The organism is Flavobacterium sp. MR2016-29, from assembly GCF_015350695.1.
Classification (GTDB): domain Bacteria; phylum Bacteroidota; class Bacteroidia; order Flavobacteriales; family Flavobacteriaceae; genus Flavobacterium.
Genome location: NZ_JADKPU010000007.1, coordinates 173014 through 230684, shown reverse-complemented (window position 1 = coordinate 230684; position 57671 = coordinate 173014). Strand labels below are relative to the sequence as shown.

Genomic DNA, 57671 nt, shown 5'->3' with positions numbered 1-57671 from the left:
ACAGCCGCGACTTAATTCAAAATGTTATTTATATTCCGAGTGATTTTATAAACGTTTTTTTACTCTCAACTTTAGTTGGTATAATGGGAGTTTTTGGAAACATGACTGGATATTGGTTTGGAGCCAAAAGCGGTTATTATCTGTTTAAAAAAGAAGATACTTTTTGGTTTAAGAAAAAATATTTACTGCAATCGAAAGACTTTTTTGAAAAGTATGGAGGAAAAGCAATTATCTACGCTCGTTTTCTTCCAATATTTAGAACATTTGCACCAATTATAGCTGGAATTGTTTCAATGGATAAAAAGAAATTTATGTTTTATAATATTCTAAGTTCTTTTTTATGGTCATTTGTATTGATCTTTTCAGGACATTATTTATACGGCGTATTTTTAGAACAAGGTATAGATTTAAAAGAACACATTGAAGTTATAGTAATTGGAATTATCGTAATATCTACATTTCCAGTTTTCTTAAAGCTAATAAAAAAGAGAACAACAGGAGAAAAAATATAAGCATAAAAAAGTCCGAAGTTTGAGCTTCGGACTTTTTTATGCTTAATTATAAGTAAATTGTTAGTCTAACACTTAGTCACAAAAATAAATTAGTTCTGTGTAGTTTATTTTCTGCTGCAATTGAATTAAACTTTAATTCTTTTATTTAATACTACCATTCATTTACTTTATTGGCATCCATTTTTAAGAAGATAAACAGCAAAATAGTAAAGCCCCAAAGCCCTGAACCGCCATATGAAAAGAACGGCAACGGAACGCCAATAGTTGGAAAAATTCCGATAACCATTGCGATATTTACAAAAAAGTGAGTGAATAAAATTCCGGCGACGCAATAGCCATAAACCCTACTGAATTTTGTTTTCTGTCGTTCAGCTAAATAAATAACTCTTAAAAATAAGCCTACAAAAAGCGAAATAACAACTAGCGAACCTGCAAATCCCCATTCTTCACCAACTGTTGTAAAAATATAATCGGTATGTTGTTCTGGTACAAAACCTCCTTTTGTTTGAGTTCCTTCTAAGAAACCTTTTCCAAGCCAGCCTCCAGATCCAACTGCAATTTCAGATTGATTGGTATTGTATCCAATACCTTTCATATCCACACTTTTTCCAAGTAAAATATTAAAACGGTCTCTGTGATGCTGTTTAAATACGTTATCAAAAACATAATCAACAGAAAAAACAAATCCTGATATACCTGCTAATAATATAGCGCTTAATATAATATTTCGATCAACAACTCTGCCTTTAAAATGAATGACTGCCAGTACAATAAACGCAAGTATAATAACGACATATGGTTCTAAAATTAATGTTAGAACAAAGAGTAAAATAGTTATAAAACCAGTCCAAACATACCAAGAAGGCAATCCTTCTCTATAAAGTACAATTATGAAAATGCTGTAAATAAGTGCACTTCCAGGGTCTGGCTGTGGCAAAATCAATATTACAGGCAAAAAAACAATAGCCAGAGCCTGAAATTGCCTATTTATGTCTTTTAGATTAATTTGTGTATCACTTAAATACTTGGCTAAAGCCAATGATGTTGCTGCTTTTGCAAACTCAGAAGGCTGTAAAGTAAAACCTCCAATTGCATACCAGCATCTTTGTCCGGCAATTGTTTTTCCGAAAGCAAATAATCCGATCAGTGATAATAAAGAAACCCCAAAAATTATACTGGCATATTTTTCGTAAAATTTTCCGTCAACAAAAAGTACTATAAAAATTAATGGAATTGTACAGCCAATGAAAATAAGCTGTTTTTGATATGTTCCATCTGTAGATAGTAATGAAGAAGAATAAATGTTCAACCACCCTAATATTACTAACGTAGCATAGATAAAAACGCTTATCCAGTCAATATTATTTTTTACACTTTGATTTTTCATTTGAAATAATCTTTGTTAGTTCTCTTTAGTGGTATCTATTGTTGTTTTTTTAATGTCTGTTTTTAGAACTACTGCCTTTGGAACAATAATTTTAGCTTTCATGACAGAATCTTTAGGAGTTGATTCAATAGCGCTTGCTTCTGTCATTCCCCCTAATTTAGCATATTCGCTTGCTAAACTTTTATTTAAAACTCGAATCTCTAAATCAGTTCTTGAAATTTTCTTTCTAAGATATTTTTCTATCATTAAACTTGCAATTGGTCCTGCTACTGTAGCACCAAAACCTCCATTTTCAATCATAATTGCAATTGCAATTTTCGGATTATCTTTTGGAGCAAAAGCAACGAAGATAGAGTGGTCTTTGAGTTTTGTTCGAACACCGTCAATTTTTGCGTAGTTTTCCGCAGTACCCGTTTTTCCACAAATGTCAATGCCTTCAACTCTTAGAGCGTAAGCAGTTCCTTTGTTGTAAACATCAAATAAACCAGCTATAACAGGAGGAAAATACTTTTTGTCAATTGTAGTTTCATGTCTGGTGGTAAATTTAGCATCAATCTTTTTGCCTTCGATTTTTTTAATGATATGAGGCGTATAGTAATAACCTTGGTTCGCAACAGTTGCCATCATATTAGCTAACTGAATTGGAGTCATTAAAACTTCTCCTTGACCAATAGCGTTTGATACGATAGTAGTACTTCTCCAGCCTCCGTTAGGGTATATTTTTTTGTAAGTTTTAGAAGTCGGAATGTTTCCTTTTTTACCAGTTGGTAAATCATATCCCATAAATTGTCCTAAACCAAAACTTTTTACGTGACCGCTCCATACATCTACAGCTTGACCCGGATCTTTGTATTTGTTGATGGTCAACATATACGACTGTGCAAAATAGGTATTACAGGAGTTGTAAATTCCATTATTTAACTGGTGCGGACCAAATCCGTGGCATTTCATGAAACGACCTCTACCATAGCTAAAACCATGATGGCACATAAAAGTAGTCTGCTCATTAATAACACCTTCTTGAAGCGCAACTAAACCGGTTAAGATTTTAAATGGCGATCCTGGAGGATACTCTGCTAAAAGTCCCCTGTCGTATAATGGCTTTGCAATCGAGTCATGATACAAAAGCGTATAGTTTTTAGATCTTTGTCTTCCAACTAAAATTCCAGGGTCGTAAGATGGAGCCGTAACAAGTGCTAAAATTTCGCCAGATTTTGGCTCAATTGCAACAATTCCTCCTCTTTTGTTTATCATTAATTCTTCGCCATATTTTTGAAGTTCAGCATCAATTGTTAAGTTAATGTCTTCTCCGGCAACAGCGATAGTATCGTATTTTCCTTCTTTATAAGAACCTATTTCACGGTTGTATTTGTCTTTTTGAATGTATTTTACACCTTTGATACCGCGTAAAACTTCTTCGTAGCTTTCTTCAACACCTTGTCTTCCAATTAAATCTCCGCTATTGTAGTACGGGTTTTTTGCAATTAGTCGTTCGTTAACCTGCGTGATAAATCCGAAAATATTTGCGCCATAGTCTACCTCGTAATCACGAAGTGATCTTTTTTGGAAATAAAAGCCTTCAAATTTTCTGATTTTTTCTTGAAAGGCAGCGAATTCGCTTTTGTTCAATTGAGATAAAAACACAGAAGGTAAACGTGGGCTGTATACTCTCGCTTTTGCAACTCTTTTTTCGTAATCTTCTTTTGTGATGTTTAATAAAGCACAGAATTCATTAACGTTCAAATCTTCTTTGATATCTTTAGGAATAACCATGATATCATAAGAAGCTTGATTGGCAACTAATAATTTGCCATTTCTGTCATAAATATAACCTCTTTCTGGATAGTCATACTGTTTCTTTATTGCATTGTTCTCTGATTTTAACTTGAATGACTCGTCTACAATTTGCAAATAAAATACCCTCATCACAAGCAAAGATGCTGCGACGATAATTAAAGAGGGCAGCAGAACTTTTCTCATCGTTTATTTGGCTTAATAAGGTAAATTATTATAATTGAAGTGATTATCGTGAATATCGAGCTAAACAAGGTTCGAAGCAAAATATCCCAAATGAACTTAAATTGAAATGCTTCAAGTACAAATAATATGATATGATGCAATAAAACTGAAACTAAAATGAATGAAAATCGCTCAGGCGTTAACGATTCGTTTAGTTTAATAGTTTGATATTCGTAACTTAATCCAAATGAAAATTTAAAAATATACGGTCTGTAATAGGCGAGTATTACGCAAGATGTTGCATGAATTCCTCCCGAATTACAAAACATATCCATTGTAAGTCCAAGCAAGAAACTTGAAAAAATCAAACCTGATCTATTACTGTTTACTGGATAAAGAATTATATATAGAATATACGGAAAAGGGCTTATGTACCCTAAGAAATTCATATTATTGAAAATAACAATCTGAATTGCTAGTAACATAATAAATCGAAAAATATTGACTAACAATGCGCTATTCATCTTTTTCCTTTTTTTCTAAATTAATAAGTTCTTCTCTGTCTTTGCTTTTAATAATGTAAACATGTCCAAGGTTTGTCATATCGTTAAACAGCTTAACGTTTATAACATAAAAACTTGTTTTGTCTTTAATATAAATCTTGTCTACTGTACCAATATTAATTCCTTCAGGGAAGATTTCTGATTGTCCTCCGGTAATAATTGTATCGCCTTTTTTAATCGAAGCTAATCGTGGTACATCTTCTAGCTGAACGAATCCAGTGCTCTTGCCATCCCAGGTTAAAGTACCAAAATGATTCGATTTTTTAATTTTTGCATTAATGTGTGATTTCATATTTAAAATACTAATCACAGTTGAATATCGAGGAGAAGTATTGTCTATAATTCCAACAATTCCTAGACTGTTTATTACTCCCATATCTTGTTTAATTCCGCTAAGTGTACCAGAATTTAAAGTAATGTAATTTTCGTGTGTACTATAAGAGTTGTGAATTACTTTCGAAACAATAATATCAGCAGGTTTAACTCCTTTTATACTATCTGCTGAAGGGGTTTTTGTAGTATCTTTTTTGTTGAATAAAAGACTTTTTAATCTTGCGTTTTCAAGTACAAGTTCTTCGTTTTCGGTTCTTAAATTTAAATATTCATTTACGTGATTAATTTTTTCATAAACACCTCCGCTTAAAAAATTAGCAGAACTGATTACTTTGCTTCTATGAAATGAATGTGACTGAATTGTAAGAGCCAACGAGATACCTAAAAGCAGCAAAAACAGCAATCGATTGCTGTTTCTTATAATAAAATTAAAAATTTGCTGCATTTCTTGTTCGGTTATTTTGTTTCAGGATATGCTTATGTTTTCAAATTTTATTAGAGTTAAATGATTGTAATTTAACTCTAATAAAAAAATATTGATTTGTTATTTTTGATCTTATTTTATTAAGATGCTTTTAAATTTTGCAATGTTTTTAAGTGCCATTCCAGTTCCACGAACTACTGCTCTTAAAGGATCTTCAGCGATATAAACTGGTAGATCAGTTTTTTGAGAAATACGTTTGTCTAGGCCTCTCAACATAGATCCACCACCAGCTAAATAAATACCTGTGTTGTAAATATCAGCAGCTAATTCAGGAGGAGTCTGAGATAAAGTTTCCATTACTGCATCTTCAATACGTTGTATTGATTTGTCTAATGCTTTTGCAATTTCACGGTAAGAAACATCTACTTGTTTTGGTTTACCAGTAAGTAAATCTCTACCTTGAACTGACATGTCTTCTGGAGGACCGTCTAAATCTTCTATAGCGGCTCCAATTTGAATTTTTATTTTTTCAGCAGTACTTTCTCCAACAAAAAGGTTGTGTTGCGTACGCATGTAATAAACGATATCATTTGTAAAAACGTCACCTGCAATTTTTACAGATTTGTCACATACAATTCCGCCTAATGCGATAACAGCAATTTCAGTTGTACCACCTCCAATATCGACAATCATATTTCCTTTTGGCTGCATGATATCGATACCAATACCAATTGCAGCTGCCATGGGCTCATGAATCAAGTAAACTTCTTTTCCGTTTACTCTTTCACAAGATTCTTTTACAGCTCTCATCTCAACTTCAGTAATTCCAGACGGAATACATACTACCATTCTTAACGCTGGAGTAAACATTCTTTTTTTCAAAGCTGGAATGCTTTTAATGAACATATTGATCATTTTTTCTGAAGCATCAAAATCGGCAATTACACCATCCTTCAAAGGCCTTATGGTCTTGATGTTTTCATGCGTTTTACCTTGCATCATATTGGCTTCCTTACCAACAGCAATAATTTTGCCTGATACTCTATCACGTGCAACGATAGATGGACTATCAATAACAACTTTATCATTATGTATGATTAAAGTGTTTGCGGTACCAAGGTCTATCGCGATATCCTCGGTCATGAAATCAAAAAATCCCATAAGTTTTTTAGGGGTTTAAAATGTTATAAATAATTATCGAACAAAGTTAAACAAATTAATGTTTAAAATGACGTGTTCCTGTAAATACCATTGCAAGATTATTTTCGTTGCAATAATTTATACTTAATTCGTCTTTTATTGAACCTCCTGGCTGAATTACTGCTGTAATTCCTGCTTTTTTGGCTAATTCTACACAATCCGGAAAAGGGAAAAATGCATCACTTGCCATTGAAGCGCCGGTTAAATCAAATCCAAAAGCTTTTGCTTTATCTACAGCTTGTACTAAAGCATCAACTCTTGATGTTTGACCCGTTCCTGATGAAATTAATGTTCCGTTTTTAGCAAAAACAATCGTATTTGATTTTGTGTTTTTGCAAATTTTTGAAGCAAATATTAAATCTTCTATTTCCGAAGCAGTAGGTTCTGTAATAGTAACGGTTTTTAAATGCTCTTTAGTATCTGTAATATTATTTCTATCCTGAATTAACAAACCATTAAGACAAGTTCTTACTTGTCTTGAAGGTAATTCAACTTCATTTTGAACTAATATAATTCTATTTTTCTTTTCTTGCAAGACGGTAATCGCTTCATCATCGTAAGCTGGAGCAATTACAACTTCACAGAATAATTTGTTGATTTCCTGCGCTGTAGCCAAATCAATTTTAGTGTTTGCAATCAAAACTCCGCCAAATGCAGAAGTAGGATCGCAAGCCAATGCTGCTAAATAAGCTTCGCTGATTGTTTTTCTTGAAGCTAAACCGCAAGCATTGTTGTGTTTTAAAATTGCAAATGTTGGTCCGTCAGTTTTAAACTCATTTATTAAGTTTACAGCTGCATCAACATCCAACAAGTTGTTGTAAGATAACTCTTTTCCGTGAACTTTTTTAAACATTGCATCAAAATCTCCAAAAAAGAATCCTTTTTGGTGTGGATTTTCTCCATATCTTAAAACTTGACCATCTGCAATACTTTCTTTGTAGATAGTTTCGTCTGTATTGAAATAATTAAAAATTGCACCATCATAATGAGATGAAACATGAAATGCCTTTGTAGCAAGCAGTCTTCTGTTTTCAAGAGTTGTTGCTCCATTTTGTTCTGTAATCAAATCTAGAAGCAGGCTGTATTCGTTAACCGAAGCCACAATTACAGTGTCTTTGAAGTTTTTTGCACCAGCGCGAATTAATGAAATACCGCCAATATCAATCTTTTCAATTATATCTTGTTCGCTTGCACCTGAGGCAACAGTTTTTTCAAAAGGATATAAATCAACAATCACTAAATCAATCTGAGGAATATCAAATTCCTTCATTTGCTGTACATCACTTTCGTTATCTTGACGGTTTAAAATTCCGCCAAAAATTTTCGGGTGAAGCGTTTTTACTCTTCCTCCAAGAATTTCAGGAAAAGAAGTAATATCTTCAACAGGAACTACGGGAATTCCAAGGTTTTTTATGAAATCTTCAGTTCCTCCAGTCGAGTAAAGTGTTACATTTTGTTCGTGCAATTTTCTAACGATTGGCTCTAGTCCATCTTTCGAAAAAACAGATATTAATGCTGATTGTATTTTTTTTGTTGTGCTCATTGTGTAGTTATGATTTTCAGACTGCAAAAGTAGTTTTTTTAAATATTATTTTAAAGAAAATTAGTGTAACATTATGCTAAAAAAAACTACTGATGAGTAAGTTAACTTTTATTAGGTTTTTGATTTTAATTTATTGAATTTTACTTTACTGAAAAATACGAATATATGCTAGTTTATCTAAGATTATTAAAAGAAAGTCTGAGCTTTGCCATAAACGCTTTACGGAATAATAAATTGCGAACTTTATTGTCGTTATTAGGTGTTACAATTGGTATTTTTTCAATTATTGCCGTATTGGCAGCTGTTGATTCTTTAGATAGAAAAATTTCAAAAGATTTGAGCAGCCTAGATAAAAATACAATTTATTTAATGAAATATTGTTTTGGTCCTTCTGAAATTCCACAATGGAAGAGAGAGCAGTTTCCAAATGTAAAATATGACGAATACATAGGTTTAAAAAACTCATTGAATAATACGGAGCAAGTTGGTTATCAGCTTTTCGTAAGTCACGAGAGTTTAAAATACGATTCTAAAACAGTTGCAGATGTAAATATTATTCCATCTTCTTTTGAAATGGTAGATGTAGATGGACTAAGTTTTGATAAAGGAAGATTTTACAACGAATCTGAATCGAATTCAGGAACTGCTGTTATTGTTTTAGGATATGATATTGCAGAAGGTCTTTTTGGAACTTCTGATCCTATCGGAAAAAATATTCGTTTGTACGGTCAGCGTTTTACTGTAATTGGAGTAATTGAAAAACAAGGTGCAGGGTTTTTTGGAGACAGTAACGATACCTCTGTTTATTTGCCTGCTAATTTTTTACGTAGAATGTATGGAGACAGCGACGCTATGACACCTGTAATTGTTTTGAAACCGGTAAAAGGTGTTGATATGGATGCGTACAAAGCTGAAGTTGCTCAAAAATTAAGAGCAATTCGAGGTATGAAAGCAGGAGAAATGGATAACTTTTTTGTAAATGTACTTTCAGGTTTTACTGATTTTATTGATGGAATTTTAGGCCAGATGAATTTTGTTGGCTGGGTTATAAGCGGATTTTCTCTTTTAGTTGGAGGATTCGGTATTGCTAATATTATGTTTGTTTCTGTTAAAGAAAGAACCAACTTAATTGGAATTCAAAAATCACTGGGTGCTAAAAACAGATTTATTTTATTTCAGTTTTTATTTGAAGCCATTATTCTTTCTGTTATTGGAGGGATTATCGGTTTATTAATGGTTTGGGCTATTGCACTTATTTTGACAAAAGCATTAGATTTTGAATTTGTTTTAAGTATGGGAAATATACTTTTAGGAACTGGCTTAGCGGCCCTTATCGGATTAATTTCTGGAATTCTGCCTGCTATTTCAGCAGCAAATTTAGATCCTGTGGAGGCAATTCGAACCGGAATGTAATGTTCTTTTTGTGTTATAATTATAAATTTTAAAGCTAGAAATAATTGGATATTTTTGGTAAGCAGACAATTTAAATCAATCAATAAATGAGCTTTATTCTAAAACCTGTTGATGTCGTTGAATCTATTTCTAGAGAAGATTTTAAAAAGAATTATCTAGATAAAAGAAAGCCTCTTATAATAAAAGAATTAACCAAAGATTGGCCTGCCAGAGAAAAATGGTCTACAGATTATTTTAAAGAAATTGCAGGAGATATTGAAGTAAAGCTGGTTGACAATTCTAAAGCAGATCCTTCAAAAGTAATTAATGCCTCGATTGCCAGTATGAAATTTGGTGAATATCTTGATTTGATAAAAAGAGAACCAACTCAATTACGCATTTTTTTCTTTAATCTTTTTAAACACAGACCCGAATTAATTAATGATGTAAAAATCCCAAAAGAATTAATGGGCGGTTTTATAGAAAGTATGCCTGCCATGTTTTTTGGTGGTTCAAGAGCTATTACATTTTTACATTATGATATCGATTTGCCTCATCTTTTTCACACGCATTTTGGAGGCAGAAAACATATAATATTGTTTGATAATAAATGGAAAAAAAGGCTTTATTGCGTTCCAAATACTACATATGCTTTAGAAGATTATGATGTTGCCAACCCCGATTTTGAAAAATTTCCTGCTCTTAAAGGTGTTGAAGGCTACGAAGTTTTTCTGGAACACGGAGACACTTTATTCATGCCAACCGGAATGTGGCATTGGATGAAATATATAGACGGTTCTTTTTCACTGAGTCTTCGCGCATGGGATAGATCTATAACAAGAAAAATGGCCAGCGTGTGGAGCTTATTCATGCATGGTGCAGTCGATAGTGCCATAAAAATAGTTTTTAGAGAACGTTATGCAATTTGGCGTGAGAAGCTGGCTTTTAAAATAGCTGAAAGGGAATTGAAAAAGGATTTGAAAAAAGCGGGATGATTTAATTTTTTCTCTTTTCTAATTTTGGTTTTATAAAAGGAAATGTAATTCTATTTTTGTCCCATTTGATCTCTTCTGAATTATAATAGTCATTGTTTTTCTTATATTTTAAAACTGTGTCTTCTTCTTGAGTTGTTCTCCTAATAAAATATAGATCGCTTTCTTTTAATGATAATTTAAGTACATCAACTAAATCGAAATAAATTTTTGAATTTAATGTATCTAATTTTGAAGCTATAAAAGTTATATTTCGGAAATTGTCTTTGTAATTTGCTTTTATTAAATCGGATACATTATTAGCAGGTATTTCTATTAAATCTTTTGGTTGTAAATTAATGAAGTATGGAATAGTATCGCTTCTTTCCCAATTTCCGGAAATATGTCCTATTTCATTTCTTTGAAAATAATAGATCTTTGAATTTCTATCAATGATGAAAGTGTTAGTTCCATAATATAAGTAACCAGGAATAGGTGGAGGAGGAGGAATTGTATCTTTACCTCTAACTATTTCTTTGTTTTCCTGAGAAATTATATAAGGAATATCATGTTCTTTCTTGTCGCAATTTGACAAAAAAAACAAATCATAAAGCCAATAAAAATTCTCACCATAGAAAAAAATTAAAATAAAGATATAAAAAAATCCCAAGAAGCAATTTCTTGGGATTTTCTATTTTGAATAGTTTTAAAAAATTATCTAATTGTATTATTTTGAATCAAATCGATATACAAGTTAATCTTGTCTTTCAATTCTTTTCTTGGCGTGATAAAGTCTAAGAAACCGTGCTCTAACAAAAATTCGGCAGTTTGAAAACCTTCTGGTAAATCTTTTCCTGTAGTATCACGTACAACACGCGGACCAGCAAAGCCAATCAAAGCGCCTGGCTCAGAAATATTGATATCTCCTAACATAGCGTAAGATGCAGTTGTTCCTCCAGTAGTTGGATCAGTACAAAGAGAAATATAAGGTAATTTCGCTTCTGCTAATTGAGCTAGTTTTACAGATGTTTTTGCTAATTGCATTAAAGAATAAGCAGCTTCCATCATACGAGCTCCACCTGATTTAGAAATCATTACAAAAGGCAATTTGTTTTTGATCGCGTGATCAATACCTCTAGCAATTTTTTCTCCAACAACAGCTCCCATAGATCCTCCAATAAAGGCAAAATCCATACAGCAGATTACAAGTTCTTTTCCTTTAGATTTTCCCACTCCAGTACGCACAGCGTCTTTTAAGTGAGTTTTCTCCATTACATCTTTCAATCTTTCTGCATATTTTTTTGTATCCACAAAATGCAGAGGATCTTTAGAGGTCATGTTTTTATCTAACTCAACAAATTCGTTGTTGTCAAATAAAATTTCAAAATAGGTTGCGCTTCCAATTCGAACGTGAAAATCATCTTCTGGACTTACAAATAAGTTTCTAGCTAATTCGTCAGCATCAATAATTTTTCCAGTAGGAGATTTGTACCACAATCCTTTCGGAACGTCCATTTTATCTTCAGTCGCAGTCGTAATCCCTTTTTCGTGTCTTTTAAACCAAGCCATATTGAATGTTTTTTTTGTTTCAGGTTTAAAGTTAAAAGTTGCTAAACCTGAAACCTGAAACTTTAAACTTTTTTATTATAGTGTGTTCACATTATTTAAATCTGCGAAAGCTTGTTCAAGTCTTGTGTTGAATGTCACTTCGCTTTCACGTACCCATTTTCTTGGGTCATAATATTTTTTGTTAGGAACATCAGCACCTTCTGGGTTACCAATTTGTGTTTTTAAATAGTCAATGTTTTTAACCATATAATCACGAATTCCTTCAGTGTATGCAAATTGTAAATCTGTATCGATGTTCATTTTGATAACTCCGTATCCAATTGCTTCTCTGATTTCTTCAAGTGTAGAACCTGAACCTCCGTGGAAAACAAAATCTACAGGATTAGCACCAGTGTTGAATTTGTTTTGAACGAAATCTTGAGAATTTTTTAAGATTTTTGGAGTTAATTTTACGTTTCCTGGTTTGTAAACACCGTGAACGTTTCCAAAAGCAGCAGCGATAGTAAATTTAGGGCTTACTTTAGATAATTCTTCGTAAGCATAAGCTACTTCTTCTGGTTGCGTGTATAATTTTGAGCTGTCTACATCAGAGTTGTCAACACCATCTTCTTCACCACCTGTAATACCAAGCTCGATTTCTAATGTCATACCCATTTTGCTCATTCTAGCTAAATATTCTTTACAGATTTCGATATTTTCTTCGATTGGCTCCTCAGACAAATCGATCATATGCGAACTGAATAATGGTTTTCCTGTTTCTGCAAAATGTTTTTCAGAAGCATCTAATAAACCATCAATCCAAGGCAAAAGTTTTTTTGCACAGTGGTCAGTATGTAAAATTACAGTTGCACCATAAGCTTCTGCTAAAGTATGAATGTGTTTTGCTCCAGCGATTCCACCAGCGATTGCTGATTTTTCGTTAGCGTTAGACAAACCTTTTCCAGCGTTAAATTGTGCTCCTCCGTTTGAAAATTGAATGATAACTGGCGCATTTAGTTTTGCTGCAGTTTCAAGAACTCCATTGATTGTGCTAGAACCAGTAACATTTACTGCTGGTAATGCAAAACCTTTTTCTTTTGCATAATTAAAAATCTCTTGAACTTGATCTCCTGTAGCTACTCCCGGTTTAATATTGTGTGCCATTGTAATTTTTTTTATAGTTGTTTTTAGTTTTTAGGTTGCAAAAATAAGAATTAATTAGCATTAGAAAGGATAATTTATTCCAAAATTTAAAACCGAGTGCCCAAAATTGTATTCTTTAAACCAGCGATCTCCCTTCTCATGCGCCGGATTATAAGTCTTAAAGCCTAAATCTAAACGAATAACAAAAAAGCTTAAATCGTATCGTAATCCGAATCCTGAGCCTAAAGCAATTTCAGCTAAATCGTTTACGCTGTTAAATTTTGCCTTCTCATCTATCACATTATCGAGCACATTCCAGATATTTCCAGCATCTGCAAATACAGCTCCTTTGACATCGCCTAAAATTTTAAATCGAAATTCGGCACTAAGCGCGATTTTCATATTTGCCTCATTAAAATCATCCATTGCATCTGTGCTTCCTGGACCTAATGAGTAAGGCTGCCATGCACGGTTGTCATTAGAACCTCCCGAATAATAACTTCTTGAAAACGGAACATAATTTGAATTGCCAAACGGAATTGCGATTCCAAAAAAGCTTCTTACTGCTAATACTTTTTCTTTTCCAAAATCCCAGTGTTTGATGTAATCAAATTCTGTTTTTATATATTCTGAATATTCTAAATTAAAGATCTCGTAATTGCCGCTAGTATTTTTAGGCAGACTTGCCAAATTTGAAATAGCGGACAATAAAGTTCCTGCAGATTCTATTTTTGTTTTAAACTGATAAAAAGTATTGTCTGCTAAATCCTTTTTTGTGGTCGTGGTAAAAGTATAGCTTGTAGCTAAAATAAAATCGTTTTCTGTCAAACGAACTCTTCTTTCTTCAATGCTTTCTACATCTCTATATTCAGCTCTGTCTGGCGTAAGTGCTGTTTGATTAGTTAAAACGTCATTAGTAAAACCGGCTGTTCCTTTTGGTATTGTCAGGTTTTCTTTGGCTTGTTCTTCCACCGTTTCTCCCCAGTTTGCAGGCCTTGTGTTATAATCTTTACCAATATTATTTAATTCATCATATGATGAAGTATAAACATTGAAGTAGTTATCAGGATTTAAATTACGTACATACTGAGCGTTAAGCAAATCAAGTTTGACAGTATTACGACGTTTTGGAGACCAATTGTACGAGATTCCTCCCGTGAAATTTTCTTTATCTAAACCGATGTTTCGCTGTTTTGAAAATCCGGCCGCGATTGCAGTTGACGGAATCATCCTTTTCGGAATAATTTTCTCCGTTCCAAATGGCATCAAGATTCTCGGGAAATTCAATTTCATATCAAGGCCATATTCAGAGACATTGAAGAAATTATTATTTGGATTTGCCATGTCTTTTGACGAGCCGATATTTGCACGTGCAGAAATTTCTAATGTTTCAGCGCGGTTAAATACATTTCTAATAGTTTCTGAAACACTTCCTCCAAGACCAAAATCTTGAATATTAGAATGGGTTACATCGAAAGTTGCACCAAAACTATATTTTTTTCTTGGCGTAAGGTAAACATTAGCAATTAAAGACTGCGCTGTCGAATCGCGTTTATCAACTTCATATTGAATGGAAGGATAATTAAAAATCTTTAGATTGTTTAAATATCTTGAAGAAAGTGTTGTTCGTGTGTCTGAAAAATAACTTCCTTTATTAATAAAAACGGCATCAGTTATCGCGCGCGGTTTGTATTTTAATTTTTTGTAGCTGTACAGGTTAAAGTTATTATAGGTCACACTATCACTAACTTTGCCTTTGGCATTTGTTGGCGAATAATCTGTATAAATATTTACGTCACTAATTTTATATAATTTGAAAGGTTCTGTTCTGCTTGAATCTCTTTCCTGAATATTGTTATTGCTGATTTTTAAATTGATATCGGCTTTGTTTTTTTTACCAATAGTATCGATATCAAAAGTAACATATGTTGGCTGGAAAAAATACGCACCATTATTTCTAAAATAAGTGGTAATACGATTTTTTTCTTCTTCAAAATCGGCGGTTCTATATTGATTGCCAGATTTTAAGACTGATGGTTCTTTGTTGGTTTTATACAATGAATCTAAGGCCGGAGTCAAGATAGTAGTTTTAATAGAATCTAAAGTATAGGCTGGACCCGTAGTAATATTATAATTAATTTTAGCTTTTTTAAATCCCACACTATCAACGTTGAAATCGGTTTGAACATTAAAATATCCATTGTTGAAATAATAGAATTTTAAACGAAGCAATGTTTTTTTTGCTTTCGCAGTATCAATAATCACAGGAGCTTCACCGGTATTTTTTAAGAATTCGTGAATACCTTTGTATAAAAATGACTGTCCGAGGCGATCAACCTGTTTTGCAGATAATATTTTAGCCTGACGTTCATATAAACCTGGATGATTTTTAAATTTTGCCTGATAAGTTGAGTCGGGATTTAAATTGGCTAAATTGTATAAATTCAAGCGTAATTTAAAACCAAGCAAGGTACCGTTAGGTTTTTGGTACATTTGATTTGACGCAGTTTCGTCGTTTGTAGACTTTCCGTTTACAAGAATATTATTTTTTACGAGAAGATTTTTTCCATCCGGAACTCTTTTTACGGCATTACAAGCAGAAATAAATATTGCTATTAGAATAAATGCTGTTATTTTTGTGGAATTCTTTTTCAAGTGTTCTTAAATATTTAATTCAAAAGTACATTATTTTATGGTTAGTAAAAACCAAATAAAACTTATCTCAAGTTTACATCAAAAAAAGCAACGTTTTGCAAATCAATTATTTTTTGCTGAAGGAGTAAAAGTAATTCAAGAATTGTTGCAATCCAATTTTGAATTAGAGCATTTATACACAACACAAAATGATTTTGAAGCGGTTCAGTCTTCAAAACGAACTCTTATTAATGAACAGGAACTTAAAAAAATAAGTGCTTTGTCGACTCCAAATTCTTGTTTGGCCGTTTTTAAAATTCCGGCCGAAAACAAAATGATCGACTCAGGTTTGATTTTGGCATTAGACGATATTCGTGATCCTGGAAATTTAGGAACCATTTTACGCCTTTGCGATTGGTTTGGCATCAAACAAATTATTTGCTCTAAAGAAACTGTAGATATTTATAACCCGAAGGTTGTTCAGGCTACAATGGGATCTATCGCTAGAGTAAATGTGAATTATGTTGATTTAAAAACCGTTATTTCACAAACAAAAATAGCTGTTTTTGGAACTTTTATGGATGGAAACAACATTTATCAATCTAATTTGCCTCAAAACGGAATCATCATTATGGGTAATGAAGCGAATGGAATTTCAGCAGAGATTGAAGAAATGGTGACAAGCCGACTCACAATTCCTAGATTTGGAGAGCTGCAAAAAACTGAAAGTTTAAATGTAGCTACCGCAACAGCAATTATTCTTAGTGAATTTAAACGAAATAGTTAACTATTTGTTTTAATGAAAAGTGAAATTTATTAAAATAGCCCTTGATTTCATTGAGTCTATATTACCTGTCCATGGACTATTTGGGTCTTTATCACGAATTAATTCATCTGATATACCAAACATACCTCTTATTGAAGGAGAGAAAATAAAGTATTCTGAGAAAATATCTATTCCAAAACCAACTTCATAAGCAGCTGTCCAAGGCTTTACTCTAAATTTTTGTTCAGAATTGTCATCTTGAGATTTCGAGTTGCTTGATAAATTAAGCGTCGTCGACATCCCGCCAACTAAATACGGACGAATATTTCCAGTACGTAAGGATGAGAATTTTAAAAGTAAAGGAAAATGAATATAAGTACTGTTTACTTCTCTTAAATAATCGTTTTGAGAAGTGAAATTCGGGTAATATAAATCTCGTTTTGTATAGTATAAACCAGGTTCAAAACGCAGATTGATATATTCCTGCAATCTTAAATCAGCGACAACACCAACATTAAAACCAGTCGTTTTCTTTACCTGAATATCTTGATTCATGACATTTTTATAATCAAACTTAAAGTCAAAGCTGTTAAATCCTAAATAATATCCAAAGTAAAGGCGTTGCTTTTGCCAGTTTTCGAGATTAATAATAGGATCTTTGCTAAACATGCTTTTAGCAAATTGCGAATATCCGTTTGTCGATAAGACTAATAAAAGTAAGATTACTGTTTTTTTCATACTATTTTTTAGAAGCAGAATAAATGGTTGCAACTCCAAAAGTTTGAGGCATAGCCACAACATCTATAAACCCAATTTTTCTCAAAATATTGTTTAACGCTTCTCCATAAGGAAAAACAGCAGCAGATTCTGATAAATATCCATAAGCTGAATTGTCTTTAGAAAATAGTTTTCCGATAATAGGGAGTATATTTTTACTGTAAAATTTATATCCTTGTTTGTATGGCGTTTTATCAGGAACCGAAGTTTCTAAAATTACAAATACACCATTTGGTTTTAAAACTCTTAGAATTTCAGCAAAGCCTTTTTCTAAATTTTCAAAATTTCGAACACCAAAACTTACTGTTATAGCATCAAAATAATTATCCGCAAAAGGAATATTTTCAGAATCGCCTAAAACTAAATCAATAGTATTAGAAAGGTTTTTTTCTGCAACTTTCTTTTTTCCAACTTCAAGCATTCCAGCAGAGATATCTAAGCCAATAATTTTCTCTGCATTTGTTTGAGCCATTAATATAGCAAGATCGCCTGTTCCTGTTGCAATGTCAAGAATGATTTTTGGTTTGCTGTCAGAAACGATTTTTAATACCTTTTTACGCCATTTTACATCAATTCCAAATGAAATTACGCGATTCAAATTGTCGTAGTTCCCAGATATGTTATCAAACATTTGGGCAACCTGCTCTTTTTTACCTAAAGAAGAGTCTTTATATGGAGTTATTTTTTCAGACATTTTTTTTATTTACGCAAATATAATACAATCTGCCTTAACTGTAATTGCGTTTTTTAATTTGTGGATTAAATGTTTTAAAAGAAGGCATTTAGCTCTGTTTATAAGTATGATTTTACTGCAAAATGGCACTCACTAAAAGTGGGTATTTTAAAAAAATCACTAAAAGTGGGTATTGCGCAGTGCTTGATTTATACCCAATTTTGCTAAAGATAAAATGATGAAAAATTTTAATGATTGATAGAATACAATGACTTAAATCAAATGGTTACTTTTTGCATTGGTAATTTCATTTGTTCTTGTAAGTAGTTTTCAAAGTATTGTTCTTCAAATTACAATGCTTTTTTAAAAAGTGCAAAATACGTTCTTAGGATTAAATTTGTTTTTGGAAATTTTAATTTTCTTGCCTTTAATATCTTAGTGGTATTTGTTATTAAAGGCTCTTTTGAGATTCATTCTCAATTAACATTAAATGTTATTCAGTTATTTCAAATGTTTTAAACATTTGTGATTTTACGAAAACTATTTCCTGAAAGAGTCAGATCTAAAATCAATCGTTTTTTAAAAAACATCCTCCAAAAGAGGATGTTTTTTTATTTACGGATATAAGTTTCATAAGTGTAATCATAAAGATGTTTTTCATCTTTAAAGTTTTCTTCAGTTTCGACTAACTGCCACTCGTTTTCATTTATTTTAGGAAAAAAAGCATCAGCATCAAAAGTGTGATGAACTTTTGTAATTTCTAGAATGTCGGCATGTGGTAATCCAAGATTGTAAATTTCGCCTCCTCCAATAATATATGAATCTTCATTTTCCGGACATACAGCAATTGCTTTTTCAATACTGTCTACGACAATACAGCCTTCAGGTTTATAATCAGGCTGACGTGTGATCACAACATGAACTCTATTAGGAAGCGGTTTAGGAAAACTTTCAAAAGTTTTTCTTCCCATAATAATGTGATGATTTGTGGTAAGCGATTTGAATCTTTTGAAATCATTAGGCAAATGCCAAACTAGTTCGTTGTTTTTTCCAAGGGCATTATTTTCGGCAACAGCCGCTATCATTATAATCATGGTAATCTAAAGCTAAATTTTGTGTTCTGTATCCTCATTTATTCTGGATTCTAACTGACTGATCCTTTTTTGCTGTAAAGCAACAAGTCTGTCAATTTGTTCTCTTTCCCATTTTTTATTCATAAATCTATCTGTAATATATACTTTTATAAAGTGTAAAATAAACAGAAAAAACCATATTGTAATAGCCCAAATACACCAATTTTGATTGGTAGTTGTACTTGCGCCAAGGCCAAAAAATCTATTGCCAACAAATAAAAATAAACTTCCTAGCAGAAAAAGTACAAAATGAAAATATAGGATTTTCTTTTGTCTTATCCTTCTTCTTGCATATTCATATTGTTCGTGTACTTCTTTTTCCATAAGATAATAATGTATGAGGTCATAAAGTTAGAATTTATTTTTGAAATCAGGAGTACTTTAGGAACGGATTATTTAAGCTGAATCGTGTTTGAAATCTGAAATCCAGAATTTAAGGTGGTGAAAATTACGGATTTGCTCAAAATAATAATGCGTTTTTGATATTGTCGCAAATCGGATATTAAGATGTTGAAAATTCAGATGGATTTGCGTAATTTAGATGTATCAATCTAAAAACTAAATAGTTATGTCTTTAAAGAAGCAATTTATCAAAACAAAGCCAGTATGTAAAGTTACATTTTCTGTAGAAGCTAAAGATGCAAGTTCAGCTGCTGTAGTCGGAGATTTTAACAATTGGAATGCAGAAGAGGGAATGTTGAGCAAACTAAAAAACGGAACTTTTAAAGCGACTTATGACTTAGTGAAAGATGCAATTTACGAGTTTAAGTACGTAATTGATGGAATTTACATTAATGATCCTGAGGCAGATTCGTATAAATGGAATGATTTTGCCGGAAGCGAAAATAGTGTTTTAGTAGTATAAAAAATCCGCTTACTTAAGCGGATTTTTTTAAAATTTATACAGCAACACTTCCTTTTATGCCCGCGTGCGGTTCATAATCTAAAAGTGTGAAATCATTATAATCAAAATCGAAAATGTTTTTAATCTCTGGATTTAAAATCATTTTTGGCAACGGTTTAGGTTCGCGAGTTAATTGCAATTCTAACTGTTCAAAATGATTATTGTAAATGTGTGCGTCACCAAAAGTATGAATAAATTCCCCAGCATCTAAATCGCAAACTTGAGCAATCATCATGGTTAACAATGCATAAGAAGCAATATTAAAAGGAACACCCAAAAATATGTCAGCACTTCTTTGATACAATTGGCAAGATAATTTTCCTTTTGTTTCTCCTTTTTCAACATCTGGACTTGTAACATAAAATTGAAAGAAAGCATGACAAGGAGGCAAAGCTGCTTTATTGTTGGCTACATTTTCTTCAAATGATTTTGTTGTGTCCGGCAAAACAGATGGATTCCAAGCCGAAACCAGCATTCTACGGCTATTTGGGTTGGTTTTTAGTTCAGTAATCAATTCAGAAATCTGATCAATTTCTTCGCTGTTCCAATTGCGCCATTGGTGACCGTAAACAGGTCCTAAATTTCCATCAGAATCTGCCCAGGCATCCCATATTTTCACTCCATTTTCCTGAAGGTATTTAATATTGGTATCTCCTTTTAAAAACCAAAGCAATTCGTAAATAATAGATTTTAAATGTAGTTTTTTGGTTGTAACCATCGGAAAGCCTTCGCTTAAATCAAAACGCATTTGATAACCAAAAACACTTTTTGTTCCTGTTCCTGTTCGGTCTCCCTTTTGGTTGCCGTTTTCTAAAACATGTTTTACTAAATCTAAGTATTGCTTCATGATTGCTTTAAGCTTTATACTGTAGGCTTTAAGCTTTTGCCTAAATGCTTACCATTTGATCTTTAATTCTTTTTTGCTTCATGCTTTAAGCGTGTTGCCTAAAGCTTATAGCCTAACGTTTCGAGATTTCGTCTCTAATTTTGGCCGCTTTTTCGTAATCTTCCTGAGAAACTGCCTGATCTAAAAGTTCGTTCAGTTCTTGTAAACTGTGTTTAGAATATACATCACCAGATTGATTTGTTTCTTCTTCGTGTCCAAAAGTTTCTGGATTCGAAAGTACATCATCAATTTCTTGAGAGCCTTGATCTGTTTCTGCAGTGTTCGATTTTAAATAAATTCCGGCTTTATCTAAAATATTTTTATAAGTAAAAATCGGAGCATTAAAACGTAATGCCAATGCTATTGCATCAGAAGTTCTTGCGTCGATTATCTCTTCAATTTTATCTCTTTCGCAGATTAGGCTTGAATAGAAAACGCCATCTACAAGTTTATGAATGATAACTTGTTTTACTACAATGTCAAATCTTTCTGCAAAGTTTTTGAATAAATCGTGTGTTAATGGGCGCGGAGGTTTTATTTCTTTTTCTAAGGCAATAGCAATTGATTGAGCTTCGAAAGCACCGATGACAATAGGTAATTTTCTTTCACCATCAACTTCATTCAAAATTAAGGCATAAGCGCCATTTTGAGTTTGACTGTATGAAATTCCTTTTATAGACAATTTTACTAGACTCATATATATGGGTAAAAAGGGCATATTAAATGCCTCATTTTAATACTTTTTTTGATTGGAAAATAAAGGTGCAATTTTAATCAAAAAATATGGAACAAAAAAGCTACCTAAAACAAAGATACGATTATCTTGTTTTTAGGCAGCTATATTTTTATAGAGAATTTTAAATTAAGAATGTTGTGCTTTAAAAGCTTTTAATTTCTCTGTTAATTTGGGAACGATTTCAAACGCATCTCCAACAATTCCGTAATCAGCCACTTTAAAGAAAGGCGCTTCAGGATCGCTATTGATAACCACTTTTACTTTTGATGAGTTGATACCTGCAATGTGCTGAATAGCTCCAGAAATTCCTACTGCAATATATAAGTTAGTTGCAACTGGTTTTCCTGTTTGTCCAACGTGTTCACTGTGAGGTCTCCATCCTAAATCAGAAACCGGTTTAGAACATGCAGTTGCAGCGCCCAAAACAGCAGCAAGATCTTCAATTAATCCCCAGTTTTCTGGACCTTTTAGTCCGCGTCCGCCAGAAACTACAACATCAGCATCAGCGATAGATACTTTTCCTGATACTTTTTCTACAGATTCTACTTTTACTCCAAAGTCATTATCTCCAATTGATGGATTGAAATCTTCTTCAGTTGCAGATCCTGCACTTTCGAAAATTCCGTAAGAGTTTTTAGCCAAACCAAGAACTTTTACATCTGTATCAATTTCAGTAATGTTGAAAGCTTTATTTGAGAAAGCATTTCTTTTTACTTGAAAAGGAGAAGTGCTTAATGGCAATCCAACAACGTTAGAAGCAAAGCCAGCATTTAATGCTACCGCAACTAATGATGAAAGATAAATACTGTCTGTTGTAGAAGAAAGTAAAACTACTTTTGTTCCTTCTTTTTCAGCAGCTTGTTTGATTACATCGGCGTAAGCCTTAGCTGTAAATCCTGCTAATTTATCGTTGTTTACTTTTAGAACTTTATCAACTCCGTATTTTGATAATTCGCTTACGTCACTAGTATTTACTGTTAAAGCTGTAACAGTTGTTCCTAAAGATTCGGCTACTTTTTTTGCGTAAGAAGCTAATTCGAAAGCTACTTTTTTAAATTTTCCTTCTGCAGATTCTGCATATATTAATATTGACATGATTTTTTGTTTAGAGGTTATGAGTTTCAAGCTTCAGGTTTCAAGTTGATAAACTGAAAGCTGAAACCGAGACTGAAAACTGATTACTAGATTACCTTCGCTTCGTTGTGTAATAAATTAATTAACTCATCTAAGTTATCAGGAGAAATTAATTTTACAGCTGATTTTGGAGCTGGTTTTTCAAATTTTACCGCTTTTGTATTTATTGGAGCTTCAACAGGCTCAAGAATCGTAAGTGCTTTTGTTCTTGCTGTCATAATTCCTCTCATGTTCGGAATACGTAAATCTTTTTCTTCAACAAGACCTTTTTGACCACCAATAATTAAGGGTAAAGTTGTACTTACGGTTTCTTTTCCACCGTCAATTTCACGAACTGCTTTTACATTATTTCCGTCAACTGTTAAAGCGGTACACGAGTTTAAAAAGTTAGAGCCTAAAATTCCTGCAATCATTCCAGGAACCATTCCTCCATTATAATCTAGAGATTCTTTTCCGGCAATTACTAAATCGTATCCGCCAGTTTTAATTACTTCAGCAAGTTGTTTTGCAACAAAAAAACCATCAGTTGGATTCGCATTAACACGAATTGCTTCGTTTGCACCAATTGCCAATGCTTTACGCAAAGTTGGTTCAGTATCTGGTCCTCCAACATTTACTACAGTTACAGTAGCGCCTTGTTGTTCTTGGAACCAAATAGCACGAGTTAAGCCAAACTCGTCATTAGGATTAATTACATATTGTACACCATTGGTATCGAATTCTGAGTCACCATTGGAGAAGTTAATTTTTGAAGTAGTATCAGGCACATGGCTGATGCAAACTAATATTTTCATAAGTATATATTTTGATATTTATAATATGCTTTGACAAATTTAGAAATTAAAATCGGAATAATATACTATGCATGCATAATATTTTTTAAAAACTATTACGTTTTCGAAGATTGTTTGATTTAGATCCTCTTTTGTTGTCATTCAAAAATAAAAAATCAATCATTTGTGCTGATTCTTAATGATTTTGCAATTTGATTACGTTCAACAACTGTTAAATTTTCGACAGATTTATACTACTTTTCGAATTCTAACGTTTTTAGAAAACAATTTTGCTCAATTAGAATTAACAAATAGTGTTGCGTTTGTCTGAAAAATGCATTTAAGAACGAATTAGTTACAGTTATATCGATTTCGTAATAATCAGAATAAAAATTTAAAAAGTTAAAAGCGACATAGAGAGAGAACTTCATGTGATTTTAAATTCAATTTATGCTTTTAAGTTATTTAAAATAATTATTTTTGCTCTTCAGAAAATTCAACATACAATATAAATATGAGAACAATACAATTTAGAGAGGCCATTTGCGAAGCGATGAGCGAAGAAATGCGTCACGATGAATCCATATATTTAATGGGCGAAGAAGTTGCAGAATACAACGGAGCATACAAAGCTTCAAAAGGAATGCTTGCTGAGTTTGGAGAAAAAAGAGTAATCGATACTCCAATTGCTGAGCTTGGTTTTACAGGAATTGCAGTAGGTTCAGCAATGAACGGCTGTCGTCCTATTGTAGAGTACATGACTTTCAACTTCTGTTTAGTAGGTATTGATCAAATTATAAATAACGCTGCTAAAATGCGTCAAATGACAGGTGGGCAATTTAATGTGCCTATCGTTTTTCGCGGACCAACTGCATCTGCAGGTCAATTAGGAGCGACTCACTCTCAAGCTTTAGAAAACTGGTTTGCTAACACTCCAGGTCTTAAAGTTGTTGTGCCTTCAACTCCATATGATGCAAAAGGGCTTTTGAAATCAGCTATTCGTGACAACGATCCAGTGATTTTCATGGAATCTGAGCAAATGTATGGTGATAAAGGAGAAGTGCCAGACGGAGAATACACAATTCCTTTAGGAGTTGCTGATGTTAAGCGTGAAGGAAAAGATGTTACAATTGTTTCTTTCGGAAAAATCATCAAAGAAGCTTTTATTGCTGCTGACGAATTAGCTAAAGAAGGAATTTCTTGCGAAATTATCGACTTAAGAACAGTACGTCCGATGGATAAAGATGCTATTCTTAAATCTGTTAAAAAAACAAACCGTTTAGTAATTTTAGAAGAAGCTTGGCCATTTGCGAGTATTTCATCTGAAATCACATATATCGTTCAAGAACAAGCTTTCGATTTTCTTGATGCGCCAATTCAACGTATTACAACTGCAGACACACCTGCGCCTTACTCTCCTGTTTTATTAAAAGATTGGTTGCCAAACGCAGCTGATGTAGTAAAAGCAGTAAAGAAAGTAATGTACAAATAGTAAAATAAACATACTTATAAAACTTCATCAGTCATATTAATTGATGAAGTTTTTTTTTGCCAGATGATAAAGAAGATAATTGTACTTAGCCTATTTTTTATATTCACTTTCGTGGGTATTGGAACTGCACAAACTAAAGTGAGTGGAATTGTTTTGGATAAATCAAATCAGCCAATTCCTTTTGCGAATATTGTTTTTAAAGGTTCTAATACCGGAATAGTTTCTAACGAAGACGGACGTTTTTATCTGGAATCACCTAATACTTATACAGCATTATTAGTAACTTCAGCAGGATTTTCAGATAAAGAAGTTCCTTTGGATAAAGCAGTCAATTACAATTTTAAGATTGTTTTGGGCGAAGCGGAAGCTTTGAATGAAGTTGTGATTTTTACCGGAAAAACTTCTAAAAAGAATAATCCAGCATTGGATATCTTGAGGAAAATTTGGGAAAGAAAACGTAAAAATGGCTTGTATCAATTTAATCAATATCAGATGCAGAAGTACGAAAAAGTCGAGTTTGACATGAACACGATTGACAGTGCTCTTATGAAAAATAAGCTCTTTAAAGGAATGGAGTTTGTATTTGATCATGTGGATACTTCTGATGTTACTGGAAAAACTTATCTGCCAATTTTCATCAATGAATCAGTATATGATGTTTATGGAGATAATAAATTAAAGAAAGTAAAAGAAAATCTTAACGGAAGCAAGACATCTGGATTTAACGGAAATCAGCAAATTTTGTCATTCGTAAAAGATCTTTATTCGGATTATAATATTTACGATAATCATCTTAAGTTTTTTGATAAAAGTTTTACAAGTCCGCTTTCAACAACAGGAATTGATGTTTATAATTATGTCTTAAAAGACAGTGCTTACATTGACAAAAAATGGTGTTTCAACATTGTTTTTTATCCGAGACGTAAAAACGAATTGACTTTTAAAGGAGATTTTTGGGTTAACGATACTACTTTTGCCATTAAGAAAATTAATATGGGCGTTACTAAAAGTGCCAATATTAACTGGGTAAAAGACATTTACATCGAGCAGGAATTTGAGGTAGAAAACGATTCTGTTTTTCTCTTGACTCGTGATTACATGATGTCTGATTTTGCTTTAAACAAAAAAGAAAAATCAAAAGGGGTTTATGGAAAACGAACGACATTATATCGAAATCATAAATTCAACATTCAAAAGCCTGAGAAATTTTATAAGGAAGAGGTCAATTTTATAGACAATGCTGTCTATGAACGGCCGGATGACTTTTGGGAAGAAAACCGCTTCGAGAAATTAAATAAAGACGAGCAGGGCATTTATAAAATGCTAGATACATTGCAAACAGTTAAGCGATTTAAACAATTGTACAGTCTTGTTTCTATTTTAGGAAGTGGTTATGTCGAATTTAAAAACTTCGATTATGGACCTATATTCTCAACTTTTGGATATAATGAAGTTGAAGGCTTGAGATTAAGAGTAGGAGGAAGAACTTATTTTGGACCAAATGATCCATGGCGATTACAGGCATACACGGCATACGGTTTTGACGATAATAAATTCAAATACGGAGTATCAGGAAAGTGGATGGTGGACAAGAAAAACCGAGTTATTATTTCTGGAGGTAATAGGCGTGATATCGAACAAATTGGTGCCAGCTTAACTACAACAAATGATATTTTAGGAAGAAGTTTTGCTTCGTCGGCTTTATTTACAACAGGAAGCAACGGAAAATTAACTAACATAAATTTGAGTAATGTTTCTGTTGAAATGGAGGTTAAAAAGAATTTCGTAGTTCAGGCCGGAGTTTCTTATCGAACATTAGAATCGGCTTCGAGTACTTTTAGTCTTGATTATTATACAACTTTGCCATCAGCTGCAAATCCTACGGGAGTTATTGAAAGCAAGGTAACGCAGTCAGAAGCAAATATTCAGTTTGAATATATGCCAAATCGCAAAACTATTGGCTTTGGAGTAGAACGTGACCTTGTTGACAGTCCGTTTAGTCATTTCTTTGTTAACTTTAGTTATGGCTTAAAAGGTGTTTTAAACAGTGATTTTGCTTATGAAAAAATACAGGTTTTTTACAAACAGCCCATTATTATTGGTCCTTTAGGAAGATCAAATATTATTTTGGAAACTGGCAAAACATTTGGAACAATTCCGTTAGGGTTAATGAGTGTAATTCCGGGTAACCAGACTTATTTTACAATTGAAAATACATTCAGTAATTTGAATTTTTATGAATTCATTACAGATCAATATACCACTTTGCAATGGAATCATGATTTCGGAGGAAGGTTATTCGCCAGAGTACCATTTATGAGAAAGTTAAATTGGAGAGAGTTTGTTGGTATAAAAGCAGTTCATGGAACTATTTCACAGGCAAACAGAGCTATAAATGCTTCAGATCAACCGTATAATGCGCCTGAAAATGTATATTGGGAATACAATGCTGGAATTGGAAATATCTTCAAGGTTTTTAGAATAGATTTCTCTTGGAGAGGAAGTTACCTAAATACTCCAGATGCTAATAAATTTGCAGTAAAAGGTTCTTTCGGATTCTATTTTTAAGTTATATATAAGGTTCAGAGGTTCAAAGTTACAAAGTCGCAAAGGTTTAAAATCTTTGCGACTTTTTTATTTCACAAAGATTTAAGCAGATAAGAGCTGATTTTTAATTTCTGTTAAATTAAAAATCTATTTAAATCTGCAAATCTGCGTAAAAAACTTTATGCCTGCGAAATTCTTTTTTCTTTAATTTTGAATAGACTTAAATCAAAGCCATGCAGGAAGCCATCGATTTTCTAATCAATAAGAATCCAATATTTCGTGAAATAATCGAAAAATATGGATTGCCAACCATTCCAAAACGACCACAAGGTTTTGAAACTTTAGTATTGCTGATACTCGAACAGCAAGTTTCTATAGATTCGGCGAAAGCCACATTCTTAAAAATAAAATCCTATACAACTTGTCATCCTGAAACAATGTCGATTTTATCAGATGAAGAATTTCGTGCTTTAGGTGTTAGTCGGCAAAAAACAAAATACATCAAGATTCTTGCAGAAGCTATTTTGAATAAAGAAATTGATATTGAAAGTTTAGCAACAAAATCTGCAAAGCAAGTTCGCGAAGAATTAATTAAATTAAAGGGTATAGGAAACTGGACAATTGATATTTACTTAATGTTTTGTCTTCAAGAGCCAGATTTAATTCCGCTTGGTGATATTGCAGTCATAAATACAATCAAAGAATTACTTGATATTCATTACAAGCAGGAAATGGAGATTCATGCAGAACAGTGGAGTCCGTACCGATCTTATGCCACATATTTGCTCTGGCATTATTACCTAAACAAGCGAAATCGGAAGATTGCATATTAACTCACTGTTTATTAAAAGGAAAGTATAGAAATTAATGTAAAAAGTACATATATTTAATGTCGTTTTTTATTGTAAAAAAGGATTCTTTAGTTACTTTTGCAATCGAAATTATAGAAATAATAAAAAACGAAAATGACCGCAGACAAACTAACGACTTTCGATGTTTTAATCGAAATACCAAGAGGAAGCAGAAATAAATATGAGTACGATTTTGAAATCAAAAGAATGCGTTTCGACAGAATGTTATTCTCTTCAATGATGTACCCAGCTGATTACGGATTTATTCCAGAAACTTTAGCTCTTGACGGTGACCCTCTTGATGTATTGGTTTTAATTAATGAACCAACTTTTCCTGGATGTGTTATTGAGGTAAAGCCAATTGGGGTTTTCCATATGGCAGATGATAAAGGACCAGACGAAAAAATCATTTGTGTACCAGTTTCAGATCCAATTTGGAATTCATTAAATGACCTTTCAGATATCAATGCACACTTATTGAAAGAAATCGAGCATTTCTTCCAAGTTTACAAAGATCTTGAAAACAAAAAAGTAGATGTTGAGGGTTGGGGAGACGTAAAAGAAGCTTTCGCAATTATTGCAGAGTGCACTAAGCGTTTTAATGATATTGAAAACAAACCAGAAGGATTATTTAGTATTAAATAATTTTTCCATTCATATTTTATAAAAAAAGCAATATTCCGTTAGGAGTATTGCTTTTTTGTTTAAATTCGTTTAGTTAGTTTATTGACTATTAACCAAAACCATTAAAATATTATGAATGCATTTATGATTTACTTGCCAATTATTATGGCAATTATAGGATTACTTTTCATGGGAATAAAAAGGACTTGGGTTTTAAAACAAGATGCTGGCGATGGCAAAATGAAGGAAATCTCAGACCACATTTATGAAGGCGCACTAGCCTTTTTAAAAGCCGAATATAAATTATTGACAATCTTTGTTATTATCGCAAGTATTGCCTTAGCAGGAATTACATTTATTCCGGGTGTTAAAACGCATTTATTAATAGTTGTTGCATTCATTTTTGGAGCATTATTCTCGGCTTATGCTGGTAATATTGGGATGAAAATAGCAACCAAAACTAATGTGAGAACTACTCAGGCAGCACGAACAAGCTTGCCACAAGCACTAAAAGTTTCTTTTGGCGGCGGAACCGTAATGGGTTTAGGCGTAGCGGGTTTAGCTGTATTAGGTTTAACTGGTTTCTTTATAATCTTCTTTAATATTTTGTCTGGTGGTGTTTGGAAAGATACCGAAACCATGACAGTTGTTTTAGAAACATTAGCAGGTTTTTCGCTAGGAGCAGAATCTATTGCTTTGTTTGCTAGAGTTGGTGGTGGAATTTATACAAAAGCAGCCGATGTTGGTGCCGATTTAGTAGGTAAAGTTGAAGCGGGAATTCCAGAAGATGATCCGCGCAATCCTGCAACAATTGCAGATAATGTGGGAGATAATGTGGGAGACGTTGCAGGAATGGGAGCCGATTTATTTGGTTCGTATGTAGCAACCGTTTTGGCTGCAATGGTTTTAGGAAATTACGTTATTAAAGATATGGGCGGTAATATTCAGGATGCTTTTGGAGGTATTGGTCCAATTTTGCTTCCTATGGCAATTGCCGGTTTCGGAATTATATTCTCTATTATCGGAACATTATTAGTAAAAATTTCTGATGATAATGCTAAAGAGGCACAAGTACAGAAAGCATTGAATATAGGAAACTGGGTTTCGATTGCTTTAACTGCAATTGCTTGTTTCTTTTTAGTGCAGCATATGTTGCCGGAAACGATGCAGATGAGCTTTTTTGGTGAAGGTTCTAAGGATATTTCATCAATGCGAGTTTTCTATGCTACTTTAGTCGGACTAGTAGTTGGTGGCGCTATTTCATCGGTTACGGAATATTATACAGGATTGGGAACAAAACCAGTTATGGCAATTGTTCAAAAATCATCAACTGGAGCAGGAACTAACGTTATTGCAGGTTTGGCGACTGGAATGATTTCTACTTTTCCAACTGTCTTATTGTTCGCAGGCGCAATCTGGATTTCGTATGCTTTAGCTGGTTTTTATGGAGTTGCACTAGCAGCTTCTGCAATGATGGCCACTACCGCAATGCAGTTAGCTATTGATGCTTTCGGACCAATTTCAGATAATGCCGGAGGAATTGCAGAAATGAGCGAATTGCCAAAAGAGGTTCGTACAAGAACGGATATTTTAGATTCAGTAGGGAATACAACTGCAGCTACAGGAAAAGGTTTTGCAATTGCATCTGCAGCCTTAACTTCATTAGCACTATTTGCAGCTTACGTAACTTTTACAGGAATTGACGGAATTAATATTTTTAAAGCTCCAGTTTTAGCCATGCTATTTGTAGGCGGAATGATTCCGGTAGTTTTCTCAGCTTTAGCGATGAATTCTGTTGGAAAAGCGGCTATGGATATGGTTTATGAAGTGCGCCGTCAGTTTAAGGAAATTCCGGGTATTATGGAAGGAACCGGAAAACCGGAGTATGGAAAATGTGTTGAAATTTCAACTAAAGCTGCTTTACGCGAAATGATGCTTCCAGGAATTTTAACTATTGGTTTTCCAATTGCAATTGTATTATTAGGAAAATTGGTTTATTCAGACAACAATCAGTTAATTGCTGAAATGTTGGGAGGATATATGGCTGGCGTTACTGTTTCCGGGGTGCTTTGGGCAGTTTTTCAAAACAATGCCGGAGGAGCTTGGGATAATGCTAAAAAGTCATTTGAAGCTGGAGTTCTTATTAACGGTGAAATGACGTATAAAGGCTCTGATGCTCATAAAGCAGCCGTAACTGGAGATACAGTTGGAGATCCGTTTAAAGATACGTCTGGACCATCTATGAACATTTTAATTAAATTAACTTGTTTGATTGGTTTAGTCATTGCGCCTATTTTAGGCGAAGGGCATTCTGCTTCAACGATGGCAGAAAAAGGTTCATGTTGTACTAAAACAGAAATGCATGCAGGTGTTATGTCTAAATGCGGTGATTTATCAACAATGACTAAAGAAGAATGCATTGCAAAATGCAAGGAAAAAGGCTGTACTGCCGAAGAAACTGCAAAATGTTTAGCACATTATGATGCAAACGGCAAATATATTTACCAAAAAACAGATTGTTTTGATACAACTAAATACGACAAAAAGCGTGTTGAGGTTAATTTGACTACCACAAATGGAGTTACGGTTGGAACTGTAACAAAAACGGAAAATGGAAAAACAACAACAGAAGTTTTTGAAGGAACTGAAGAAGAAGTGAAAGCAAAAATTGAAGCTGCGAAATAAAATGATTATATAAAAATAAAAAATGCCTCTAAAATTTTAGAGGCATTTTTTTTATGGGTGTAAGACATATTCTTTTATCAAAGTTGAAGCTGGGATATGTAGCGCTTCTGTTAAAATTCTTATTTGTTTTATTGTTAAGGCTCTTTTACGTTTAAAAATTTCTGAAACCCTTGAACGGCTATTTAATAGAACTCCCAAATCTGCATCTGTAAGACCATTTTGTTCCATCATAAATTTTATGGCTTCTATTGGATCAGGTTCTGGAATAGAATAATGTATTTGTTCATATTTTTCTATAAGTGTAACAAGAATATCTAATTCATCTCCTTCATCAGTATCTGGTCTAGCATTAAAAAGATTATTTACTCTTTCTAGCGCTAAATCATAATCTCTTTCAGTTTTTATTGGCCTTATATTCATCTTATAAGTTTTTAATGTCTTTTAAATTATCGTATTCGCCATGAGTTCCAATAAATAAAATATAGATAATTTGTGTGTCATAATTAATTTTGACAATCAAACGATAATGATTTCCACAAATATTAAAGATCACTTTGTTATTTCCTATAAAATCTGCTGAGCCAAAAATGGATTTCACAGCATTTGAATTTTCGAAATCATTTTTATCAAAAATTTGATACCAAGATAACAATTGTTGTTTAGCATTTGGAAAACGTTCCCAGAAATTTTGCAAAGTCCTTTTAGCTATTATTCTCATTTTGATTGGGCAAATGTAATTATTTTTTCCCAAAACGGGAAATTTATTTAAACATTGCAAAAGTAAGAAAATATTTAGATAAAAAAATACCTCTAAATTTTAGAGGCATTTTTTTATGGGTGTAAATCTGTGAAATTAGTGTTCTAAAACAATCCGTTCAATTCAGCATCAATTCTATTAATGATGTTTCCTAAATCTTCAGGATTATCAACAAAATTAATATTGTCAACATCAATAATTAATAATTTTCCTTTAGTATAAGTCTGAACCCATGCTTCGTATCTTTCGTTCAAACGGCTTAAATAATCGATAGAAATGGAGTTTTCATATTCGCGTCCGCGTTTGTGAATCTGCCCGACTAAATTTGGAATAGAACTTCTTAAATAAATCAATAAATCAGGTGCTTTTACCAAAGATTCCATCAATTCAAAAAGAGAAGTGTAATTTTCGAAATCACGGCTCGTCATCAATCCCATCGAATATAAATTGGGAGCAAAAATATACGCATCTTCATAAATCGTTCTGTCCTGAATGATTTTTTTGCCACTTTCGCGAATTTGCAATACTTGACGGAAACGGCTGTTCAAGAAATAAATCTGTAAGTTAAATGACCAGCGTTCCATTTGATGGTAAAAGTCATCTAAGTACGGATTGTCAACAACATCTTCATAATGGGGTTCCCATTTAAAGTGTTTGGCCAATAATTTAGTTAAAGTTGTTTTCCCTGCGCCTATATTTCCTGCTATTGCTATGTGCATTACGGTGTTACGATTTTATAATTGGTGATTTCTTTAGCTGTAAAAATAGATAAAATTTGGTCTTTGTAGCAGAAATTATCAAACGATTTTTCTAAAATTTCAATTTCAGAAATTGTGTTTGAATTTGTGTCAGTAATGTCTTTAAAATATAATAAATTACCTTTTCTAAAAATGTATTGATGCGGATTAATAATTTCGATTTTGTCAAAATCAGCTGCTTTTCCCAAAGCTGTGATCTTTCCGAAAATATCACACGAAAACCAGTTGTTTTTTTTATCTATCCAATAAAAGGTATTAAAGTCGGTCTGATAATATTTTATAGCTTCTGTCAACGGATTAGAAATTGTTTTGTATTCGTTTTTTAAATAATCAAAAAGCCCTATTTGCTGGTTCAAAGTATTATAAATCCATAATTGATTTTGAGTCGACATTCCGATCGCGCTAACAACAATTGGAGTTGTATTTTGAGAGAAATTAATCTCTGTAATTTTATTTAACTGATTATCGAGTAACAAAACGGTATTAAAGGCGTCATAGTATAATACGATTTTAAGCGGATTTTGAAGATCAACTTTTGTAATATTTCCTAAAGAGACATTTTTGTATTCAAAAACTTCTTTTTCCTTAATTTTACTAAAGACATTGTTTTTTATCTGATAAGAATAACCAAATGAATCATAGCCTAAAAATGTATCGGCATTGATCTCAAAATGAGAAATTGGCTTTGGATTTATTTTTAAATTCTGAGCAAAAGCTCCAGAGAAAGCTCCGGCAATGAAAAAGAAAAGTAAAAGTTTAAGTGCCGTTTTGGTCATGAGATCTTGGTTTCAAGAGAGCCAAATTACAAAAAACAACAGTACAAATTGTGTAAAAAAGAGAGATTTAACCGGCACAGCGATTTAAACCTTTCGAAAACGTAATAGTCTAAATAATATCCAGTTTTGTCTATATGTTGACGAGACTCATATATTTAATTTTTAGTATTTTAAAATTAATAATACATTTGAGTGTAAATTTTATTGGATTTACTCAATTCTAAAGAAAACAAAATGAAAAAAGTAATTTTTTACATGTCTTTAATGCTCGTATTTACTCAAGTGCAGGCACAGAAAGATTTTCAGGGAATGGCTGTTTATGAGTCAAAAACACAAGCGCCTAAATTTGAGGGAATGCGTGCCAATAGAGATATTACGCCTGAAATGCAGAAAAGCATGGAAGAGCGTATGAAAAAAATGCTGGAGAAAACGTTTGTTTTAAATTTTGACAAATCAGCATCTATTTATAAAGAAGAAGAAAAGTTAGATGCTCCAGGACAGCAAGGCGGAGGAATGCGAATTATGATGAACTCTTTTATGGGAGGTGGAGGCACTTTTTATAAAGATGTAAAGAGCAAATCGTATACTGTTGACAAAGAATTTATGGGCAAAGAGTTTTTAGTTATAGATTCTCTTCCAAAACTAAATTGGAAATTAGAATCTGAAACCAAACAAATTGGCGGTTATACTTGCTACAAAGCAACGGCAGTAAAAGAAGCCAGCAAAACCGACTTTAGAAATCTCAGACCTAAAAATGATGACAATAAAAAGTCTGAAGATAAAAAAGACGATGCCAAAAAAACTTCAGGAGATACTAAAACAAACTTTCAGGATAATTTTGAAATGCCTAAAGAAATCGTCATAACGGCTTGGTATTCGCCAGAAATTCCAGTGAATCAAGGTCCAGAAAATTATTGGGGTTTGCCAGGTTTAATTTTAGAAGTTAACGATGGAAGAACCACTATCTTATGTTCGAAAATTGTTTTGAATGCTAAAGATAAAGTTGAAATAAAAGCACCAACAAAAGGAAAAGTAATTTCTCAGAAAGACTATGACGAAACGGTAATTAAAAAAATGGAAGAGTTTAGAGAGATGAACCGCGGTCGTGAAGGCGCTCCTGGCGGTGGTCCGGTAATGATCAGACGCTAATTTAATTCACCATCTTTAGATTTCTCCAATGAAAAATATACTTCTTTTTGTCATTTTATTAATGACCTCGATTTCCTTTGCCCAAAGTGTCCGTTTTGATGGTTTTATTCAGGACGAACAAAAAAATCCGTTAGAGATGGCCAATATTATGGCAGTCAACAACGGCACAAAAGCAATGGATTCATATGGGATTACCAATGATAAAGGAAAATTTCAGCTTACTTTAAAACCCAATACTTCTTATACTGTTAAGGTGAGTTATCTCGGAATGAAATCGAAAGAAATTGCGATTTCTACAAAGACTGAAAACATGGTTCAAAACATTGTCATGGATGGTTCTGGAATCGAGCTTGAAGGGGTTGAAATTGTTCGCGAAATGCCAGTTTCTATAAAAGGCGATACCATTGTTTATAATGCGGATTCATTTAAATCTGGTACAGAAAAAAAACTGGAAGATGTACTGAAAAAATTGCCAGGAGTTGAAGTAAATGCTGATGGAGAAATAGAAGTTGAAGGTAAAAAAGTCAGTAAATTAATGGTCGAAGGAAAAGATTTTTTTGACGGAGACACTAAATTAGGCGTAAAAAATATTCCCGCAGATGCTATTGATAAAATTCAGGTTTTAAGAAACTACAACGAAGTTGGCGCACTAAAAGGTTTAGAAAACGATCAAGATAATGTTGCCATGAACATCAAGCTGAAAGAGGGTAAAAAAAACTTTTGGTTTGGAGATATGACAGCCGGAATTGGAGTTGCAGAGCTGGACAGCCGTTATATAATCAATCCAAAATTATTTTATTACAGTCCAAAATACAGTATTAATTTAATTACGAATTTTAATAATATTGGAGAATTGCCTCTAACCGCGCAAGATTATTTTAAGTTTACAGGCGGTTTTAAAAATATGATGAAAAAAGGCGGAAGCAATTTTAATGTTTCATCTAATGATTTGGGAATTTCAATTTTAAGAAACAATCGCGCTAAAGAAATCGAAACGAAATTTGGCGCAACTAATTTTGCTTATTCGGTTAACAAAGCTTGGAATATTAGTGGTTTCGGAATTCTTTCAACTTCAAAAACAGATCTGGAAACTAAGTCTCAAACCACGATTTTAGATTCTGGAGATCAGCAAAAACGAGATGAATTAACACATCAGAAAAACAATTTAGGTCTTTTTAAATTGAGTTCGACGTATAAGCCAAATGATAAATTTCAGTTTGATTATGATATCTTAACCAAATTATCCAAACAAAATGAAGATACTGATTTACTTCGCGAATCTGTTGTAAATACTATTTCTGCTGTCGAAACCATTTTGACAAACAAAAAACAAGATCCAACTTCTGTTAATCAAAACCTTAGTCTGTATTATACACAAAGCGATAAAAATATTTTTGCTTTTGAAATGCAGCATTTATATCAAGATGAAAATCCGTTTTATAATGCCAATTTGAGATCACAGCCTTTTGATTTGTCGGGTTATATTTCAGGCCAAAACCGAAATGATTTAAATCAGGATCGATTCGTAAAAACCAATAAACTAGATGCAAAACTGGATTATTATTATATGGTAACACCAAAAAGCAATTTCAATATTACTTTAGGAAATACCTATTCGTATCAGGATTTTAATTCTCATATTTTCCAGATGTTGGATAACGGAGATAAAAATGATCTAAATTCAGCTGAAAATAATAATCGCGTAAATTATAATTTTAATGATGTTTTCTTAGGTTTTCATTATAAAATCTTGACGGGTAAATTTACCTTGACGCCGGGTGTAAGCCTGCATTCGTATGCCATGACAAATACCCAATTAGGAACAGATTATTCGCAGAATTTTACAAAAGTGCTTCCTGATTTTTTTGCCTTGTATCAAATTAAAAAATCAGAAACCTTAACCTATAATTTTTCTTTGTCTAACGATTTTACAGATGTTAATCAATTAGCGGCAGGTTACGTTTTGTCTGATTACAGCAGTTTGTTTAGAGGAAACCGCTTTCTAGAAAATGCGACTTCGCAGGTGCATTCGCTGCGTTACTTTAAGTACAATATGTTCAATTTTGAAAACATTTTTGCCAACGCAACATATACTAAAAAAGTAGATGCCATTAAAACAAAAGCTGATTTTACAGGAATTAATCAATCATCAACTCCTTATAATTCAAATCTTGCAGATGAGACTTTTACCGGGATGGGAAGTTACGGACGTTCTTTTTTAAAGAATTATAAAGCTTCTGCAGTTGCAAGTTTCAATTGGTCGAAATTCAATAACATCCAGAACAATGTTTTGGCAACTACAGAAAGTTTTGTTCAGAGTTATACTGTGAGAGCCTCTACAAATTATAAAAACTTTCCAAATCTAGAAGTTGGTTACAATGCGTTAATCAATAAATACAGCGGTTCGACTTATTATACAGACAAACCTTTTGCGCGATTAGATTATTACTTCTGGAACAGCTTTTCGTTTGTTTCAGAATATGAATTTTACCATTATTATAATAGTAATAAAAAGGTGGACAATGAATATGATTTTTTAAGTGCTAGTTTAATTTATCAAAAAAAGGACAGCAAATGGGAGTATAAAGTCTCGGCTACTAATCTTTTAAATACCACTTATTTAAACGATGACAGTTTCTCGCAGTTTTCTACACGAGTTTCACAATATACTGTACAGCCGCGTTACATTATCTTTTCGATGAAATATAATTTATAGCATATATTAAGTATCTATTTTGGATTTTAAGTCACTTGATTTCGGTAATAATCGAATATCTTTGCGTTTAATATTAACAAGCCAAAATTTACATTATGCGCAATTATATATGGAATTCCTTATTGCTTTTTTGTATAACATTTATGTCATTTTCTCAAACAAAAGGCATTCAAAAAGGAACTTATCTATCGTCAAATAAAGGTCAGAAAATCAAATTAAATTTATTAGACAATAATAAATATGAACTCGTTTTTTATTCTGGCGATTATGAAATTAAAGGAGATTCGCTTTCATTTAGCCAAAAAGTAAAACCGGCAACTGCTTTTGATCTTGCTTTTAAAAAAGATAAAAAAGCACAAAAAATCAAAGTAAACTTTTTAGACCCTTCTTATTACTCGTTTTATATCGGAACTCAAAACGGTTCTGAGTCTGTTGAATATCAAAGAATTTCAGATATTAAAACGAAAGTAGATCCGGATTGGCTAAAAGCAGATCTAGAATTCGAAATTAATAAAGCAGACTTTTTATACTTGGTTTATGAAGATTATAACGGACAAAGCAAACTATCTAAATTTGCATTGCCAAAAGATGTATCAGAAATAACTATTAAATATGAACTTGATGCTTTAAGCGATTTAAATCTTTCAGGTTATTATGACAGGAAAACAAATGAGTTGAAAATTTCTGAGCAATCAGGAAAAAATCCGATTACTTTCTTAAATGAAAAAGATTCAAAACCTGATGAAAATCCAACGGTAACAGCACTTGAAAGTCAAACCATTTCAAACTGGACTTATCCAGGAAAAGAACCTTTAGTTACCGAAAATTTTGGAGCAGATGTTATTGTTGACACTACTGATACTTATGCAGTCGCTAAATTTGATTTTAAATTTAAAATCGAAAATAATTTAAAAAGTGCGTTAGCCGCAACTAAGAATGCTAAAACTAAGTTTTTGGTAATCTATACGGATAGTAAAAATCCTGCTGCAAAAACTGATTTTGATACCGTAGTAAAAGATCTTGAAACACAGGTTGGATATTATATGTATGATGCTTATAATCCTCAATATGATATTTTTAATTATTATTTGGCGACAGCCGATGATAAAAAATGGCTTAAAGCCAATAAAATATCAGATAATCCAAGTTTGATCATTCTGAACGCAAACGGAGATATTTTAGCGACTGCAAAATCGAATTTATTAGATAAAAAATCAGATTTTACTTATTATGATGAATTTTCAAAAAAGCTGCAAAGAGCAAATGCTTTTTCTGGTGTTGATAAAGTATTAAAAAACAAAAAAGCAACAGATAAAGATCTTATTTCAGCTTTTTACCAAGCTTCTATACTCGACATACCATATGATTATGAAACAACAGATGCCGTTGCAGAAGAAGTAAATCCTGCAGATTTTAAGGTTGCAAAAGTTACCTTAGATAAAAAAGAAGTGGCTCAAATCTGGAAAAAATTAATTGAAACGCATCAGAAAGATACACAGCCTAATAGAGAATTAGTAGAAACAATTTTAAGAGAAATAAAAAACGCAGGTTTTTCTAAACAGTTTTTTAATGAAGAGCGTATTTTTAATGATACTGATTTCTTGGCGATTGACTATCTTTTAAAGCATTACGATGCTATCGAAAAAATGAACATAGAAGATGAAAACGGAAATGCATTAGTTTTATTAAAAGGAAGTTTGAGCAGCGAAATTGCAGCTGCTTTACAGCAAAATGGTTATTTGTCAAAAGATGGCGTAACAGGAAAAGCAAATCAGAATAAAATAATTTCGATTTACAAAAAATTAATTGCGACAGGAAAGGGAAGTTTTGATTGCTATAAAAATTATTTTGAATACCTGAGTGCAGAAAGCGAAAACTCTATCGACGATATAGCTTATTTAAAAGAGTTTAAATCGTATTTTGATACCTATTTATCAACTGAAAAAGGAAATGCAATTGAAAGACTAGATGAGATGTTTGCGACTTTAGATACGGATTCTGATTATTCTTATAACGGATGGAATTCATTTAAAGACTACCACTCAAATTTAGCAAACTCAACAGCGTGGTTGACAGTTTTGAAACCTGCCAATTCAAGTTTTATAAAAGATGCTATTACTTGGTCTGAATACAGTTTGGTTGTAACTAAAAATAATCCTTATTATTTAGACACTTTAGGTCAGTTATATTATAAAGACGGGCAAAAAGAAAAAGCAATTCAAGCACAAACATTAGCTGTTAAATATTTAAGTGCTGATGTTGAAGAAGAAACTGCAAATGAAATAAGAGAAACGTTAAGCAAAATGCAAAACGGAACTTATTAAAAGATTTTTAAAATTATAGAAAATGACTGTCGGTTCCGGCAGTCATTTTTGTTTTTAGTTAAGTAGGTTTATAGATTTTATCAATTTAAAGGGAAATGAAGACTAGATTTTCTTGATAAATTAGTAAGTTTGAAAGACTAAATTAAAACGTATGAAAAATAAATTAATCCTCATTTTGATTGCTTACAGCGGAGTAGTTTTTTCGCAGGCAATTAAGAAACCATTAGTTTCAGCTATTACTGATAAAGATCTTAGAACAGATATGTACCAAATGGCGGGTGACCATTTTAACGGTCGTGAGGCAGGAACTTTAGATGAATTAAAAGTATCGATGTGGCTGGCAAATAAAGCAAAAGAAGCCGGAATGACTCCAGCAGGTGATGACGGAACATATTTTCAATTTTTTGATATGTACAGGCATCAAGTTACAGCCAATACAACTTTTAAAATCGGACAAAAAGAATATAAGCTATGGAAGGAAGTTTTGGTTGCAGAAACTACTAATATAAAAGTTGAAGGTTCTCTAGTATATTTAGGTGCAGCTACAAAAGAGCAGATTGAAAAATCAGATGTTAAAGGAAAAGTAGTTGTCTTGCTGGCTTCTAAAGAAGGAATAGCTGATGATATTTCGCTTTTTGATAGAAGATATCCAGGTTTGGTTCGAAATAAATACTACGACCTTGTAGTAAAAAAAGGAGCTGTAGCACTTATTATGGTTGCTGATGAATTGGCAGAACAAAGCTGGTCTCAAGTCGAACCGCAAATGACTAGAGGTATTTACGGAATCGAAGGTTTCCGCGATAAAATTGGGTCAACGATGCCTGTTTTTTGGGTTCACGGAGATCAACTAGAGTATTTAAAAAACACTAAAGATGTTTTGTCTGCAGAAGTAGTTTCAGAATCGTATAAATATCCATCAGTAAATATAGTAGGGACAATAGCAGGAACTGATCCGAAATTGAAAAACGAATACGTACTTTTCAGCGGTCACCAAGATCATGATGGCGTAAGACAAAAATATGGCAAAGATTCTATTTATAATGGAGCAGATGACAACGCAAGTACTTGTGTGGCGATGTTAGCAATTGCAAGAGCATATAAAAAACAACCTGGAAAAAGAACAGCTTTGTTTGTATTTCATGGTTCTGAAGAAAGAGGATTGTTAGGTTCAAGATGGTATGCAGCGCATTCTACTGTTCCAGAAAAGGATATTGTTGCTGTTTTAAACGGAGATATGATTGGAAGAAACAATGTAAATCAGGCGGCTTTATTGGGTTCTAGTTCGCCTCATGAAAATTCTTCAGACCTAGTTGCTATTGCCAAAAAAGCAAATGACGAAGGTCCTAAATTTGATTTAGATAAGCTTTGGGACAGACCAGAACATCCGGAGTATTTTTACTTCCGTTCAGATCACCTGCCATATGCGCGAAGAGGAATTCCTTCTGTGTTTTTTACTAGTGTTTTGCACAGTCAATATCATACTCCAATGGATGAAGCAGAAAATATCGATTACGTAAAACTGCACAAAATGACAGAATGGATGTATCGCACAGGATGGATTTTATCAAATGATGCAAGTCGTCCTAAAACATTGCCAAATGTACAATTGGAAAGATAAAAAGTTGTCTTTATTAAATAAAAAAACCGATTTCTGAAATTAGAAATCGGTTTTTTTTATGTTAATTGTATTGTAAATAATTGTCAAAAAATCTAACAATCGAAGTTAGTCTAAAAGCCTAACAATCTAAATTTACAATCCAAATTCAGCTTTTACTTTGTCAACAAAATCAAGTTTTTCCCAAGTAAACAATTCAACAGTTACTGTTTTTTCATGTCCGCCTGGAGCGAAGAAAGTTTTAGTAACAACTTCTGGTGTACGTCCCATGTGTCCGTAAGCAGCAGTTTCGCTGTAAATTGGGTTTCTTAATTTTAATCTTTGCTCAATAAAGTAAGGACGCATATCAAAAAGAGCTTCTACTTTTTTAGCGATTTCACCGTTTGTTAAGTTAACTTTAGAAGTTCCGTAAGTTTCAATGAAGATTCCCATTGGCTGAGCAACTCCAATTGCATAAGAAACTTGTACTAAGATTTCATCAGCAACACCTGCAGCAACTAAGTTTTTAGCGATATGACGTGTAGCATACGCAGCACTTCTATCTACTTTACTTGGATCTTTTCCTGAGAATGCACCACCACCGTGAGCACCTTTTCCACCGTAAGTATCAACAATAATTTTTCTTCCTGTTAAACCTGTATCTCCGTGAGGTCCTCCAATAACGAATTTTCCTGTTGGGTTAATGTGATAATTGATTTTATCATTGAATAAATGAGCGTGAGCTGGATTTTTAGCAATGATTCTTGGAATCAAGATTTCAACAATATCTTTTTTAATTTTAGCCAACATTGTAGCTTCTTCATCAAAATCATCATGTTGAGTAGAGATAACAATCGCATCGATACGAGTTGGCTTGTTATCGTCGCTGTATTCTAAAGTTACCTGAGACTTAGCATCTGGACGTAAATAAGTAATTTCCTTATTTTCGCGTCTTAAAATTGCTAATTCTTGTAATAATTTATGAGATAAATCAAGTGCTAGAGGCATGTAGTTTTCAGTTTCGTTAGTTGCGTAACCAAACATCATTCCTTGATCTCCTGCACCTTGCTCTTCTGGCTTAGCTCTGTCAACACCTTGGTTAATATCAGCTGATTGTTCGTGAATTGCTGATAAAATTCCACAAGAATTTGCCTCAAACATATACTCGCTTTTTGTATATCCGATTTTACGGATTACTTCGCGCGCAATTTGCTGCACATCTAGATAAGTATTCGATTTTACTTCACCTGCTAAAATTACCTGACCAGTTGTAACTAGAGTTTCACAAGCTACTTTTGAATCAGCGTCAAATGCCAAAAAGTTATCAATTAATGCATCCGAAATTTGATCTGCAACTTTGTCTGGATGCCCTTCACTAACAGATTCTGACGTAAATAAATAAGCCATAATAATTTATTAAATTAAAATTAAGCGAGGAGAAATAATTGCTAAAAAGGGCTAAAGGAGAGTTTCTGCTTTAGCATTTTTTACTGCTGAAAGTAATTCTTCAGCATTCATAACGAACCGTTTCATTATGAAGAGGTTGCAATCAGTTCAAATTTTTCCTCTGTATTCGCGTGCAAAGGTATAAAACCATTTTGATTTCCAAATTAAAGTTCTGCTTTTTTTAATTTTATAAGCATAAATTTAACAAAACATACTAAATTGATAGGGTAATAGAAATTATTTTCGATTTTCTTTGGTCAATTAAAAAATAGTTTGCAAATTTGCCTCATCTAATAAAAAGAAACAATGAAATTAACAATTTGCAATATGTCTTGTATGATGCCGGAATCTTCCGCAGAGACACTATTGTAGTTTGTTTTCAAAACATATTTATATAGAACCTCTGCATTTTGCAGAGGTTTTTTTTTATTCAAAAATGAAATAAAACTGAATTATTAAGCCTGCTATTTTTTTTGAATGAATAAAAAGCCTTTAAATGTTAAATTATAATTTTTGATTTGGTAGTTCAATAAATATTATTAAATTTATCCTATCAAATTAGTCGAGTTTAAAAAAGAATTAAAATAATAAAATGAAAACAATAGCTAAAAAAAGAATGATGTGTTGTGAGATGATGCAAATGTGCATCCCAATTAGCTGTTGCCAAAAGTGAAAGATAGAATCTTTGTTATAGTTAGAACTATAAGCCCTTTTGGTAGCCATCCGAAAGGGCTTTTTTTATTTCAACATTTTAAATTTTAAAACATGAATACATTAGATATAAATACAATCGCATTTCAGTACTTATTGAGAACAGATTCTCAAAAAAACCAAGATAAATTGGAAGAACCAACAAGTGAAGTTGGAAATTATGATCCTGAGAAAAATATAAAAGGTCAAAAATCTTTATTGTTTCATATGTATAATCTCGAAGAAGAAGATCTATATGTTAGATAATCTCAAATTTCAATTCAAAAATCATTTCAATAACAATATATAATAGTATTAACAGTATCTAAAACTAAGAAATCATGAGCACACAAAAATTCGCAACAAATGCACTACACGCAGGACACGACGTTACTAAAAATTCAGGAACTAGAGCAGTGCCAATTTACCAGACATCATCATACGTTTTTAATAATTCAGATCATGCCGCCAATTTATTTGGTCTTGCAGAAGCTGGATTTATTTATACGAGATTAAATAATCCAACAAACGATGTTTTAGAACAACGGCTTGCAGCGCTTGAAGGCGGTATTGGTGCGGTAGTTACGGCTTCTGGAGCTTCAGCAATTTCGACTACTTTTTTGACTTTGCTAAAAGCGGGTGATCATATTGTGGCTTCAAATAGTTTATATGGAGGAACTTATAATCTTTTAAAAGTAACTTTGCCTCGTTTAGGAATTACAACCACTTTTGTAGATCCTTCAAAACCCGAAAATTTTACAAAAGCAGCTAAAGAAAATACAAGAGCTTTCTTTGTTGAATCTTTAGGAAATCCGAAATTAGATGTTTTAGACTTGAAAGGAATTTCGGCGGAAGCCAAAAACTTTAAAGTACCGTTTATTGTAGACAATACGGTTGCTACTCCTTATTTATTGAATCCGATTGAGCACGGAGCCAATATTGTAATTCATTCCTTAACTAAATATATTTCCGGAAACGGAACTTCATTAGGTGGTGTTATTATTGATGCCGGAACTTTTGACTGGTCGAACGGAAAATTTCCTGAATTTACAGAACCTTCAGCAGGTTATCACGGATTAGTTTATCACGAAGCCTTAGGAAATGCTGCTTTTATTGCGAAAGCAAGAATCGAAGGTTTGCGTGATTTTGGTGCGGCTTTGAGTCCGTTTAATGCTTTTCAAATCATTCAGGGATTAGAAACTTTGCCAATCAGAATTAAGAAACACAGCGAAAATGCTTTGGCTTTAGCCGAATGGTTAGAGAAACAAGAAGAAGTAGTCTGGGTAAATTATCCGGGTTTAAAATCAAGTAAATATTACGATTTAGCACAGCAATATCTGCCAGAAGGTAAAAGCGGTATTATCACTTTTGGATTAAAAGGCGGTTTTGAAGCGGCTAAAAAAGTAGTAGATGAAACGAAATTATTTTCACTGTTGGCCAATATTGGCGATACAAAATCGCTAATTATTCATCCCGCAAGCACAACACACCAGCAATTGTCTGATGATGAACAATTAGAAACTGGAGTTTCAAAAGATTTGGTCCGACTTTCTGTAGGTATCGAAGATATTGAAGATTTAATTGCTGACCTGCAAACTGTTTTTGCAAGCGTTACACAATCGCAATACAGTATAAAAAATTAGGTTTTTTTGTTTTTTGTTTGAAAATTGCCTTTAGCAATGTGGTGTTGCTAGGGGTGATTTTTTATGAAAAAACGTTTAGCATAAATATTTCACCATAAGTACTATAAGTTCATTTTTAGTAAAGCGCATTGTATTACCGACACATTGAAATCCGCCTAAGTGTCAAATATTATAGATGAGATTATTAAATGAACTTATAGTATTTATATATGGAAAAAATTAAAAATTAAAATTATGTCAAAGCTTAAAATAAATATCATCCTTTTCGGAATTGGAAATATCGGAAGCACTTTAATCAATCAGATTATCGAAAGTCAGGAATTTTTTCTTCAAAGTAAAAATATCGATTTTCATTTTCCGATAATTACTAATTCTACGGTCGCTTTTTTCGAGAAAGAAGGCGTTGGATATGCTTGGGAAACCAATTTTAGAGAATTAGCTGTTCCTTTTAAAATAGAAGATATTGTTGAATTTGCAAAGGAAAACGAATTCGAAAATTTAATTGCAGTCGACGCTACCGCCAGCGACGAACTGATTGGGCATTACAACACATTGATTCAAAACGGCTTTAATATTGTAGCGGTAAACAAAAAAGCGAATACATTGCCACTTAGTCTTTATAAAGAAATAAGAGAGAATCTGAAAAAATACGACAAAGAGTTTTTGTATGAAACCTCGGTAGATACAGGTTTTCCCGTCTTGCAAACGATAAGAGATTTGTATTATTCGGGCGAAAAGATTACAAAAATCAGAGGTGTTTTTTCAGACAATCTGAGTTATGTTTTTAACCGATTTTCTTCTGAAGAAACTTCTTTTTCTTCTGTTTTAAAAGATGCTAGTCTGCTTGGTTTAATGCGTGCTACTTTCAAAGAAGATTTATCCGGAAACGATACGGCGAAAAAACTGCTTATTTTAACGAGGGAAATTGGGAAGGATTTTGAACTTTCAGATATAAAAATCAATTCTCTTATAAATCAAGAACATTTAGAGAAAAACGGAATACTTAATAAAGAAGCAATAGACCGATATTTTAAAATCGCAAAAATCACTCAAGCCGACAATCATGTTTTGAGATATGTAGGAGAATTTGATATTGAGCGAAATTTATTAGAAGTCAAATTAGTTTCAGAACCTATTACATCTGCAATCGGACAATTGAAAGGTTCAGATTCTATTTTTGAAATTTATACACAATCGTATTCGGCGGTTCCAATTGTAATTCAGAGCGCATCACCATGTAAGCAGGCTATTTCGAGAGGAATTATAACAGACATTTTAAAAGTAGCTGAAAAAATAAAAAATAAAGAAACGATTTGGCTGTAGTGGATTTATATTAGTTAGTTCTTTGATATTTTGAAACAGAAAAATTATGATTTTATTTGTAGGTTTAAGCTTATAAATAATAAAAATGACTTTTTGTAAGATGTTTTTTAACGTTTAAATCATGTTTTTTAACGTTTTTTGTAATTAATTGCTTGATAGTCACTTGGATTATTGAAAAAATATTCGCACATTTGTAATACCTAAAAACTACCAAAAACAAATTTAGTTATCTAATAATAGTTATGCAGATCGAATAAACAGTTGACTATAATATTATTTCTTAGATTTTTTGAAAAGAATAAAAAGTAAGAATGTGTCAAGAGTTTCGAGAAGCTTATTAAAAATATAAAAATGCAAAATTTTTTAAAAATAGCAAGTAAATCACAGATGAATAAATCCCTACAGATGAACATGAACAAGATGTTTAATGTCGCACTTATTTGTGTACGCGTCTGTTGATACTAAAAGTATATGTAAGTTTTAAAAACTTAAACCCTTTTGGTATTAAAACCCAAAAGGGTTTTTTTATTTCATCAGGTTACCATAACAAAAAAACAAAGAAAAAATAAAGATTATAAAACGCTAACAAACTTAAACTTAAATATTATGAGCACATTAAACTACATAACCAAAACGTTTTCTACATTGAAAAACTTAAGAACGAAAAGAAACAATCCGCCACCGCCAACAAATGAATTGATACATCCAAGATTTGGAATAACGGAAACGGATAAAAAAGAAATTAAAAAAGAACCAAATTCTTTATTGTTTTTGATGTATTCAAAAGAAAATGAAACACTTTTTATCTAACTCAAAAAGTATTATAAAATAAGGGTAAACCTGCTTAATTTTACTGAGCAAATTGTTCGGTAATTTTTTGCGTACATTAGTTTTGGTTTGAATTATGTTCAGCAAATTCCGGAATCAGTTTCGATAAAATTTGTTTGTTTAAGAAATTAGTAGTTAATTTGCACCTTTAAGTTCAAAAACGTATTGAAATGTTATAAAGAAAGGACGAGGGATTAGACCCGATGAATCCTTAGCAACCCTTCGCTAAAGCGAAGAAGGTGCTGCATTCTACCACGCCCAAACGTGGAAAGATAACAACAAGAATTTTTCTAGTTTCACTCTAGACTTTTCTTTCTAATATTTCCACATACAAATCAATTAATAAAAGATTTGAAATTGGAAAATATACCAAGTCCCATTATAATTCAAGATTTCATCACAGAAAGTGGTGCACTATATCCGTTAGTACCCTTAAGTTTTACACTTTCTGGTTTGCCGTTGCACAGTGCTCCAATCGTTTTGGTCAACCATGCCTTAACAGGAAACGCTCAGGTTACAGGCGAAAATGGGTGGTGGAACGACTTAATTGGCGACGGAAAAACAATTGATACAAGCAAGTACACCATTCTGGCATTTAATATTCCAGGAAACGGGAATGATTCGTTTATAGTTGAAAATTACCAAGATTTTACGGCTAGAGATGTTGCGCGCATTTTCATAAAAGGAGTTAAAGCTTTAAATATTGAGCAGTTGTTTGCTATAATCGGCGGTTCTGTGGGTGGCGGTATCGCTTGGGAAATCTTGGCTTTGGAACCCAACATTGCCGAAAATTTAATTCCGATTGCAACCGACTGGAAATCGACCGACTGGATGATTGCAAATTGCTTTTTACAGGAACAAATCCTGAACAATTCCTCTAAACCAATAGAAGATGCAAGAATTCATGCAATGTTGTGTTACCGTTCTCCTGAATCATTCAAAGAAAAATTTAAACGAACCATTAACCAAGATCTTTTGATTTTTAATATCGAAAGCTGGCTGGCGCATCATGGTAAAAAATTACAAAAAAGATATCAATTGTCATCTTATAAATTGATGAATCAATTGCTAAAAACCATAGACATAACTCGAAATAGTGATGATTTCGAAACCTTATTGTCGAAAACAACTGCATCGATTCATATTATCGGAATCAATTCGGATTTGTTTTTTACACCAAAAGAAAACCTGGAAACTTTTCAGGAATTAAAGAAATTTAAAGAAAATGTTTTTTACAGCGAAATAGATTCGGTTCACGGACATGACGCTTTTTTAATCGAGTACAAACAATTAGATCATTTACTTGCCGATATTTTTAAGGCAGAAACAATAGCAAAATAAAATGAAAATATTAAAATTTGGAGGTAAATCGTTATCAAACGGAGAAGGACTAAACAAAGTCGTTTCAATCATTTCAGATAAAGTAAATCAAGGCGAGCAAATTGCCGTTGTCGTTTCGGCACGCGGTAATGCGACAGACGAATTAGAAGACATTTTAAGAATTGCAGCTAAAAATGGAAATTACAAACCTTTGTTGGAAAGCTTTAAAGCCTATCAAATTTCAGATTTCCCGCAAGTCGATTTATCAGAAGAGTTTACTATTTTAGACAAACTTTTTGAAGGTGTAAGCTTAATTGGAGATTACAGCAATAAAATTAAAGATCAGATTTTATCAAAAGGAGAATTGCTTTCGGCTAAATTACTGACTTCAATTTTAGTTGAAAAAGGAATTCCTGCGAATTTTGTTGATACAAGAGAATTGCTCAAAACCGATTCGAAATTTGGCGACGCACAGCCTTTAGAACAGCTTTCTAAGAAAAATGTTATCAATTATTTCAAATTGCATAATGGTTCAACAGTAAACATCGTAACAGGTTTTATTGGTTCAAACAACAACAATGACACAACGACTTTAGGAAGAAACGGAAGTAATTATACGGCATCTTTAATTGCTAATTATTTAGATGCCGAAGAACTTCAAAATTTTACTCACGTTGACGGAATCTACACAGCAAATCCTGATTTAGTTGCCGATGCTAAAAAAATCGAATATTTGTCGTTTAACGAAGCGAACGAATTAGCGAATTTTGGAGCAACAATTTTGCATGCTAAAACGATAATTCCTTTGTTGGAAAAAAATATTCCGCTTCGTATTTTAAATACATTCAATCACGAAAACCGCGGTACTTTAATCACTTCAGATTCTGCTAAAGAAGGAATTAAAACGCTTTCTGTTTTAGAAAACGTTTCGTTAGTAAATCTTGAAGGCCGAGGATTACTTGGAAAAGCTGGAGTAGATGCCCGAATTTTTAAAGTAATGGGCGATCATAATATCAGCGTAAGTATTATTTCGCAAGGTTCTTCAGAAAGAGGAATCGGACTTGTTGTTGCTACTGATAAGGCTACAACTGCAATGGTTGAATTAGAGAAAGAATTCGAAAACGACTTTTATTCTAAAGACGTAAATCAGATTACAGTAACCGATAATGTTTCGGTAATTTCGATTATTGGCCAGGATTTAAGTACTTTTCATAAACCATACACTGCTTTAATCAAAAATAAAATTGTTCCGATATTATTCAACAACACTGTAACGGGTAAAAACGTGAGTTTGGTTGTTAAAAAAGAAGAATTAAACAAAGCCTTAAATGTTATTCACGGTGAAATCTTTGGTGTTTCTAAGAAAATAAACATCGCGATTTTTGGTCACGGATTAGTAGGCGGAACGTTAATCAATCAAATTTTAGAATCGGCTTCAGCTATCGAAAAACGTAAAGATGTTAAATTGAATGTTTTTGCAATTGCAAATTCTAAAAAACTGCTTTTAAACAAAAACGGTGTAACTTCAAGCTGGAAAAATGATATTGCAAGCAAAGGAGATGGTTATACTATTCAAGATATTATCGCTTATGCAAATGAATACCATTTAGAAAATTTAATTGCAATTGATAATACAGCAAGTGCAACTTTCGTTGAAAATTATATTCCGCTTATAGAAAGCAGTTTCGATTTGATTTCATCTAATAAAGTAGCGAATACTTTGAGTTATGGTTTTTATAAGGAAATAAGAAAATCTTTAGCAGAAAATCAAAAGAATTATTTGTACGAAACCAATGTTGGTGCAGGTTTGCCTTTAATTGATACTATTAAATTATTGCATCTTTCTGGTGAAAACATCACAAAAATTAAAGGCGTTTTCTCCGGAACATTGAGCTATTTATTCAATAATTTCTCTGCAAAAGATGTTCCGTTCAGCCAGATTTTGCAAGAAGCAATTGACAACGGATACACAGAACCAGACCCGCGTGAGGATTTATGCGGCAACGATGTGGGAAGAAAATTATTAATTCTGGCAAGAGAATTAGATTTGCAAAACGAGTTTGAAGAAATCTCAATTCAGAATCTTATTCCAGAACATTTACGTGATGGAAACGTTAGCGATTTCTTAACCAAATTAAAAGAATTTGACCCAATTTACGATAAAATAAAAGCCGATCAAAAACCAAATCACGTATTAAGATACATTGGCGAATTGTCTGGAGATTTACAAAATGATAAAGGAAATCTGGAAGTAAAATTAGTTTCTGTTCCTTCAGATACTGCTCTTGGCGGCTTAAAAGGTTCAGATTCTTTCTTCGAAATTTATACAGAATCGTATGGAGATCGCCCGATTGTTATTCAGGGAGCTGGTGCAGGTTCTGCTGTAACAGCAAGAGGCGTTTTTGGAGATATTTTAAGATTGTCGGATAAAGGATAATACGATTTTAGAGTGCAAATTTTAGACTTGAGATTTTAGATTTACAAGACTATAACAAAACAAAAAAATAACAACACAATGAAAGTAACTTTAAACAGAGTAAATGACGCATTTCATTTTAAAGTAAAAAATGAACGCGGACACGTAGTTGACGTTGACAGCAGAGCCGAATTCGGTGGAAGCGATTTAGGCGCCAGTCCGATGGAGCTTGTATTAATGGGCGTTGCAGGATGCAGTGCAATTGATATGATTTCGATTTTAAAAAAACAGCGTCAGGAAATTACTTCTTTTAATGCTGAGGTCGAAGGAACTCGCGTACAGGTTGACGAAGCAAAACCTTTTAAGGAAATCGATGTGATTTTCTATTTAGAAGGCGATATCATTCCTGAGAAAGCGCAGCGCGCCGCACAGCTTTCTTTCGAGAAATACTGCTCAGTTGCGAAAACTGTTGAACCAACAGCAACCATTAGCTACAAAGTTGTTTTAAACAACGAAATATTATAAGAATTAGTCAATTAGATAATGCTATAATTGAATAAGTGATTAGACTCGTTTTGGTTTAGATTTTAAGTTTGGTTTGAAATTGAAACTTGAAACCTCAAACCTGAAACAAAAAAAAATAACAACACAATGAATAAAGAAGAATTTGGTTTTGAAACTCAAGCCATAAGAACACAATTAGAAAGAACTCAGTATTTAGAGCATTCGGTGCCATTATACTTATCGTCAAGCTTTGTATTTGAAGATGCCGAAGATATGAGAGCTTCTTTTACAGAAGAAAAAGAAAGAAACATTTACAGCCGTTTCAGCAATCCTAATACAACAGAGTTTGTTGACAAAATTTGTAAAATGGAAGGTGCAGAAGCTGGTTATGCTTTCGCAACGGGAATGGCAGCAGTATATTCAACATTTGCGGCTTTGTTAAATGCTGGAGATCACATTGTTTCTGCAAGCAGCGTTTTTGGTTCTACGCATGCATTATTCGTTACTTATTTTCCAAAATGGAATATCGAAACTTCTTATTTTGAGATTAATAAGCCTGAAACGATCGAAGCTTTAATCAAACCAAACACGAAAATATTATACGCAGAATCGCCTACAAATCCTAGTGTCGATGTAATTGATTTGCAATTGTTAGGAGATATAGCGAAAAAACACAATTTGATTTTAATTATCGACAACTGTTTTGCAACGCCTTATATTCAACAGCCAATTAAATTTGGAGCGCATTTAGTCGTACATTCTGCAACTAAATTGATTGACGGTCAAGGCCGAGTTTTAGGTGGTGTTACAGTAGGAAGTGAAGATTTAATCAGACAGATTTATTTATTCTCAAGAAATACAGGTCCGGCTTTATCTCCGTTTAATGCCTGGGTTTTATCAAAAAGTTTAGAGACTTTGGTCATTCGTGTAGAAAGACACTGCGAAAATGCATTGAAAGTGGCTGAATTTTTAGAATCGCATCCAAATGTAAACAGTGTAAAATATCCGTTTTTGAAATCGCACCCACAATATGAAGTTGCGAAAAAACAAATGAAATTGGGCGGCAATATTATTGCTTTTGAAATTAAAGGAGGGATTGAAGCAGGAAGGAAATTTTTAAATAAAATAGAGCTTTGTTCATTATCAGCAAATATTGGCGATACAAGATCAATTGTAACGCATCCGGCATCGACAACACACAGTAAATTATCTGAAGAAGATCAATTGGCTGTTGGGATCACGCAAGGTTTAGTTCGTGTTTCTGTTGGTTTAGAAACTGTAGAAGATGTTATTGCTGACTTAAGACAAGCGCTGTCTTAAAATATTTAAGACTTTAGTTTTCAGGGCTTCGGTATCAGATTTTAAAACCTGAGATTTATCAAATAACGATTTTTGACTGTAAATTTAGTACTGTTAAAAATCGTTATTTTATTTTAGGTTATTTCAGTAAAAAGTATATTTTTGTTAATAGCGAAATCAAAAAGTATTCATAACCAAAAACTTAAACCCAACCACACATGAGTAATTCTACTTACATTTTAGATGAACATTTATTAGTATCAGGCGGAGCACGCTTTTTAAATTACATTATAGATCTTGTTTTTTTTCTATTTCTTTTCTTTGCAATCTTAGTTCTAATTGGCCTTATTAACGGATTATTTGGTTTAAACTCAGTTAGTCTTTGGCTTGACGGATTGGGCGATTTTGGATGGAATTTTCTTTTTATTTCAGGATCACTTATTTATTACAGTGTAATGGAAGGATTGTTTGGAAGATCTATAGGTAAATTTATTACAGGAACTATTGTAGTAGATGAAAATGGAGAAAAACCAAGTTTCGGAACTATTTTTAAAAGAAACTTATGCCGTTTTATTCCTTTTGATGCTCTTACTTTTTTAGGCGGTTCAAGAGGCTGGCATGATTCGATTTCTGATACGTATGTAGTAAGCAAAAAAGGTTTAGACGAAAGTGTGAAGTCATTTCATGAATTCAATTTAATTGGTGTTCAGGAAGTAAATTAGTTAAACTATACTAATTTAGTAGAATATACTTATCTAATCTGTTATTATTCTCGCTCAAAAATCATATTTTTGTTGCATAAAATATAAAGCATGTATGTTTTGTCTAAAATCTAACATACATGCTTCAATCTAAAATTTATATAAGTGCTTTCAAAGAAAACAAAATACGGAATTAAAGCTTTAACTTACTTAGCCAGACGCGAAAACAATGAACCAGTACAAATTGCTGAAATTGCCAGAAGCGAACATATTTCAATTAAGTTTTTAGAAAGTATCTTATTATTGCTTAGAAACTCTGGTTTTCTAGGCGCTAAAAAAGGAAAAGGCGGTGGTTATTACTTGATAAAAGATCCAAAAGATATCAGTATGGCCAAAGTTTATCGTATTCTCGAAGGTCCAATTGCGTTGCTTCCGTGTGCAAGTCACAATTTTTATGAAAAATGTGATGATTGTGATGACGAATCAACTTGCGCAGCAAGACGCTTAATGACTGAGGTTAGGGATAATACGCTTAAAATTCTCGAAAGTAATTCTCTCGCAGACATTGCTTTTTAATCGATAAAAATTATCAAAAAAAATTTTGAATTTAAAAAAAAGTGTTACTTTTGCAAAGTAATCTACTAAGCCGATAGGATAATGGATTTTAAAAATGAAAAAAAACATAGCAATATGGAGAAGGAACTGAAACTAAATAATGTTGGTATTAAGTCTGATACGTCAATAAAAGAAAAATTATGGGTTGCTATACCTATTATTTTATTGGTAGGCTTGTTATCTACGCTGATATACAATCATTATGCTGAATTTTCCTGGAACGGATTTGTAAGCGGTTTTAATCAAGAACTTCTTGTCTTTTTCTTAATTGGTGTTTTTGCACAATTAGTAGATGGTACATTAGGAATGGGGTATGGAGCAACTTCTACTTCATTTTTATTAGCATACGGAGTGCCGCCGGTAGTGAGCAGTACAGCAGTTCACGTTTCGGAAATGTTTACAACGGGTGCATCGGCGCTTTCACATCACCGTTTTGGAAATATTAATAAAAAACTGGTAAAGCATTTATTAATTCCAGGTGTGTTAGGTTCGATAACAGGAGCTTATTTATTATCTGATGTAATTAATGGAGAAATTATTAAACCATTTATTGCAGTTTACATGATTGTTTTGGCCATTATTATTATCAAAAAGGCACTCAAAAAGACAATTGTAAAGAAGAAAACTAAAAAATTAAGCATTTTAGCCCTTTTTGGAGGTTTTATGGATTCTGTTGGCGGTGGCGGCTGGGGACCAATCGTGACTTCAACATTATTAGGAAGAGGAAGAAATCCACGATATACAATTGGTTCAGTAAATGCGGCTGAGTTTGCAATTTCATTTGCAAGTGGTATAACATTTATGCTTTTTGGTGGTATTCATGGCTGGCAAGTAATCATTGGTTTGATTTTAGGAGGCGTAATAGCTGCTCCGTTAGCTGCTTTTTTGGTAAACAAGATTAAGAGAAAGCCAATGATGGTGGCGGTGGGGATTTTAATTATATTACTGAGTTTAAAAACATTATCAAAATTATTATAGTACGCTTAGGAAGGAGAATAATATGAATGCAAAAGATATAGAAGTATTATTAGATATAACAAAAGATTTTTCTCTTGAAGAAACTTTAAAATTTTTAGCTAATCAATACCCAGATAAGGTAATTTTTTCGACTTCGTTTGGTCAGGAAGATCAGGTAATTACAGATTTTATTGCAAAGAGCAATCAGGATATTACCATTTTTACACTTGACACAGGAAGATTATTTCAAGAAACTTATGATGTTTTTCATAAAACATTAAAAAAATATAAAAAACAGATTGAAGTTTATTTTCCAGAAGCAACAGCGGTGGAAAATTTATTGCAGCAAAAAGGGCCGAATAGTTTTTATGATTCGGTTGAAAATAGAAAAGAGTGCTGTTTTATTCGAAAAGTCGTTCCGCTTAGAAAAGCTTTGGCAGGAAACTCAGTTTGGATTACGGGTTTAAGAGCCGAACAATCAGAGAATAGAAACGATCTACAGTTGTTTGAATACGATGGAGGTTTTGAAATCATCAAATTCAACCCGTTATTAAAATGGACTTTAGAGGAAGTTGAAACTTATTTGCAAGAAAACAATGTTCCTCAAAATGTCTTGCATAAACAAGGTTTCGTAAGTATTGGATGCGCACCGTGCACTAGAGCAATCTTTCCGGGAGAAGATATCAGAGCCGGAAGATGGTGGTGGGAATCCAGTCATAAAGAATGTGGTTTGCATAGCGCTAAGAAAGAGTAAAGAAGCAAGAGGCAAGACTTCTGCAGAGGATAGAATAAAGTTTTTAGAAGAAAGAAGCAAGAGGCAAGACTTTTTTTAGAGAATAGAAAATAGATTATAGAATAAAGAGTGGAGATTTTAGATGAGGTGACAACTTGAAACCTGAAACCTAAAACTTGAAACTATCAAAATATCAAACAAAAAAACAATGAGTTCAGTATTAAAAACAAACGCTTTAGAGAGTGAAGCAATATACATTTTCAGAGAAGTAATTTCACAGTTTGACAAACCGGTTTTACTTTTTTCTGGAGGAAAAGATTCTATAACATTAGTGCGTTTGGCACAAAAAGCATTTTTTCCTGCAAAGATTCCATTTCCTCTTTTACACGTTGATACGGGACACAATTTTCCTGAAACAATTGCTTTCAGAGATAAATTAGTAGAAGAATTAGGTTTAGAGCTAATCGTTCGTAATGTTCAGGATGCTATTGATGAAGGAAAAGTGGTTGAAGAAACTGGTAAATATTCAAGCCGTAACAGCTTACAGACGACAACACTTTTAGATGCAATTGAAGAATTTAAGTTTGATGCTTGTATTGGCGGTGCACGTCGTGATGAAGAAAAAGCAAGAGCAAAGGAACGTATTTTTTCTGTTCGTGATGATTTCGGACAATGGGACGAAAAAAATCAGAGACCTGAGTTGTTTGATGTTTTAAACGGAAAAATAGAAAATGGACAAAACGTTCGTGTTTTCCCAATTTCAAACTGGACAGAATTAGATGTTTGGAGTTATATTGAAAAAGAACATATTGAAATTCCGTCAATCTATTTTTCACATAAAAGAAAAGTTTTTTTGAGAGACGGTTTAATCTGGTCGCATTCTCCTTATGTGTATCAGGAAGAAGACGAACAAATCGAAGAACGAATTGTTCGCTTCAGAACCGTTGGAGATATGAGTTGTACAGCCGCAGTTGAATCTTACGCAGCAACAATTCAGGAAGTCGTGGGAGAAATAAGAGAATCAACCATTTCTGAAAGAGGAGCCAGAATTGATGACAAACGTTCTGAAGCTGCAATGGAAAAGAGAAAACAACAAGGGTACTTTTAATTTTTTTAGTAAGAAGTTAAAAGTTAGATGTTAGAAGTTAACAACAGAAAGTAAAATTCAAAAAAACATACAGATTTAAACTTGAGTTCAAGAGGTAACTTAAAACCTGAAACTTGAAACAAAAGATTTTAAACCTGAAACAAAAATATTAGAATGGAAGTTTTAAAAATAGCAACAGCAGGAAGTGTAGATGATGGAAAAAGTACTTTGATCGGAAGATTATTGTACGATACAAAATCATTGACTACAGATAAAATAGAAGCAATCGAAAAAAGCAGCAGACAAAAAGGATACGATTATCTTGATTTTTCTTTGGCAACTGATGGTTTAGTAGCAGAAAGAGAGCAAGGAATCACAATTGACGTTGCGCATATTTATTTTTCGACTGCAAAGAAAAGTTACATTATTGCCGATACTCCAGGTC

51 protein-coding genes and 1 riboswitch (2 of these 52 only partly in view) are annotated in these 57671 nt (G+C 32.8%); of the genes, 28 read left to right on the top strand and 23 right to left on the bottom strand.

The genetic code is table 11. The features are described from left to right. A protein-coding gene (locus IR010_RS15950; RefSeq protein WP_029271799.1) for a DedA family protein crosses the window boundary here: on the top strand, window positions 1-512 show its 3' portion. Its footprint begins 172 nt before the window's first position; the window shows 512 of its 684 coding nt (coding positions 173-684); its start codon lies off the left edge, out of view; the stop codon is at window positions 510-512. 151 nt (window positions 513-663) lie between these two features. On the opposite strand, the gene rodA is transcribed toward IR010_RS15950, so the two are convergent. The 6 genes from rodA to purH all read right to left on the bottom strand — a co-directional run bounded on the left by rodA (window position 664) and on the right by purH (window position 7921). Then, window positions 664-1899: a rod shape-determining protein RodA gene (gene rodA, locus IR010_RS15945; protein WP_194568057.1), complete on the bottom strand. Its 1236-nt coding sequence runs from the start codon at window positions 1897-1899 to the stop codon at window positions 664-666. A 15-nt stretch (window positions 1900-1914) separates the two neighbouring features. Continuing rightward, the gene (gene mrdA / locus IR010_RS15940; RefSeq protein ID WP_194605236.1) at window positions 1915-3879 is read right to left on the bottom strand and encodes a penicillin-binding protein 2; all 1965 of its coding nucleotides are present in this window, start codon (window positions 3877-3879) and stop codon (window positions 1915-1917) included. Further along, window positions 3876-4382, bottom strand: coding sequence for a rod shape-determining protein MreD (locus IR010_RS15935; protein ID WP_082447148.1), 507 nt, complete (start codon window positions 4380-4382; stop codon window positions 3876-3878). Before IR010_RS15935 ends, mrdA begins: the two co-directional genes overlap by 4 nt. Then, the gene (gene mreC, locus IR010_RS15930) at window positions 4375-5199 is read right to left on the bottom strand and encodes a rod shape-determining protein MreC (protein WP_194605233.1); all 825 of its coding nucleotides are present in this window, start codon (window positions 5197-5199) and stop codon (window positions 4375-4377) included. The genes IR010_RS15935 and mreC overlap by 8 nt, the downstream gene beginning before the upstream one ends. A gap of 111 nt (window positions 5200-5310) precedes the next feature. Further along, window positions 5311-6339 (bottom strand): rod shape-determining protein, encoded by a 1029-nt coding sequence (locus IR010_RS15925; RefSeq protein ID WP_008466528.1) that lies wholly within the window; start codon window positions 6337-6339, stop codon window positions 5311-5313. A gap of 55 nt (window positions 6340-6394) precedes the next feature. Continuing rightward, window positions 6395-7921, bottom strand: coding sequence for a bifunctional phosphoribosylaminoimidazolecarboxamide formyltransferase/IMP cyclohydrolase (purH, locus tag IR010_RS15920; protein WP_194568064.1), 1527 nt, complete (start codon window positions 7919-7921; stop codon window positions 6395-6397). Between the two features lie 165 nt (window positions 7922-8086). Between purH and IR010_RS15915 the strand changes: the two genes are divergently transcribed. Next, window positions 8087-9334, top strand: a complete 1248-nt coding sequence (locus IR010_RS15915; RefSeq protein ID WP_029271804.1) for an ABC transporter permease — start codon at window positions 8087-8089, stop codon at window positions 9332-9334. A gap of 86 nt (window positions 9335-9420) precedes the next feature. Then, window positions 9421-10308 carry a cupin-like domain-containing protein gene (locus IR010_RS15910; protein WP_194605230.1) on the top strand — a complete coding sequence of 296 codons (888 nt, stop codon included), beginning with the start codon at window positions 9421-9423 and terminating at the stop codon, window positions 10306-10308. Window position 10309: 1 nt separating this feature from the next. Here the strand turns inward: IR010_RS15910 and IR010_RS15905 are convergent, their stop codons facing one another. From IR010_RS15905 to IR010_RS15890, 4 genes are all read right to left on the bottom strand, one after another. Further along, window positions 10310-10879, bottom strand: a complete 570-nt coding sequence (locus tag IR010_RS15905; RefSeq protein WP_194605228.1) for a hypothetical protein — start codon at window positions 10877-10879, stop codon at window positions 10310-10312. Between the two features lie 119 nt (window positions 10880-10998). Further along, a complete protein-coding gene (gene accD, locus IR010_RS15900; RefSeq protein ID WP_029271807.1) occupies window positions 10999-11853 on the bottom strand; it encodes an acetyl-CoA carboxylase, carboxyltransferase subunit beta in 855 nt (284 codons plus the stop codon). 75 nt (window positions 11854-11928) lie between these two features. Then, complete coding sequence (gene fbaA, locus IR010_RS15895; protein ID WP_029271808.1) at window positions 11929-12996, bottom strand: class II fructose-bisphosphate aldolase; 1068 nt, start codon at window positions 12994-12996, stop codon at window positions 11929-11931. A 60-nt stretch (window positions 12997-13056) separates the two neighbouring features. Further along, complete coding sequence (locus IR010_RS15890) at window positions 13057-15630, bottom strand: BamA/TamA family outer membrane protein (RefSeq protein WP_029271809.1); 2574 nt, start codon at window positions 15628-15630, stop codon at window positions 13057-13059. 37 nt (window positions 15631-15667) lie between these two features. Between IR010_RS15890 and IR010_RS15885 the strand changes: the two genes are divergently transcribed. Beyond that, window positions 15668-16396, top strand: a complete 729-nt coding sequence (locus IR010_RS15885) for a TrmH family RNA methyltransferase (protein ID WP_194605225.1) — start codon at window positions 15668-15670, stop codon at window positions 16394-16396. 9 nt (window positions 16397-16405) lie between these two features. Here the strand turns inward: IR010_RS15885 and IR010_RS15880 are convergent, their stop codons facing one another. The 4 genes from IR010_RS15880 to IR010_RS15865 form a co-directional block, all read right to left on the bottom strand. Beyond that, window positions 16406-17113, bottom strand: a complete 708-nt coding sequence (locus IR010_RS15880) for a porin family protein (protein ID WP_029271811.1) — start codon at window positions 17111-17113, stop codon at window positions 16406-16408. Window position 17114: 1 nt separating this feature from the next. Continuing rightward, window positions 17115-17846: a bifunctional demethylmenaquinone methyltransferase/2-methoxy-6-polyprenyl-1,4-benzoquinol methylase UbiE gene (gene ubiE / locus IR010_RS15875; RefSeq protein WP_029271812.1), complete on the bottom strand. Its 732-nt coding sequence runs from the start codon at window positions 17844-17846 to the stop codon at window positions 17115-17117. Between the two features lie 590 nt (window positions 17847-18436). Beyond that, window positions 18437-18919 carry a dihydrofolate reductase gene (locus IR010_RS15870; protein ID WP_194568074.1) on the bottom strand — a complete coding sequence of 161 codons (483 nt, stop codon included), beginning with the start codon at window positions 18917-18919 and terminating at the stop codon, window positions 18437-18439. A 12-nt stretch (window positions 18920-18931) separates the two neighbouring features. Then, window positions 18932-19282, bottom strand: a complete 351-nt coding sequence (locus IR010_RS15865; RefSeq protein WP_029271814.1) for a 2TM domain-containing protein — start codon at window positions 19280-19282, stop codon at window positions 18932-18934. 244 nt (window positions 19283-19526) lie between these two features. Between IR010_RS15865 and IR010_RS15860 the strand changes: the two genes are divergently transcribed. Beyond that, window positions 19527-19823, top strand: a complete 297-nt coding sequence (locus IR010_RS15860) for an isoamylase early set domain-containing protein (protein WP_029271815.1) — start codon at window positions 19527-19529, stop codon at window positions 19821-19823. Window positions 19824-19857: 34 nt separating this feature from the next. On the opposite strand, the gene IR010_RS15855 is transcribed toward IR010_RS15860, so the two are convergent. The 4 genes from IR010_RS15855 to IR010_RS15840 all read right to left on the bottom strand — a co-directional run bounded on the left by IR010_RS15855 (window position 19858) and on the right by IR010_RS15840 (window position 23412). Next, window positions 19858-20709: a thymidylate synthase gene (locus IR010_RS15855; RefSeq protein ID WP_194605222.1), complete on the bottom strand. Its 852-nt coding sequence runs from the start codon at window positions 20707-20709 to the stop codon at window positions 19858-19860. Between the two features lie 112 nt (window positions 20710-20821). Further along, window positions 20822-21445 (bottom strand): bifunctional nuclease family protein, encoded by a 624-nt coding sequence (locus tag IR010_RS15850; protein WP_029271817.1) that lies wholly within the window; start codon window positions 21443-21445, stop codon window positions 20822-20824. Between the two features lie 165 nt (window positions 21446-21610). Further along, on the bottom strand, window positions 21611-22579 hold the full coding sequence (locus IR010_RS15845) for an electron transfer flavoprotein subunit alpha/FixB family protein (protein WP_029271818.1): 969 nt from the start codon (window positions 22577-22579) through the stop codon (window positions 21611-21613). A gap of 86 nt (window positions 22580-22665) precedes the next feature. Then, window positions 22666-23412: an electron transfer flavoprotein subunit beta/FixA family protein gene (locus IR010_RS15840; RefSeq protein WP_029271819.1), complete on the bottom strand. Its 747-nt coding sequence runs from the start codon at window positions 23410-23412 to the stop codon at window positions 22666-22668. Window positions 23413-23905: 493 nt separating this feature from the next. Here IR010_RS15840 and IR010_RS15835 point away from each other — a divergent pair, with 493 nt between their 5' ends. The 5 genes from IR010_RS15835 (at window position 23906) to IR010_RS15815 (ending at window position 31590) form a co-directional block, all read left to right on the top strand. Beyond that, on the top strand, window positions 23906-24883 hold the full coding sequence (locus IR010_RS15835; RefSeq protein ID WP_029271820.1) for a pyruvate dehydrogenase complex E1 component subunit beta: 978 nt from the start codon (window positions 23906-23908) through the stop codon (window positions 24881-24883). A 63-nt stretch (window positions 24884-24946) separates the two neighbouring features. After that, window positions 24947-27451 carry a DUF5686 family protein gene (locus tag IR010_RS15830; protein ID WP_228515174.1) on the top strand — a complete coding sequence of 835 codons (2505 nt, stop codon included), beginning with the start codon at window positions 24947-24949 and terminating at the stop codon, window positions 27449-27451. A gap of 212 nt (window positions 27452-27663) precedes the next feature. Next, window positions 27664-28263, top strand: coding sequence for a DNA-3-methyladenine glycosylase family protein (locus tag IR010_RS15825; RefSeq protein WP_194605219.1), 600 nt, complete (start codon window positions 27664-27666; stop codon window positions 28261-28263). Window positions 28264-28395: 132 nt separating this feature from the next. Then, window positions 28396-28926, top strand: coding sequence for an inorganic diphosphatase (locus IR010_RS15820; protein WP_029271823.1), 531 nt, complete (start codon window positions 28396-28398; stop codon window positions 28924-28926). Between the two features lie 111 nt (window positions 28927-29037). Further along, window positions 29038-31590, top strand: coding sequence for a sodium-translocating pyrophosphatase (locus tag IR010_RS15815; protein ID WP_194568080.1), 2553 nt, complete (start codon window positions 29038-29040; stop codon window positions 31588-31590). A gap of 51 nt (window positions 31591-31641) precedes the next feature. On the opposite strand, the gene IR010_RS15810 is transcribed toward IR010_RS15815, so the two are convergent. The 4 genes from IR010_RS15810 to IR010_RS15795 form a co-directional block, all read right to left on the bottom strand. Continuing rightward, window positions 31642-32010: a type II toxin-antitoxin system HigA family antitoxin gene (locus IR010_RS15810; RefSeq protein ID WP_194568082.1), complete on the bottom strand. Its 369-nt coding sequence runs from the start codon at window positions 32008-32010 to the stop codon at window positions 31642-31644. A 1-nt stretch (window position 32011) separates the two neighbouring features. Then, window positions 32012-32341, bottom strand: coding sequence for a type II toxin-antitoxin system HigB family toxin (locus IR010_RS15805; RefSeq protein ID WP_228515173.1), 330 nt, complete (start codon window positions 32339-32341; stop codon window positions 32012-32014). A 110-nt stretch (window positions 32342-32451) separates the two neighbouring features. Next, the gene (locus IR010_RS15800) at window positions 32452-33066 is read right to left on the bottom strand and encodes a deoxynucleoside kinase (RefSeq protein WP_029271825.1); all 615 of its coding nucleotides are present in this window, start codon (window positions 33064-33066) and stop codon (window positions 32452-32454) included. After that, complete coding sequence (locus IR010_RS15795) at window positions 33066-33881, bottom strand: hypothetical protein (protein ID WP_194605216.1); 816 nt, start codon at window positions 33879-33881, stop codon at window positions 33066-33068. Before IR010_RS15795 ends, IR010_RS15800 begins: the two co-directional genes overlap by 1 nt. A 234-nt stretch (window positions 33882-34115) precedes the next feature. Between IR010_RS15795 and IR010_RS15790 the strand changes: the two genes are divergently transcribed. The 4 genes from IR010_RS15790 (at window position 34116) to IR010_RS15775 (ending at window position 41688) form a co-directional block, all read left to right on the top strand. Continuing rightward, window positions 34116-35030 (top strand): GLPGLI family protein, encoded by a 915-nt coding sequence (locus tag IR010_RS15790; protein WP_194605213.1) that lies wholly within the window; start codon window positions 34116-34118, stop codon window positions 35028-35030. Between the two features lie 28 nt (window positions 35031-35058). Beyond that, window positions 35059-37746, top strand: coding sequence for a TonB-dependent receptor (locus IR010_RS15785; protein WP_194605210.1), 2688 nt, complete (start codon window positions 35059-35061; stop codon window positions 37744-37746). Window positions 37747-37841: 95 nt separating this feature from the next. After that, window positions 37842-40070 (top strand): hypothetical protein, encoded by a 2229-nt coding sequence (locus IR010_RS15780; protein ID WP_194605207.1) that lies wholly within the window; start codon window positions 37842-37844, stop codon window positions 40068-40070. A gap of 151 nt (window positions 40071-40221) precedes the next feature. Next, complete coding sequence (locus tag IR010_RS15775) at window positions 40222-41688, top strand: M28 family peptidase (RefSeq protein ID WP_194568093.1); 1467 nt, start codon at window positions 40222-40224, stop codon at window positions 41686-41688. 132 nt (window positions 41689-41820) lie between these two features. On the opposite strand, the gene metK is transcribed toward IR010_RS15775, so the two are convergent. Then, window positions 41821-43071, bottom strand: a complete 1251-nt coding sequence (gene metK / locus IR010_RS15770; RefSeq protein WP_029271831.1) for a methionine adenosyltransferase — start codon at window positions 43069-43071, stop codon at window positions 41821-41823. Window positions 43072-43875: 804 nt separating this feature from the next. On the opposite strand from metK, the gene IR010_RS15765 reads away from it, so the two are divergent. From IR010_RS15765 to IR010_RS15700, 14 genes are all read left to right on the top strand, one after another. Beyond that, window positions 43876-44067, top strand: a complete 192-nt coding sequence (locus IR010_RS15765) for a hypothetical protein (protein ID WP_194605204.1) — start codon at window positions 43876-43878, stop codon at window positions 44065-44067. A 74-nt stretch (window positions 44068-44141) separates the two neighbouring features. After that, the gene (locus tag IR010_RS15760; RefSeq protein WP_194568097.1) at window positions 44142-45443 is read left to right on the top strand and encodes an O-acetylhomoserine aminocarboxypropyltransferase/cysteine synthase family protein; all 1302 of its coding nucleotides are present in this window, start codon (window positions 44142-44144) and stop codon (window positions 45441-45443) included. A gap of 234 nt (window positions 45444-45677) precedes the next feature. Further along, a complete protein-coding gene (locus tag IR010_RS15755) occupies window positions 45678-46766 on the top strand; it encodes an aspartate kinase (protein WP_194605201.1) in 1089 nt (362 codons plus the stop codon). Window positions 46767-47372: 606 nt separating this feature from the next. Further along, window positions 47373-47576: a hypothetical protein gene (locus IR010_RS15750; protein ID WP_194605199.1), complete on the top strand. Its 204-nt coding sequence runs from the start codon at window positions 47373-47375 to the stop codon at window positions 47574-47576. Window positions 47577-47764: 188 nt separating this feature from the next. Further along, a riboswitch (SAM riboswitch) is annotated at window positions 47765-47873 on the top strand. A gap of 72 nt (window positions 47874-47945) precedes the next feature. Further along, window positions 47946-48935, top strand: a complete 990-nt coding sequence (locus tag IR010_RS15745; protein WP_194568101.1) for an alpha/beta fold hydrolase — start codon at window positions 47946-47948, stop codon at window positions 48933-48935. Window position 48936: 1 nt separating this feature from the next. After that, window positions 48937-51351, top strand: a complete 2415-nt coding sequence (thrA, locus tag IR010_RS15740; protein ID WP_194605196.1) for a bifunctional aspartate kinase/homoserine dehydrogenase I — start codon at window positions 48937-48939, stop codon at window positions 51349-51351. 78 nt (window positions 51352-51429) lie between these two features. Beyond that, entirely contained in the window at window positions 51430-51855 is a 426-nt protein-coding gene (locus IR010_RS15735) for an OsmC family protein (RefSeq protein WP_029271838.1), read from the top strand. 126 nt (window positions 51856-51981) lie between these two features. Beyond that, entirely contained in the window at window positions 51982-53154 is a 1173-nt protein-coding gene (locus IR010_RS15730) for a trans-sulfuration enzyme family protein (RefSeq protein WP_194605193.1), read from the top strand. 197 nt (window positions 53155-53351) lie between these two features. Then, window positions 53352-53855, top strand: a complete 504-nt coding sequence (locus IR010_RS15725) for an RDD family protein (protein WP_194605191.1) — start codon at window positions 53352-53354, stop codon at window positions 53853-53855. Window positions 53856-53999: 144 nt separating this feature from the next. Further along, window positions 54000-54410: an RrF2 family transcriptional regulator gene (locus tag IR010_RS15720; RefSeq protein ID WP_029271841.1), complete on the top strand. Its 411-nt coding sequence runs from the start codon at window positions 54000-54002 to the stop codon at window positions 54408-54410. A gap of 114 nt (window positions 54411-54524) precedes the next feature. Continuing rightward, window positions 54525-55427 (top strand): sulfite exporter TauE/SafE family protein, encoded by a 903-nt coding sequence (locus IR010_RS15715; RefSeq protein WP_194605188.1) that lies wholly within the window; start codon window positions 54525-54527, stop codon window positions 55425-55427. Between the two features lie 22 nt (window positions 55428-55449). After that, window positions 55450-56160, top strand: a complete 711-nt coding sequence (locus IR010_RS15710; protein WP_194605185.1) for a phosphoadenylyl-sulfate reductase — start codon at window positions 55450-55452, stop codon at window positions 56158-56160. A 187-nt stretch (window positions 56161-56347) separates the two neighbouring features. After that, on the top strand, window positions 56348-57247 hold the full coding sequence (gene cysD, locus IR010_RS15705; protein ID WP_194605182.1) for a sulfate adenylyltransferase subunit CysD: 900 nt from the start codon (window positions 56348-56350) through the stop codon (window positions 57245-57247). 153 nt (window positions 57248-57400) lie between these two features. Then, window positions 57401-57671, top strand: partial view of a sulfate adenylyltransferase subunit 1 gene (locus tag IR010_RS15700; RefSeq protein ID WP_194605179.1) — the beginning only. It continues 974 nt past the right edge of the window; only the first 271 of its 1245 coding nucleotides appear in the window; its start codon is at window positions 57401-57403; the stop codon falls past the right edge of the window.

Excerpts from the sequence above, each read along its gene's own strand:
- cysD (WP_194605182.1), top strand. The coding sequence starts at position 56,348 with ATGAGTTCAGTATTAAAAACAAACGCTTTAGAGAGTGAAGCAATATAC.
- IR010_RS15845 (WP_029271818.1), bottom strand. The coding sequence starts at position 22,579 with ATGTCAATATTAATATATGCAGAATCTGCAGAAGGAAAATTTAAAAAA.
- IR010_RS15810 (WP_194568082.1), bottom strand. The coding sequence starts at position 32,010 with ATGAATATAAGGCCAATAAAAACTGAAAGAGATTATGATTTAGCGCTA.
- IR010_RS15780 (WP_194605207.1), top strand. The coding sequence starts at position 37,842 with ATGCGCAATTATATATGGAATTCCTTATTGCTTTTTTGTATAACATTT.
- purH (WP_194568064.1), bottom strand. The coding sequence starts at position 7,921 with ATGAGCACAACAAAAAAAATACAATCAGCATTAATATCTGTTTTTTCG.
- IR010_RS15715 (WP_194605188.1), top strand. The coding sequence starts at position 54,525 with ATGGAGAAGGAACTGAAACTAAATAATGTTGGTATTAAGTCTGATACG.
- IR010_RS15750 (WP_194605199.1), top strand. The coding sequence starts at position 47,373 with ATGAGCACATTAAACTACATAACCAAAACGTTTTCTACATTGAAAAAC.
- IR010_RS15850 (WP_029271817.1), bottom strand. The coding sequence starts at position 21,445 with ATGAGTCTAGTAAAATTGTCTATAAAAGGAATTTCATACAGTCAAACT.
- IR010_RS15730 (WP_194605193.1), top strand. The coding sequence starts at position 51,982 with ATGAATAAAGAAGAATTTGGTTTTGAAACTCAAGCCATAAGAACACAA.
- IR010_RS15725 (WP_194605191.1), top strand. The coding sequence starts at position 53,352 with ATGAGTAATTCTACTTACATTTTAGATGAACATTTATTAGTATCAGGC.
- IR010_RS15735 (WP_029271838.1), top strand. The coding sequence starts at position 51,430 with ATGAAAGTAACTTTAAACAGAGTAAATGACGCATTTCATTTTAAAGTA.
- IR010_RS15795 (WP_194605216.1), bottom strand. The coding sequence starts at position 33,881 with ATGACCAAAACGGCACTTAAACTTTTACTTTTCTTTTTCATTGCCGGA.
- IR010_RS15815 (WP_194568080.1), top strand. The coding sequence starts at position 29,038 with ATGAATGCATTTATGATTTACTTGCCAATTATTATGGCAATTATAGGA.
- IR010_RS15785 (WP_194605210.1), top strand. The coding sequence starts at position 35,059 with ATGAAAAATATACTTCTTTTTGTCATTTTATTAATGACCTCGATTTCC.
- IR010_RS15840 (WP_029271819.1), bottom strand. The coding sequence starts at position 23,412 with ATGAAAATATTAGTTTGCATCAGCCATGTGCCTGATACTACTTCAAAA.
- IR010_RS15820 (WP_029271823.1), top strand. The coding sequence starts at position 28,396 with ATGACCGCAGACAAACTAACGACTTTCGATGTTTTAATCGAAATACCA.
- IR010_RS15775 (WP_194568093.1), top strand. The coding sequence starts at position 40,222 with ATGAAAAATAAATTAATCCTCATTTTGATTGCTTACAGCGGAGTAGTT.
- mreC (WP_194605233.1), bottom strand. The coding sequence starts at position 5,199 with ATGCAGCAAATTTTTAATTTTATTATAAGAAACAGCAATCGATTGCTG.
- metK (WP_029271831.1), bottom strand. The coding sequence starts at position 43,071 with ATGGCTTATTTATTTACGTCAGAATCTGTTAGTGAAGGGCATCCAGAC.
- IR010_RS15925 (WP_008466528.1), bottom strand. The coding sequence starts at position 6,339 with ATGGGATTTTTTGATTTCATGACCGAGGATATCGCGATAGACCTTGGT.
- IR010_RS15755 (WP_194605201.1), top strand. The coding sequence starts at position 45,678 with ATGTCAAAGCTTAAAATAAATATCATCCTTTTCGGAATTGGAAATATC.
- fbaA (WP_029271808.1), bottom strand. The coding sequence starts at position 12,996 with ATGGCACACAATATTAAACCGGGAGTAGCTACAGGAGATCAAGTTCAA.
- IR010_RS15870 (WP_194568074.1), bottom strand. The coding sequence starts at position 18,919 with ATGATTATAATGATAGCGGCTGTTGCCGAAAATAATGCCCTTGGAAAA.
- IR010_RS15885 (WP_194605225.1), top strand. The coding sequence starts at position 15,668 with ATGGTTAGTAAAAACCAAATAAAACTTATCTCAAGTTTACATCAAAAA.
- IR010_RS15855 (WP_194605222.1), bottom strand. The coding sequence starts at position 20,709 with ATGAAGCAATACTTAGATTTAGTAAAACATGTTTTAGAAAACGGCAAC.
- IR010_RS15865 (WP_029271814.1), bottom strand. The coding sequence starts at position 19,282 with ATGGAAAAAGAAGTACACGAACAATATGAATATGCAAGAAGAAGGATA.
- accD (WP_029271807.1), bottom strand. The coding sequence starts at position 11,853 with ATGGCTTGGTTTAAAAGACACGAAAAAGGGATTACGACTGCGACTGAA.
- IR010_RS15800 (WP_029271825.1), bottom strand. The coding sequence starts at position 33,066 with ATGCACATAGCAATAGCAGGAAATATAGGCGCAGGGAAAACAACTTTA.
- ubiE (WP_029271812.1), bottom strand. The coding sequence starts at position 17,846 with ATGTCTGAAAAAATAACTCCATATAAAGACTCTTCTTTAGGTAAAAAA.
- IR010_RS15790 (WP_194605213.1), top strand. The coding sequence starts at position 34,116 with ATGAAAAAAGTAATTTTTTACATGTCTTTAATGCTCGTATTTACTCAA.
- IR010_RS15915 (WP_029271804.1), top strand. The coding sequence starts at position 8,087 with ATGCTAGTTTATCTAAGATTATTAAAAGAAAGTCTGAGCTTTGCCATA.
- IR010_RS15830 (WP_228515174.1), top strand. The coding sequence starts at position 24,947 with ATGATAAAGAAGATAATTGTACTTAGCCTATTTTTTATATTCACTTTC.
- IR010_RS15760 (WP_194568097.1), top strand. The coding sequence starts at position 44,142 with ATGAGCACACAAAAATTCGCAACAAATGCACTACACGCAGGACACGAC.
- IR010_RS15860 (WP_029271815.1), top strand. The coding sequence starts at position 19,527 with ATGTCTTTAAAGAAGCAATTTATCAAAACAAAGCCAGTATGTAAAGTT.
- IR010_RS15765 (WP_194605204.1), top strand. The coding sequence starts at position 43,876 with ATGAATACATTAGATATAAATACAATCGCATTTCAGTACTTATTGAGA.
- thrA (WP_194605196.1), top strand. The coding sequence starts at position 48,937 with ATGAAAATATTAAAATTTGGAGGTAAATCGTTATCAAACGGAGAAGGA.
- IR010_RS15910 (WP_194605230.1), top strand. The coding sequence starts at position 9,421 with ATGAGCTTTATTCTAAAACCTGTTGATGTCGTTGAATCTATTTCTAGA.
- mrdA (WP_194605236.1), bottom strand. The coding sequence starts at position 3,879 with ATGAGAAAAGTTCTGCTGCCCTCTTTAATTATCGTCGCAGCATCTTTG.
- IR010_RS15935 (WP_082447148.1), bottom strand. The coding sequence starts at position 4,382 with ATGAATAGCGCATTGTTAGTCAATATTTTTCGATTTATTATGTTACTA.
- rodA (WP_194568057.1), bottom strand. The coding sequence starts at position 1,899 with ATGAAAAATCAAAGTGTAAAAAATAATATTGACTGGATAAGCGTTTTT.
- IR010_RS15835 (WP_029271820.1), top strand. The coding sequence starts at position 23,906 with ATGAGAACAATACAATTTAGAGAGGCCATTTGCGAAGCGATGAGCGAA.
- IR010_RS15825 (WP_194605219.1), top strand. The coding sequence starts at position 27,664 with ATGCAGGAAGCCATCGATTTTCTAATCAATAAGAATCCAATATTTCGT.
- IR010_RS15710 (WP_194605185.1), top strand. The coding sequence starts at position 55,450 with ATGAATGCAAAAGATATAGAAGTATTATTAGATATAACAAAAGATTTT.
- IR010_RS15880 (WP_029271811.1), bottom strand. The coding sequence starts at position 17,113 with ATGAAAAAAACAGTAATCTTACTTTTATTAGTCTTATCGACAAACGGA.